The 54,039-nt window shown below is 62.9% G+C and carries 37 protein-coding genes (1 of these 37 running past the window's edge); 17 read left to right on the top strand and 20 right to left on the bottom strand.

Annotated elements, in window-relative coordinates; translation table 11 throughout:
* Positions 1 to 13: 13 nt before the first annotated feature.
* Entirely contained in the window at positions 14 to 334 is a 321-nt protein-coding gene (locus GE027_RS09665) for a hypothetical protein (RefSeq protein WP_237607427.1), read from the bottom strand.
* 18 nt (positions 335 to 352) lie between these two features.
* Here GE027_RS09665 and GE027_RS09660 point away from each other — a divergent pair, with 18 nt between their 5' ends.
* Entirely contained in the window at positions 353 to 1,219 is an 867-nt protein-coding gene (locus tag GE027_RS09660) for a cobalamin-binding protein (protein WP_153556984.1), read from the top strand.
* A gap of 437 nt (positions 1,220 to 1,656) precedes the next feature.
* Here GE027_RS09660 and GE027_RS09655 read toward each other — a convergent pair whose 3' ends face one another.
* Positions 1,657 to 1,911, bottom strand: a complete 255-nt coding sequence (locus GE027_RS09655) for an indolepyruvate ferredoxin oxidoreductase subunit alpha (RefSeq protein ID WP_153556983.1) — start codon at positions 1,909 to 1,911, stop codon at positions 1,657 to 1,659.
* A gap of 93 nt (positions 1,912 to 2,004) precedes the next feature.
* Here GE027_RS09655 and GE027_RS09650 point away from each other — a divergent pair, with 93 nt between their 5' ends.
* The 3 genes from GE027_RS09650 to GE027_RS09640 all read left to right on the top strand — a co-directional run bounded on the left by GE027_RS09650 (position 2,005) and on the right by GE027_RS09640 (position 8,055).
* On the top strand, positions 2,005 to 3,438 hold the full coding sequence (locus GE027_RS09650; protein WP_153556982.1) for a protein kinase domain-containing protein: 1,434 nt from the start codon (positions 2,005 to 2,007) through the stop codon (positions 3,436 to 3,438).
* A gap of 128 nt (positions 3,439 to 3,566) precedes the next feature.
* Entirely contained in the window at positions 3,567 to 4,229 is a 663-nt protein-coding gene (locus GE027_RS09645) for a DUF2726 domain-containing protein (RefSeq protein WP_153556981.1), read from the top strand.
* 124 nt (positions 4,230 to 4,353) lie between these two features.
* Positions 4,354 to 8,055: a DEAD/DEAH box helicase family protein gene (locus GE027_RS09640; RefSeq protein ID WP_153556980.1), complete on the top strand. Its 3,702-nt coding sequence runs from the start codon at positions 4,354 to 4,356 to the stop codon at positions 8,053 to 8,055.
* 2,141 nt (positions 8,056 to 10,196) lie between these two features.
* Here GE027_RS09640 and GE027_RS09635 read toward each other — a convergent pair.
* The 3 genes from GE027_RS09635 to GE027_RS09625 all read right to left on the bottom strand — a co-directional run bounded on the left by GE027_RS09635 (position 10,197) and on the right by GE027_RS09625 (position 12,894).
* Positions 10,197 to 10,454 (bottom strand): hypothetical protein, encoded by a 258-nt coding sequence (locus GE027_RS09635; protein ID WP_153556979.1) that lies wholly within the window; start codon positions 10,452 to 10,454, stop codon positions 10,197 to 10,199.
* A gap of 125 nt (positions 10,455 to 10,579) precedes the next feature.
* The gene (locus GE027_RS09630) at positions 10,580 to 11,839 is read right to left on the bottom strand and encodes an outer membrane protein assembly factor BamB family protein (protein ID WP_162006655.1); all 1,260 of its coding nucleotides are present in this window, start codon (positions 11,837 to 11,839) and stop codon (positions 10,580 to 10,582) included.
* A 125-nt stretch (positions 11,840 to 11,964) separates the two neighbouring features.
* Positions 11,965 to 12,894 (bottom strand): DUF2272 domain-containing protein, encoded by a 930-nt coding sequence (locus GE027_RS09625; protein ID WP_153556977.1) that lies wholly within the window; start codon positions 12,892 to 12,894, stop codon positions 11,965 to 11,967.
* A 1,100-nt stretch (positions 12,895 to 13,994) separates the two neighbouring features.
* Here GE027_RS09625 and GE027_RS09620 point away from each other — a divergent pair.
* The 3 genes from GE027_RS09620 (at position 13,995) to GE027_RS09610 (ending at position 18,219) form a co-directional block, all read left to right on the top strand.
* Entirely contained in the window at positions 13,995 to 15,083 is a 1,089-nt protein-coding gene (locus tag GE027_RS09620; protein ID WP_153556976.1) for a DUF1611 domain-containing protein, read from the top strand.
* The gene (locus GE027_RS09615) at positions 15,080 to 16,141 is read left to right on the top strand and encodes a dipeptide epimerase (protein WP_153556975.1); all 1,062 of its coding nucleotides are present in this window, start codon (positions 15,080 to 15,082) and stop codon (positions 16,139 to 16,141) included. The genes GE027_RS09620 and GE027_RS09615 overlap by 4 nt, the downstream gene beginning before the upstream one ends.
* A gap of 209 nt (positions 16,142 to 16,350) precedes the next feature.
* Positions 16,351 to 18,219: a Na+/H+ antiporter NhaC family protein gene (locus GE027_RS09610; RefSeq protein WP_202617375.1), complete on the top strand. Its 1,869-nt coding sequence runs from the start codon at positions 16,351 to 16,353 to the stop codon at positions 18,217 to 18,219.
* A gap of 9 nt (positions 18,220 to 18,228) precedes the next feature.
* Here the strand turns inward: GE027_RS09610 and GE027_RS09605 are convergent, their stop codons facing one another.
* The 5 genes from GE027_RS09605 to GE027_RS09585 all read right to left on the bottom strand — a co-directional run bounded on the left by GE027_RS09605 (position 18,229) and on the right by GE027_RS09585 (position 24,690).
* Positions 18,229 to 19,236 (bottom strand): hypothetical protein, encoded by a 1,008-nt coding sequence (locus tag GE027_RS09605; protein WP_153556974.1) that lies wholly within the window; start codon positions 19,234 to 19,236, stop codon positions 18,229 to 18,231.
* A 631-nt stretch (positions 19,237 to 19,867) separates the two neighbouring features.
* The gene (locus tag GE027_RS09600; RefSeq protein WP_153556973.1) at positions 19,868 to 20,527 is read right to left on the bottom strand and encodes a carbohydrate-binding domain-containing protein; all 660 of its coding nucleotides are present in this window, start codon (positions 20,525 to 20,527) and stop codon (positions 19,868 to 19,870) included.
* Complete coding sequence (locus GE027_RS09595; protein ID WP_153556972.1) at positions 20,527 to 21,660, bottom strand: acyltransferase family protein; 1,134 nt, start codon at positions 21,658 to 21,660, stop codon at positions 20,527 to 20,529. The genes GE027_RS09600 and GE027_RS09595 overlap by 1 nt, the downstream gene beginning before the upstream one ends.
* The gene (locus GE027_RS09590) at positions 21,657 to 23,114 is read right to left on the bottom strand and encodes a sulfatase family protein (RefSeq protein ID WP_153556971.1); all 1,458 of its coding nucleotides are present in this window, start codon (positions 23,112 to 23,114) and stop codon (positions 21,657 to 21,659) included. The genes GE027_RS09595 and GE027_RS09590 overlap by 4 nt, the downstream gene beginning before the upstream one ends.
* Positions 23,115 to 23,169: 55 nt before the next feature.
* A complete protein-coding gene (locus tag GE027_RS09585; RefSeq protein ID WP_162006654.1) occupies positions 23,170 to 24,690 on the bottom strand; it encodes a sulfatase in 1,521 nt (506 codons plus the stop codon).
* A gap of 390 nt (positions 24,691 to 25,080) precedes the next feature.
* On the opposite strand from GE027_RS09585, the gene GE027_RS09580 reads away from it, so the two are divergent.
* Positions 25,081 to 27,948 (top strand): DUF1553 domain-containing protein, encoded by a 2,868-nt coding sequence (locus GE027_RS09580; protein ID WP_162006653.1) that lies wholly within the window; start codon positions 25,081 to 25,083, stop codon positions 27,946 to 27,948.
* A gap of 21 nt (positions 27,949 to 27,969) precedes the next feature.
* Complete coding sequence (locus tag GE027_RS09575; RefSeq protein ID WP_153556968.1) at positions 27,970 to 29,415, top strand: DUF1501 domain-containing protein; 1,446 nt, start codon at positions 27,970 to 27,972, stop codon at positions 29,413 to 29,415.
* 68 nt (positions 29,416 to 29,483) lie between these two features.
* On the opposite strand, the gene GE027_RS09570 is transcribed toward GE027_RS09575, so the two are convergent.
* The 7 genes from GE027_RS09570 to GE027_RS09540 form a co-directional block, all read right to left on the bottom strand.
* Complete coding sequence (locus GE027_RS09570; protein ID WP_153556967.1) at positions 29,484 to 30,905, bottom strand: DUF1501 domain-containing protein; 1,422 nt, start codon at positions 30,903 to 30,905, stop codon at positions 29,484 to 29,486.
* A 15-nt stretch (positions 30,906 to 30,920) separates the two neighbouring features.
* Positions 30,921 to 33,800, bottom strand: a complete 2,880-nt coding sequence (locus GE027_RS09565) for a PSD1 and planctomycete cytochrome C domain-containing protein (RefSeq protein ID WP_153556966.1) — start codon at positions 33,798 to 33,800, stop codon at positions 30,921 to 30,923.
* Entirely contained in the window at positions 33,793 to 35,490 is a 1,698-nt protein-coding gene (locus GE027_RS09560) for a LamG-like jellyroll fold domain-containing protein (RefSeq protein ID WP_162006652.1), read from the bottom strand. The genes GE027_RS09565 and GE027_RS09560 overlap by 8 nt, the downstream gene beginning before the upstream one ends.
* Positions 35,487 to 36,143, bottom strand: coding sequence for a sigma-70 family RNA polymerase sigma factor (locus GE027_RS09555; RefSeq protein WP_237607426.1), 657 nt, complete (start codon positions 36,141 to 36,143; stop codon positions 35,487 to 35,489). Before GE027_RS09555 ends, GE027_RS09560 begins: the two co-directional genes overlap by 4 nt.
* Positions 36,144 to 36,210: 67 nt before the next feature.
* Positions 36,211 to 36,543 (bottom strand): HesB/IscA family protein, encoded by a 333-nt coding sequence (locus GE027_RS09550; RefSeq protein WP_153556963.1) that lies wholly within the window; start codon positions 36,541 to 36,543, stop codon positions 36,211 to 36,213.
* 567 nt (positions 36,544 to 37,110) lie between these two features.
* Entirely contained in the window at positions 37,111 to 38,436 is a 1,326-nt protein-coding gene (locus GE027_RS09545; RefSeq protein WP_237607425.1) for an HD domain-containing protein, read from the bottom strand.
* Entirely contained in the window at positions 38,433 to 39,287 is an 855-nt protein-coding gene (locus GE027_RS09540; protein ID WP_202617374.1) for a DUF3488 domain-containing protein, read from the bottom strand. Before GE027_RS09540 ends, GE027_RS09545 begins: the two co-directional genes overlap by 4 nt.
* 76 nt (positions 39,288 to 39,363) lie before the next feature.
* Between GE027_RS09540 and GE027_RS09535 the strand changes: the two genes are divergently transcribed.
* Complete coding sequence (locus GE027_RS09535; protein ID WP_237607424.1) at positions 39,364 to 39,957, top strand: tRNA (cytidine(34)-2'-O)-methyltransferase; 594 nt, start codon at positions 39,364 to 39,366, stop codon at positions 39,955 to 39,957.
* Positions 39,954 to 41,072, top strand: a complete 1,119-nt coding sequence (locus tag GE027_RS09530) for an agmatine deiminase family protein (RefSeq protein ID WP_153556961.1) — start codon at positions 39,954 to 39,956, stop codon at positions 41,070 to 41,072. Before GE027_RS09535 ends, GE027_RS09530 begins: the two co-directional genes overlap by 4 nt.
* Here the strand turns inward: GE027_RS09530 and GE027_RS09525 are convergent.
* Positions 41,030 to 41,845, bottom strand: coding sequence for a hypothetical protein (locus GE027_RS09525; protein WP_153556960.1), 816 nt, complete (start codon positions 41,843 to 41,845; stop codon positions 41,030 to 41,032). The genes GE027_RS09530 and GE027_RS09525 overlap by 43 nt on opposite strands.
* Before the next feature lie 162 nt (positions 41,846 to 42,007).
* On the opposite strand from GE027_RS09525, the gene GE027_RS09520 reads away from it, so the two are divergent.
* The 4 genes from GE027_RS09520 to GE027_RS09505 all read left to right on the top strand — a co-directional run bounded on the left by GE027_RS09520 (position 42,008) and on the right by GE027_RS09505 (position 47,291).
* Positions 42,008 to 43,069 (top strand): hypothetical protein, encoded by a 1,062-nt coding sequence (locus GE027_RS09520; protein ID WP_162006651.1) that lies wholly within the window; start codon positions 42,008 to 42,010, stop codon positions 43,067 to 43,069.
* Positions 43,047 to 43,808, top strand: coding sequence for a hypothetical protein (locus GE027_RS09515; RefSeq protein ID WP_237607423.1), 762 nt, complete (start codon positions 43,047 to 43,049; stop codon positions 43,806 to 43,808). Before GE027_RS09520 ends, GE027_RS09515 begins: the two co-directional genes overlap by 23 nt.
* 626 nt (positions 43,809 to 44,434) lie before the next feature.
* Positions 44,435 to 45,568 (top strand): M24 family metallopeptidase, encoded by a 1,134-nt coding sequence (locus GE027_RS09510; RefSeq protein WP_153556958.1) that lies wholly within the window; start codon positions 44,435 to 44,437, stop codon positions 45,566 to 45,568.
* An 88-nt stretch (positions 45,569 to 45,656) separates the two neighbouring features.
* Complete coding sequence (locus tag GE027_RS09505; RefSeq protein ID WP_153556957.1) at positions 45,657 to 47,291, top strand: ABC transporter permease; 1,635 nt, start codon at positions 45,657 to 45,659, stop codon at positions 47,289 to 47,291.
* Here the strand turns inward: GE027_RS09505 and GE027_RS09500 are convergent.
* Both GE027_RS09500 and GE027_RS09495 read right to left on the bottom strand, forming a co-directional pair.
* A complete protein-coding gene (locus GE027_RS09500; RefSeq protein WP_153556956.1) occupies positions 47,262 to 48,743 on the bottom strand; it encodes a hypothetical protein in 1,482 nt (493 codons plus the stop codon). The genes GE027_RS09505 and GE027_RS09500 overlap by 30 nt on opposite strands.
* 690 nt (positions 48,744 to 49,433) lie before the next feature.
* Positions 49,434 to 52,010: a PVC-type heme-binding CxxCH protein gene (locus GE027_RS09495; protein ID WP_153556955.1), complete on the bottom strand. Its 2,577-nt coding sequence runs from the start codon at positions 52,008 to 52,010 to the stop codon at positions 49,434 to 49,436.
* A gap of 208 nt (positions 52,011 to 52,218) precedes the next feature.
* Here GE027_RS09495 and GE027_RS09490 point away from each other — a divergent pair, with 208 nt between their 5' ends.
* Both GE027_RS09490 and GE027_RS09485 read left to right on the top strand, forming a co-directional pair.
* Entirely contained in the window at positions 52,219 to 53,838 is a 1,620-nt protein-coding gene (locus GE027_RS09490) for a ribulokinase (RefSeq protein ID WP_153556954.1), read from the top strand.
* A 191-nt stretch (positions 53,839 to 54,029) separates the two neighbouring features.
* A protein-coding gene (locus tag GE027_RS09485; RefSeq protein WP_153556953.1) for a hypothetical protein crosses the window boundary here: on the top strand, positions 54,030 to 54,039 show its beginning. 665 nt of this gene lie beyond the right edge of the window; the window shows 10 of its 675 coding nt (coding positions 1-10); it begins with the start codon at positions 54,030 to 54,032; its stop codon lies off the right edge, out of view.

The raw sequence follows: 54,039 nt of genomic DNA, 5'->3' as shown, positions 1-54,039 counted from the left end.
TGTATGCCACTGCTTAGGTGGGTTCGTTTAGAATTTTGCCGGTGCGGTCGTCCACGCGGTGCAACCGGGTGGCATCTTGCGAGATCCCGTCGCCGGCTTTCAACGAAACCAGCCAGTAGGGATCCTCGGGCACATTGGCGGCGACCATCGCGCGGAGCACCTCCGGGTCCTGCACGCCGCTGTCGCTGTACAGTTTCATGTAGAATTCCTTCTCCCGGCGAATCCGTTCGCTGTCGAAGAAGACCGCCGAGCACCTGGTGCCCGGCGGGATGTCGCCCAGGTACCGGATGACGGTCATAATGGCCGCCTTTTGATCCAGTTCTCGTTTGGTCACGTTACCTATCCATCCAAAATGCGAATCGTTTCCCTCTTGCCCAGTGCGACCGAGATTGTTTGCGCCTTGGGACTGCGCAGCCAATTGGTCGGGGTGACGCACGAATGCGACTTTCCGGCCGGCATCGAGTCGCTTCCGGCGGTGACTCGGTCGTGGATTCCGCCGGCTGCGACCAGCCGCGAAATCGACGCGTTGGTCCGGGAACGCTTGAAGTCCGAGAGCGCATTGTATTCGCTGGACATGCCGACGTTACAGCGGCTCTCGCCTGATTTGATCGTCACGCAGACGTTGTGCGACGTGTGCGCGGTCGCCGAGCGAGAGGTCCGGGAGGCGGTGAGCCGCTTGCCGGGGTCGCCGCGCGTGGTCAACCTCGAACCGACGCGGCTGGCCGACGTGTTCGAGGGCATCGCCGCGGTAGCAGCCGCCGCGGGCGTCGAGGATCGATCCAGGGAGGTCGTGGCCGAGCTCGAAGCGCGCGTCGAGCGGGTGGTCCAGCGAGCGCGAAGGGTCGAGCCTGCCGAGCGGCCGAGCGTGTTGTTGCTGGAATGGATCGATCCGCCCTTCAGTGCCGGGCACTGGAGTCCGGAGCTGGTCGAGAAAGCCGGCGGCCGCGAGCTGCTCGGCGTGCCCGGAGAACGTTCGCGGGCGATCGAGTGGGAAAGAATCGTCGAGCTCGATCCGGAGATTTTGGTCATCGCCTGCTGCGGTTTCGACGAGCCGCGAATGAGGCAGGACCTGCCGATCCTGGAAGCCAAGCCCGGCTGGGAATCGCTCCGCTGCGTCCGCAACCAGCGAGTGCACATCGTCGACGGCTCCGCCTACTTCAACCGCCCCGGCCCCCGCCTGGTCGACAGCCTCGAGATCCTGTCGAACCTGATCACCTAGTGTCGCCTCCCGTAGCCGAAGTCGCCAGACTTTGGGGCCTCCTCCCACCAGCCGACGGCGCGAGCCGCGGGTCTCCTAGCCAGGACGGTTTTCGTCGCTGTGATGGTGCGCAACCGATATCGGTGCGGAAACGCGAATCGCCGCAGGATCATCCCCGCCGCGCTCACCCGACGCTAACGCGTTCGGCTGGGCTAGTTCCCCTAGCCGACGGCGCTAGCCGCAGGTCTCCCAGCCACGATGCATTTCTCCACCGCCCTTGTGCGCAACCGATAACGGTGCGGAAACGCGAATCGCCGCAGGATCATCCACCGCCGCGCTCGCCCGACGCTAGCGCGTTCGGCTGGCCTCGCTTCCCCTAGCCGACGGCGCTAGCCGCGGGTTTCCCAGCCACGACGGTATTCGTCGCCGTGATGGTGCGCAACCGCCAGCGGTACCGATCAACCATGCGCCGAGGGGCATTCCTGTGCCTTCGCCGCATTGAGCTCAATGAATCCCTGCCACCGCTCGGGAACATCGTCCTCGTGAAAAATCGCTTCGGTCGGACATTCGGTGACGCAGGCATCGCAGTCGATGCACTCGTCCGGATCGATATAGACCATCGTCTCATCCTCGTGAAAACACTCCACCGGGCAAACCGGCAAGCACGCTTTGTCTTTGCAGCCGACGCAGGGCTGCGTTACCACCATCGTCATTTTCGTGTCTCCCTTTGTAAGATAGGCTTCTGGCTGTTGGGCTGGTGATCATAGGCGGGATGCCTATGCCACAGGGGAAGTGAGGAAGCGAGCTTGGAACCGGACACCCATCGCGAAAAAGAATTGCAAAAAGCGGAGTCGCTGGCGGATCAGCCAGACGATTGGCTACTGCGGCGTTGGAAGGACGGAGACGAAGGAGCTGCCGCGATTCTCTACGACCGCTATGCCATACGGCTCGTGGCCCTGGTGGCCAGTCGTCTCAACCGGCGGTTCCGGGCGGAGATCGATCCGGGCGACGTCGTCCAGTCAGCCTTAGGAAGCTTTTTCGATGCTGCCCGGCACAGCCGCATCCGCGCCAGTCAGAGCGTTTCGCTGTGGCGGCTGCTGGCAACCTTTGCTCGTCGGAAGCTGGCTCGTTCGATCGAACGGCACGCGGCAGCCAAACGCGGGGGCGATCGCGACCGAGTCTCACTGGGCCAGCTGACGGCTGATTCCCAGCCTTCTGCGATTGCGGACGGCGACGCCGAAGAGCTCGAAGATCGGTTGAAGCAGGAGCTCGCTCCGGATCAATTCGCCGTCGTACAGGGCTTGCTCGCCGGGCAGGCCCAGCGAGAAATCGCCGCGTCGCTGGGGATCGACGAGCGAACGGTGCGTCGCCGGCTGTCGCGGATTCGCGAGTTGTTGGCTCCGAGCGAGAATACAAATGAAGTCGTCCGCGACGCGGCACCCGCTAGGCCGAGTTTGCCGCGAGTGGATTACAGCCGGTTCGTGCTGGGGAAACTGATTGGCAGCGGCGGTTTTGGGAAAGTTTATCGAGCCCGTCTGCAGGCTGACGCCCGAACGGTGGCGGTCAAGTTCCTGCGGAAGACGTTTTGGCAGCACGCGTCCGCCCACGCGTCCTTCCTCCGCGAGATCGATGCCGCTTCCCGCATTCGACATCCCGGCGTGATTCGCTACCTGGGCTACGGCGAGTCGCCGCACGGCGGCCCATATGTGCTCAGCGAGTGGATCGACGGCGGGCCGATGCACGCGATCGAACGTCCCGGCCGGCAACGGTTCGCTGGATGGGTGCGCCAGATCTGCGAGGCCCTGCAGGCGGTCCACCGAGCCGGGCTGGTGCACGGGGACCTCACGCCCGCGAACCTTCTGGTCGACGAGCACGATCGGATCGTGATTACCGATTTCGGGTTCTCGCAAGCGTTCTCGGGGTCGCGTCCGCCGGTCCTCGGCGGAACCCTCGGCTTTGCGGCCCCCGAGCAGATCGACCCCGCGCTGGGCAGCATCAGTCCCCAGACAGACATCTACGCCATCGGCGGGCTCATCCACTGGTACCTCTTCGGCCATCCCCCCAACGCCGCTCCAAGCATCGCCGCGAGCCTTGCGAAAACGGTCGCAAGCCCAAGCACCCCCGTCCCTCCCAAGTCGGCATCGGACGCCAACCCGCAAACCATCCGGAGCCGATCCCTACACGCCTCACCCGCCAACCGCACCATCTCCCTAGAGGAAATCGCCGAGCTGGTTGGGTAGAGCCAAAGATGCGAAGACTGTGATACAGGTTTGTAGAACATTGGGTACGGTGATGCATGCAGAAGCGGGTGTGTGTTAGATTGTCCGCAGCACGACACAAACTGAACACCGCACAGGGGCAATAGGACATGGCTGAATCGCAGCGAAGTGGCTGTCTGGGTTTCTTTCTTCGGGTCTTCGGCTTCAATTCAGGCGATGGAACGGCAGATGCCAGTGAAGAGCTTCCATATCGGCTGAGGACGAGTTTTCTCTCGCCAGCCGAATTAGCTTTCTACCGCGTACTCGAACAGGCCGCTCCGCAGTATTCGATAAACAACAAGGTGCGTTTATGGGATGTTCTCTACGTCCCAAGAGCAGAAGGCAGCCGCCGCTACGAGAACAAAATCAGCAGCAAACACGTCGACTTCTTGCTCTGTGACCCTGCTACGATGCAGCCCGTCCTAGCCATCGAGCTAGATGACTCTAGCCACAATCGACAGGACCGACAGGACCGCGACGCCTTCGTGGACAAAGCGTTTGCTGCGGCACGTCTACCGATCTTGCATGTTGCTGCATCCCGCAACTACTCAGCTACCGACCTGCGAGACCGAATTGCAGCCTGCATTCACGGTGAGTCTCCAGCTGTGGTGTCAGGCAGCGACACAACGGTGCGGGAACCGGCCTCGCCGCTATGTTCAAAATGTGACACGTCAATGGTTCTACGGACAGCGACAAGAGGCAAACACGCTGGCAGACAATTCTGGGCATGCGTGAACTACCCCAAATGTCGCGAACTCGTCGGGATCGACTAATACTTTCAGGTTTCGTTGTGGTACAAAGCCGCATTTCATCCAATGGACAACTCCTCAATTTTGGTGGAGTCTTTCGAGAGCGTGTACAGGCATTGGAAAAGTTTCGGGAAGTGGATGCTGCAGGATGACGATGGCTTCGCCGTTTCTTGATGTGCCGCCTGATGACTGGATCGCGTCGAATGAGTTGGCGTTTGCCATTCACGATGGATTCCCTGTGACTCCAGGACATGCTCTTGTCGTTACGCGGCGGCTTGTCCCTACGTGGTTTGAAGCCACGGCGGAGGAACAAGCTGCGCTGATGTCGCTAGTCAACGAGGTCAAGCGAAAACTGGACGCAATGCTTTGCCCGAAACCGGATGGCTACAACGTCGGCTTCAACGCTGGGGGTGCAGCTGGCCAAACTGTAGAACATGTCCACATTCACGTGATACCGCGTTATGTAGGGGACATGCCTGATCCTCGTGGTGGCGTTCGTCACGTCATCCCAGGCAAAGGAAACTACTTGACTTCTGCGACAAGTGCGTCTGCAGAAGCGAGGATACGCCGTGGTTCCGTTCTAAGTGTCGGCTATCCGCGTGCTCCGCTATGGGAGCAACTTGCTTGGCGGATTGCTGGTGCGAAAACGGTGGACATACTCGCTTCGTTTGTTCAGTCGTCTGGCTTGGAAGTCATTGAGGAACGACTGTTCGAAGCTTTGGGGAATAAGGCAGAGATTCGCATATTGGTCAGCGACTACCTGTATGTTTCTGACCCAAAAGCACTTCGCAGCCTGCTTGGGTGGTGCGAGTTGGCGAAGGAAGAGTTTCGGTCCTTACGCTTGCGTGCGAGGCTAATCGAGTCCGCGAAATTGCCGTCGAAGCCGATGTCATTTCACCCGAAGGCGTGGCGGATCGTCGAGAGCGGCAGTGAATTGATCTCCGTCGGTAGCAGCAATTTGTCGCGGCCAGCACTCGAAACGGGCGTGGAGTGGAACCTGTTATCGACCACCGAGGAGCACGAGCCGGCACACGCGAAATTTGCGGAAGAGTTTGACATCCTTTGGGAGAACGCGTCAGCTCTGACGTCAAAAGCCGTTGTCGACTACGAACAGCGTGCGAGGAAGTTCCGGAGAGAAAACTTTGTTCCGGAAACGCAAGAATCTCAGGAGGTCCCTGATCCGCGTCCGTGGCAGGTTGAAGCGTTGGCGGCGTTGGCAGACGTTCGCGTTAATGGTTATCGACGAGCACTCGTCGCCGTCGCTACTGGTATGGGAAAGACTTGGCTGGCTGCATTCGATGCGTGCCAGTTTGGCGAAAGTATCAACCGTCGTCCACGCGTACTAATCGTTGCCCACCGCGCCCATATACTTGCTCAGGCAGAATCAGTGCTTTCCCGCTTGCTAGAGTATCGGTTCGGTGCGGGAGCGACGGCCTGGTATGTTGGGAAGCGAAGCGAACTTAGGGGCGACCTGGTGGTCGCGTCGGTACAGAAGCTGTCTCGCTCAAAGGGTTTGCAGCGACTCGCTGCCGAACGTTTCGATTACGTAATCATGGACGAAGTGCACCATGCCCATGCACCAAGCTACCGGCGTGTGCTAGCAAATCTTCATTGCAGTTTCGCGCTCGGACTGACAGCCACGCCGGAACGGACCGACGGTGTCGATGTGGCGACGATTTTCGATGACAATCTGGCCTATCACGCGACGATCGGTGATGGAATTTCTGAAGACGCGTTGGTGCCGTTCCACTATGTAGGACTCAAAGACACTGTTGACTTCAAGCAAGTGCCTTGGCGGAACGGCCGTTTTGACGTCGCGCAACTCGAACAGCGTGTCATCAAGAGTGAACGTATGGTTCGGCTCTGGGAGGCGATGCAGAGCCATCCCGCGGATCGAACACTCGTGTTCTGCTGCTCGCGTCGCCACGCATTGTTTGCTCGTGATTGGCTGCGTTCCAAAGGCGTATCGTCGGCCGCAGTCTTTTCGGGCGAGGGGAGCGACAGCTATAGCGAGTCACTTCAGCGGCTTCGCGATGGCGAGCTTCAGGCGTTATGCGTTGTCGATATGTTCAACGAAGGACTGGACATTCCGGCGGTCGATCGCGTGGTAATGCTCCGCCCGACAGAATCGAAGATTATCTTCTTGCAACAGCTCGGTCGAGGCTTGCGATCCAGTGAAGGTAAGACCCGCCTGTTGGTTCTAGACTTTGTCGGCAATCACCGCATCTTCGCACAACGCATTTTGCATTTGCTGTGCTTGGAATCGGGTAGCGATAAATGGAAGGTTCTAAAGGATTGGCTTGCTGGCCGGCAGGTAGAGCTGCCCGAAGGCTGTCTACTGGATGTGGAACTTGAAGCGAAGGACATGCTGAAAGCGTTCCTTCCGCGGGGACGACTGGCCTCAATCGAAGGCTATCGTGCCCTGCGCGATGAGCTGGGACGCAGACCGACGGCAACAGAAGTGTTCAGTAGAGGCTTTCTACCGCGAACGATTAGTGCCGGTGCGCAAAGTTGGTTTCATTTTATCCGGGACGAGGGCGATCTGTCGGAACTGGAAGAGAAAGCGGTTGCGTCGTTTGGCGACTGGTTCCAGACGTTGGAGACAACGAATCTAAAAAAGTCATACAAGATGATCGTTTTGAGAGCCCTACTGGACACCTCGCAGATGTTTCGAGCGGTTGGCTTATTCGAGTTCTCCAAACAGTGTCGAGGTTTCTTGCAAGGCCACGAAGTGCTGCGACGCGATTTACACGGTGCGAACCATGGGGTCGACCATGCGAACGCAACGGACCAGGAGTGGGCCAAATGGTGGATCCGTTGGCCGATCGATCGTTGGCTTGCGAAACAGAACGGAACCAAGTGGTTTGTGAGAAAGGAGAACATGTTCCAGTGGGCGGTGGCTTGTCCTGAGCACTTAAAATCGACCGTCGAAGCGCTCACCGAAGAACTTGTGGATTGGCGGCTAGCGGCCTATGCCCGAAGCCGTCGGCTAGTGCCGACCGATCATCAAGAAGTCCGTTTTGAAGCAAAGGTATCTCACTCCAACGGTCGTCCGATCCTGTTTCTTCCCGAAGAGTCGAAATCGCCCGAACGACCAGTGGGACCGACACGCATGCGTTTGCCGGACGGCCAGATGTGGGAGTTCAAGATGGTGAAGATCGCATGTAATGTCGCGAGGCCAATAGGCGATAAGAGGAATCAACTGGGACAGTTGCTGCAACAATGGTTTGGCCCAAATGCCGGACTACCTGGTACGGACTTTCGAGTAAACTTCGAATGCCGAGGCGGGGAATGGTACGTGACGCCGCTTCAAGTCGAAGGTGCAGTTTCGGCTGAGAAGACGAGCTCAGTGGAGACGGATCTCTGCGACATTTTGTCCGAGGTGCCAGATGAATCCAAGTTCAAGACGCACGCCCCCGTGTACGACTTGTCGGCCGCTGCTGGGGAGTGGGGGCCCGCCGGTGTTCCAGAAGCGATCGGATGGATTGCTGTCCCGAATTATCCACTTTCCGAGGGGCTGTTCGCGGCTCGTGTTTATGGTCATTCAATGGAGCCAACTATTCCTGATCGTTCGTGGTGCTTGTTTCGGCCGTGTCCGGCTGGCTCCCGAGAAGGGAGGTTACTATTGGTGCAGGTCAATACGCATGCAGATCCTGAGGACGGCGGACGCTATACCGTCAAACGCTACCATTCTGTTAAACAAGCGACTAATGACGGTTGGGTGCATGAGTCGATTCGGCTCGAGCCGCTGAACAAAAGCTACCAACCGATCGAGATTTCAAGTGAAGAGGCGGAGGACGTCCGGGTTGTGGGCGAGTTCATTAGAGTGATCGATTCGGTCGAGACGTAGCTAATCATCGGCGTGAGTCGGTGGATCGGTAAGCATGCCCGGGACGATTGTGGCCATGGACTTGAGACCTGGGGAAAGGGAGGTCACCCCGTATCGTTTCGTCCTTAAGAGACGGCATGAGCTTAACGATTCCGGAGCGTCGATTCCCGCACATCGCTTGATTGGCGTTGTCGAGTTTTTTTGGTTCGCGACCCTCTGTCTACAAACTGTTCGTTCGGTCGCGACCGTCCATAAATTTTGCAGTTGCGTCCCATCGGGGTTCTCGAGCTCGCTGAGTTTTGGCGTTTCGTGCACAAACGGGTTGTCGGTAGGAACCGTGGGCTAGCGCGTTGCGGCTGATGGGCGTGGTGGGTAGGAACCGGGGCTATCGCCGAAACGGCTCAGGGGGCGGAGGTAGGAACCGTGGGCTAGCGGGCGGTTGACTAGATTGACAAGCACGTGGGCGGATGTTCCTGGGCGACGCACGCGCAACCTCGCCCCAAAGGGGCAACCCTATGTCAGCCCAGGGCAACGCCCTGGGGTATTCCCCACCCGCTCCGCGCCAAGCCCCAACGGGGCGGCCCTAGCTCGATCCCTAGCCGGTTCGACCGCGCTGGATCGTGCAAAATGGTAGGGCCGCCCCGTTGGGGCTCGCGGCTTCGTCCGCTCGTGACCCAGGGCGTTGCCCTGGGCTGACATAGCATCGGCCCGTTGGGCCTGCTCGCGCGTTAGGACTGCTATGCCGCCGGTGTGCCAGCGTCTGGTTCGGTGCCGTGGTGGGGTAGCGCGTTGCGGCTGATGGGCGTGGTGGGTAGGAACCGGGGCTATCGCCCAAACGGCTCAGGGGGCGGAGGCAGGAACCGTGGGCTAGCGGGCGGTTGACTAGATTGACAAGCACGTGGGCGGATGTTCCTGGGCGACGCACGCGCAACCTCGCCCCAAAGGGGCAACCCTAAGTCAGCCCAGGGCAACGCCCTGGGGTGTTCCCCACCCGCTCCGCGCCAAGCCCCAACGGGGCGGCCCTAGCTCGATCCCTAGCCGGTTCGACCGCGCTGGATCGTGCAAAATGGTAGGGCCGCCCCGTTGGGGCTCGCGGGCTCGTCCGCTCGTGACCCAGGGCGTTGCCCTGGGCTGATATAGCATCGGCCCGTTGGGCCTGCTCGCGCGTAAGGAATGCTATGCCGCCGGTTCGCTAGCGTCCGGTTCGGTGGTGTGTTGGGGTAGCGCGTTGGGTTGCGGGGTGGGAACCGCGGGCTAGCGCCCGGCGGCTCAGGGGGCGGAAGCAGGAACCGTGGGCTAGCGGGCGGTTGACTAGATTGACAAGCACGTGAGCGGATGTTCCTGGGCGACGCACGCGCAACCTCGCCCCAAAGGGGCAACCCTATGTCAGCCCAGGGCAACGCCCTGGGTTGTTCCCCACCCGCTCCGCGCCAAGCCCCAACGGGGCGGCCCTAATTCGATCCCTAGCCGGTTCGACTGCGCTGGATCGTGCAGAACCGTAGGGCCGCCCCGTTGGGGCTCGCGGCTTCGTCCGCTCGTGACCCAGGGCGTTGCCCTGGGCTGACATAGCTTCGGCCCGTTGGGCCTGCTCGCGCGTAAGGAATGCTATGCCGCCGGTTCGCTAGCGTCCGGTTCGGTCCGTGGTGGGGCAGCGCGTTGGGTTGCGCTGATGGGAACCGTGGGCTAGCGATCTGCGGCTGTTGTGGATGCGGCTGGTGGAGGAGGGAGCGGCTCGGGTGCAATTCCTTGCATCTGCATTCGCTGTTGATTGGTTCCATCCCGCGTTAAGATGCGAAGAAGCACAAAGACGGTGGCGCTGCGCGGCAATCCCCCTCACCCCCAGCCCCTCTCCCCCAAAGCCTGACTCGCTTAGGCTCGCCAGGCTTTGGGGGAGAGGGGAGCAAACACTTAGATAGGGCGACAGGAGAGCAGGGTTGGCGGCCTGGTCTATTGTGCGGCGGGGGGCTGCTGCGTCGTAGCGGCCGGGGCCTCGTCGGCTGGTGCCGCAAGGCACCGGGCGGGAGGGCTGCTAAGGGCGACAAGCGGGCTGCACAACGCAGTGGCAAACAGAACAATCGCGGGGCGCGGGCATGGAAAAGGGCGCATCGTCGTGCTCGCGGGGTAGAAGAATTCTAGCCACTACGCATGGTAGCGTGGCAACCTCACTTCCGCCGCCGGCGTATCGCGTAGCGAGCGAAGTCCATCAGTCCGGCGAAGCGGTATCCGGGGTCGACGTAGTGCTGGATAACGTAGAAGGCGAAGTAGTAAAAACGGCAGAACGACCAGATGGCGATCGCCACCAGCACCGCCACGTCCAGTCGCGGAACCCGCGCGATCAGGATTACCACGGCAAGACCGCCAAGCAGCAAGAACAAAAATCCTTTGGCGAGAATCACGCGAGGGTTTTTTAGGTCGGTCATCAGAGCATCCGTAAATCCCTGTGCGATGCAAAGACGTTGGAAAACGCATCGTGTGGTTGGAGTGTACCGGTCTCCGGTAGGCAGGAGAGGCCCAGTCCTCGGGGGCTGGTCTGGCCGAGCCTCGTTTAGTGTGGCGCCGGGCCGATGCAGTAGAGAGCATCGCCAGAGCGAAGGAAGAAATTGCCTTGAGAGACGGCGATGGAGGCCATCGTTTTGCCGCTCAGATCGTTGGTCGCGAGCTCTTGGTATTGCGGGCCGGGTTCCAGGACCGTGGTCTTTCCTGCTTCCGAGGTGATATAGATCCGGCCGTCGGCAAACAGCGGCGAGGCGGAGTAGTTGCCGTCGAGTCGCTGTTGCCAAACGACGTCACCGGTCGAGGCTTCGAAGCAGTACAGGATGTTGTCACGAGTAATCGTGTACAGATACGGATCGACGTACAGCGGCGATGGCAGGGCTGGGACGCCGCGTTTCTGTTCCCAAACGATGTGCGAATCGGTCACGTCGCCGCGTCCGCCCGGACGGATGGCGCGGATGGTCGGATCTTCGAAACCGGATGAGGTAAAAATCAGTCCCTCGCCCAGAACCGGCGACGGCGTCACGCCTTCGCCCTGGCTGTAGACCGACCAGATTCGCTCGCCCGTGGCGACGTCGTGGGCTTGGACACGGTCACCACCGGCGCTGACCACCGTCTGTCCGTTGTCGATCGTGATCGGTGTAACGTGTCCCACGCGAGACAGTCCTCGTTGGCCACGCCAGCTGGTTTTGCCGGTCTCCTTGTCGATTGCCAGGACCACGGCTTGGTCCCACGGTTCCTTCCAACCGACACGCTGTTCCTCGGGACTGCTGCCATCGAAGGGCATGACGATCCGTCCCCCGGCAATCATCGGCGAGGCGCCAAGCCCGTGCAGACTGTGGAAGTCGACGTCTTCGTTACGCCATACCAAGTTGCCGTCGAAGTCCACCGCCACCACCGTCCCGTCGTAGAAGGCGGCATAGACGCGGGTGCCGTCGGTTACCGGTGTCGGTGTGGCGTAGGAGTTCTGCGCCCGCTTGGGGCCTGGTACCTGACGGTGGACTTCGGTGTTCCAACGCACGTCGCCACTCTTGCGATCGATCGCGATCACTCGGCAAGACACGCCTTCTTCGGTGGCGGTCGTCACGAAGACGTGGTCGCCCGAGACGATGGGAGACGACCAGCCCTGGCCCGCAATCGGCGTTTTCCAGGCGATATTGCTGTCCTCGGACCACTTCAGCGGTAGGTCGCTTTCGGATGCGATGCCCTGTCCGTTCGGACCTCGGAAGCGAGTCCAGTCCTGACCGGATAATCGATTGGCAACTGCCGACAAGCCGATGACGACAACCAACGTACAACACAGTGAACGCATGACAAAATCTCTTGGGATGCTCGGAAGGATCCCGGTCATGATACCGTAAGCCGCGGGGGGCGTTGTCCAACTTGCCAGCGAGATCGACGCCGGGAAAGCCGGGAAGATCCGCAGCGGGATGGGCGTCAATGGCGTTTGATGACGGCGAAGTAGCGGTCGGCTTTGAGTGTACCGTCGGCGTTGAGTTCGGCTATGGTTGCTCGCACGCTGTTGCTGACGTTGCCGCCGATCGCAATAACCTGATCGTCCTCCACGGCGACGACGATGTCGCCGTGCGTCTTGTACACGTTGCCGTCGTCGACGTTGGCGTAGGTGACATTGTCGCCGGCTCGCTCGTTGACGATGATGTCGCCCACGGCGGGGACGGCGGTCGCGGCATCGTAGGCTTTGAAGGGATTCGACGAGCCGCGGACTCGGTTCCGCTTGGCCGCCGCGGTGTAAACGTAATGCGAGTCGGAGTACGCGAAGTCGTTGCCGCCGCCAGCTCGCTTGACGATCCAGGAAACGCAAGCCGCACTCCACGGCCACTTGCGCTGGAATTCACGGTCCCGAAACCGCTCGATCGGAAAATGCTGGTCGGTCGCGTCCCAGTAGGCTTGCAGCCGTGTGGCCACGCGCGGCGAGGTCTCCGTCCGCTGGCCATTCTTCCAAAATTTCTGCTCGCCCAATGCGACTCGCGTGACTCGGTGGGCGAAGGGCTGGGCCTCGACGACCTCGTTCAGCTTGGCCAGCGTCCGCCCCCGTGGGTCGACTCGCGAGTCGGCGGTGCCGAAGTGCTTTTGCTGGAACGCGGCGATGGCGGCCATCGTCGCGGGACCGTTTTCGCCATCGGGCACGAGCAGTTCCCGCGGTCCGCCCTGCTCGGCCGGGACCTGATTGAGCAGAACCTGGACGGTCAAGACGTCCGCTTCGGCGTTCGTGCCCTCTCGGCCGACCGAGTCGTCGAGCGATTGTGCGGCCGGCAGGGGAGCGTTACAGCAGCCGGCGAAGATGCCGAGAGCGACGGCGAGCGACCGGACAAGATCACGAGCGTTGAAAAGTTTGGTTCTGGTCATAGGGGATTTTTGGGCTGCGGTGAGAGGCGGGCCACGGGGGGCGAGGACGGTTTTTGAGTTTACTTCGGGGGTGGGCCGTACGGAAGCTCGCGACCTGTGTGGGGGAGGTAGCTGGAAAACGCCAGAGTTGGGACGCGCCCCTGTCTCGGCTGAGGACAGCCGAGCTACTGTGGGACGATCGCAGACGATCGCTAGTTGCGAAGCAACGACCGTCGAAAGCCTGGGATGCGAATCCCAGGTCGGCGACTCCCGACGTGTTTTTGGGGCCTCCTACCTCGGATTGGCATCCGAGGCTATCAACTGCCATCGCTTCGCGATTGAGCGGCGGTGCGCCTCGGCATCCGCGCCGTCGAGAACGGGAGGGCCGTTCCCGGCCGTGGCTCGCTCTCGTCTCGGCTGAGGACAGCCGAGCTACTGTGGGACGATCGCTAGTTGCGAAGCAACGACCGTCGAAAGCCTGGGATGCGAATCCCAGGTCGGCGACACCCCACCCCAGTGAAAGTCGCGGAGCGACGGCATGTGGCTTGAGCGACCTGTCGTCGCTCCGCGACTCCCGATGTGTTTTGGGGCCTCCTACCTCGGATTGGCATCCGAGGCTATCAACTGCCATCGCTTCGCGATTGAGCGGCGGTGCGCCTCGGCATCCGCGCCGTCGAGAACGGGATGGCCGTTCCCGGCCGTGGCTCGCTCTCGTCTCGGCTGAGGACAGCCGAGCTACTGATGGACGATCGCAGACGATCGCTAGTTGCGAAGCAACGACCGTCGATAGCCTGGGATGCGAATCCCAGGTCGGCGACACCCCACCCCAGTGAAAGTCGCGGAGCGACGGCATGTGGCTTGAGCGACCTGTCGTCGCTCCGCGACTCCCGATGTGTTTTTGGAGCCTCCTACCTCGGATTGGCATCCGAGGCTATCAACTGCCATCGCTTCGCGATTGAGCGGCGGGGTAAGGTCTGACGACCAGAGCTACTTTCGCGGAGCGAAAGGCGACACTGGGCAAAGTCTGGCGACTTTGGCTACCGGCGTTAGAATGGCGACGTTCTTTCGGGGCGACGCGGGTTGCGTTCGCTGGTACAACGACTGATAAGGCGACGACCTCTATGAACCCTGCTGCAGCAGCCGGTTTCCAAACCCAAAGCATCGAGAGTTTGAGCTCGTATCGGCGGATCGCTCTGCTGACCGAGGGCTACTCGACGCCGTTCTACGCGAAGACGGCGATCAGTATGCTGCGGTACCGACGCGAGGACGTCGTGGCGGTGGTCGACGCCGGCGAACAGGGCAAGCGTGCGGCAGAATTGTTTGGCGTGGGCGACGATGTTCCCGTCGTCGGCTCGCTGAAGAACGTCAACGCCGATGCGTTGTTCCTGGGCACTTCGGTGGCCGGCGGTAAACTGCCCGGCGAGTGGCGAGCGATCATCATCAAAGCGATCGAGCGCGGCCTGGATGTGGTTTCGGGAAACCACCAGTTTTTGATCGATGATGCCGAGTTCCGCGAGGCCGCGCAGGCGTCGGGCAGTCGCCTGATCGATGTGCGCCGCAACACCGAGAATGCGACGTCGACCGGCAAACCGTTTCGCGACGGTTGTTGCCGAATCCACACCGTGGGACAGGACTGCAGCCTCGGAAAGATGGTTGTCAGCCTGGAGCTGCAAAGGGAGTTGGCTCGCCGCGATTTGGATGCGGCTTTCGTGGCCACGGGGCAAACCGGAATCATGATTTCCGGCGATGGCGTTCCGGTCGACTGCGTCGTTTCGGATTTCGTCAACGGCTCGGTCGAAGCCCTCATCCGCCGCCACGATCACCACGACTTTCTTCTGATCGAAGGCCAGGGCAGTCTCGCCCATCCGAGTTTTTCGGCCGTCACCCTAGGACTGCTCCACGGTTGCTCGCCCGACGCCCTGATCTACTGCTACGAAGTAGGACGGAAGAATGTAAAGGGGCTGGACCACGTGCCGTTGGTCGATCACCGCACGATGATCAACGCCTACGAATCCCTCTCGGCGTTGCGGCACCCGGCTCGCGTGATTGGAATCGCCATGAACAGCCGCAATGTGTCGGCGGACGAAGCAGCGGCCGAACGGGAGCGAATGCGGGCGGAGTTCGGGTTGCCCGTGTGCGATGTTTATGTGGACGGTCCGGCCGTGCTGGCCGATGCGGTGCAGCGGTTCCAGCAGGAGCGACACCGATGAAACTGCTTACCCACTGCGTCGAGCTGCCGCTGGAGCATCCTTTTACGATCGCGCGCGGCACCCGGCACGTTCAGCGTTCCCTGATCGTCGAACTCCAGCACGACGGCCTTTGCGGCTACGGCGAAGCGACCGAGCACGCCTACTACGGCGTCCGTGTCGAAGAGATGGTGAAACGCATCGACCGCTGTCGAGCGACGGTGGAAGCTTTCGACGGGCGGAACGTGGAAACGCTTTGGGACTGCCTGCGGCCGCAGCTCGAGGGCGAAATGTTCCTGCTCGCCGCGATCGACTGCGCCGCGCACGATCTGGCGGGAAAATTGGCCGGACGCCCGAGCTTTGAAACGCTCGGCCTCGCCTGGGAGAACATCCCCGCCTCCAGCTTCACGATCGGCATCGACGAGATCGAGCGGATGGTCGAAAAGATGGAGCAGCGCAGCGAGTGGCCGATCTACAAAATCAAACTGGGGACGGATCGAGACATCGAGATCGTGCGGCGACTGCGCGAACACACCGCGGCGACGCTGCGCGTGGATGCGAATTGCGGCTGGTCGGCCGAGGAAACGATCGAGAACTCGGCGGCGCTGCGGGAGATGGGCGTGGAGTTGATCGAACAACCGCTGCCCGCCGACGCGCCCGACGAAGATCACCGCCGCGTCTTCACCGCATCCGCGTTGCCGATCATCGCGGATGAAAGCTGTCTGGTTTCCGCGGACGTCGGCGCCTGCGAGGGGCTATTCCATGGCATCAACGTCAAACTGAGCAAGTGCGGCGGGATCACGCCGGGATATCGAATGCTGAAAGCGGCTCGCCAATTGGGCCTTAAGACGATGGTCGGCTGTATGGTCGAGAGCACGGTCGGTATCTCTGCGGCGGCCCAGCTGAGCCCGCTGTTGGACTACGTCGATCTCGACGGTGCCGAACTGCTCTCCGGTGACGTGGCTCGCGGCGTGAAAGTGGAGAATGGACGGATTCGATTGGCGGAGCGGGCAGGCAACGGGGTGGAGTTGATTGCGGAGAAGGTTGCCCAGTATGGTCTACCGCGTCCGTCCGATCAGTAACCGGGGGCTAGCGCCCAAACGGCTCAGTAAGTAACCGAGGGCTAGCGCCCAAACGGCTCAATAGGTAACCGAGGGCTAGCGCCCAAACGGCTCAGTAAGTAACCGAGGGCTAGCGCCCAAACGGCTCAGTAAGTAACCGAGGGCTAGCGCCCAAACGGCTCAGTAAGTAACCGAGGGCTAGCGCCCAAACGGCTCAATAGGTAACGCAGGTGACTATCGAATCCGACGATCCCAATTCCGCCGGCAAGCCCGAACGAGCGCCGATTTCTGCGATTGAAGAATCCGGAACCGGCACGGCCGACCAGCCGGATGTCGGCCCCGAGACCACTTCACGACTTCGGCCCACGCGGCGGATTGCGGGGATCGTTGTCGTGCTCGGGTTGCTCGGCGGTCTGTTCGTGTTTGCCAAGGTCGAACCCACGTGGCAGGAACAAAAGACGACGTACGACGTGTACGAAAACGACAGCGGCACGTTGGTTTACAAATTCAAAGGCGACGAGACGCCGCTTGGCGAAGTCGTCCCCTATGGTCAATCGCCGCTGCGGCAGGAAGCTCTCGACGAACTGGTCGGACGCCCGCCCACCGAACCGCAGTGGGTGGTGGAAACGTTCCAGGATGAAGGCGGAACCTCCCAGCGCTATGCCCAGTTGGAAGCGAAATTCCATTTCGGATATTGGTCGCTGTTGCCGGCCGTGATCGCCATCGGGCTGTGTCTGCTGACCAAAGAACCGCTTACGGCTTTGCTGAGTGCCGTCGTCGTCGGCGCGTTCATGCTGGGGCAGTTCGACATCACCGACGCGGTGCTGCTGCCGAGTCTGGCCAGCAAGAGTGCCGCCACGATCCTGCTGCTGTATCTGTGGTTGCTGGGCGGATTGATGGGAATCTGGTCGCGTACGGGAGCGGCGCAGGCCTTTGCCGAATTCATGACAACTCACTTTGTCCGCGGGCCACGATCGGCGAAGTTGGTCGCTTGGCTGATGGGAGTCATCTTCTTTCAGGGCGGTACGGTCAGTGTCGTCCTGGTTGGGACGATCGTGAAACCGGTGGCCGATAAAGAAAGGATCAGCCACGAAGAGCTTTCCTACATCGTCGATTCCACGGCTTCGCCGATCGCCTCGGTGCTCGCGTTCAATGCGTGGCCGGTGTACGTCCAGGCGTTGATCTTTGTGCCCGGAGTCAGTTTTCTGGCGACCGAAGCGGACCGGATCGCGTTCTTCTTCCGCAGTGTACCGCTGAGCTTCTACGGGATTCTCGCCGTTCTCAGTACGTTGCTGCTGAGTCTTGGTTTCAACCGGTTTGCGGGGCGGGGACTTCGCAGGGCCCGCAACCGCGCCCGCTCGACCGGCCAATTGGACGCTCCCGGCGCGGCTCCCATCAGTGCCGAGGAGTTGCAGGTCGCTCGGGTGCCGAAACACTACACGCCGCATGTGCTGGAATTCTTCGTACCGCTGGGGCTGCTGATCGGAACTGCGATTGGAACGTTCGTCCTGTTGGGCACCCCGAAAGTCAACTGGGCCTTCGGCGGCGCTCTGCTGGTCTCGGTTCTCGTCGCGCTGCTCCGCGGCATGCGGCTGGGGGACGTGATCGAAGGCATCGGCGATGGACTGAAAGGAGTCGTGGTGGCGTCGGTGATTCTGATGTTGGCCGTGACGATAGGCAGCCTCAGCCGCGAGGTCGGGGCGGGGATCTATCTGGTGGATCTATTGGGCGAACGCATCCCCTACGTCGCGCTTCCCGTAGCCCTGCAGCTGATCACGATGGTGATCGCATTTTCGGCCGGGACGAGCTGGGGCACCTACGCGATTGCCTTTCCGTTGGCGATGCCGCTGGCCTGGGAAGTGGCCCAGACCAATGGTGTCGCCAATCCGGAACTGTTTCTGTCGATCTGTTTTGCAACCGTCCTGAACGGCAGCGTCTACGGCGATCAGTGCTCACCGATTTCCGACACCACGATCCTGAGTGCGATGACGACGGGTTGCGATCTGATGGACCACGTTAAGACTCAAATCGTTCCTGCCAGTGGAGCGGCGATTCTGGCCGGCATCCTGTGGACCGCAGCCGTGGTGTTCTTCGTGTAGGCGACAAGCTCAATCCTGCTCTGCCGCTTGGCAGCGGCGGAGCAGCGCCGCGACGGCGGGATGCGAGCGGCCGTAGGAAACGATACGAACGTCCAAGCCGCTGTGGCGGAAGCGGCCGTAGGCTCGCTCGATGGCCCCGGTGATCCAAGCATCATCGTTGCCGAAGACGCCGCCGCCGAGCAGGGTGAGGAAGACGGTGTTGTTGCCCGTTTGCGAAGCGTTGAGCGCGGCGGCGGCGAGGGTCGCTTCGTAAGCCGCGTCGAGCACCAGGCGGGCGAAGTCCGTCCACTGCGCCCGGGGTTGCCGGCCGTAAGCGACCGGCAGCGCCGAGCAGTAAGCCTGGCTGACCCGGTGCGCGGCGCCATCGAGCGTCACGGCGGCCTGCCACTGCAGACCGATCCGCAGCGTGCCCCGCAGCCGATCGAGCTGGTCCGCGGACATCTGCTGCAGCTTTGCCGAGATCTCGCTCAGCCCCTCGTCGGTGGGAAACAGGTAGCCGTTTTGCATTCGCCACAGCCGCATGTCGACGTTGCCGAGCTGCCTGCCGAGGTCCGCGGCGCAGTCGATCTGCCGCTGGTTAGTTTGTCCGATCTGACCATCGACGTCGGCAAAATAATTGCGATAGATCGTTCCGGCGCCGCAAGCGATCGCGCAGGCCGGGCCCTGGGTGTGATCGTGCTCGTAGACGCCGACGCCTCGCTCGGGCGTGACGCTGGGGCCGGCCATTTCCAGCAGGTTGAACTGCGAAGCGACTTGAAACAGGGCATCCGCATTGGCCGGATCGGCGTGCAGCTCGCGCACATCGCCGACCAGCTCAGCGAGGCTGGACGCACGCGATTCCCGCGAAAGGTTCGCGACGGCTTGCCGCAGCTCTGCAAGTTGTGGTGTTTCCAGTCGCCCGTAGGCCACCCGGTTGCCGTTGGCGCAGACCAGCGAGTCGCCATCGATCGTCAGCTCGCGGCGCACCTGTTCGGGGGACTGTTCGTCGATGCCAGTAAGCGTTTGGAACCAGGTCATGCGAGAGGCCGAGGGGTTTGCGCTTGTGTGGGAGATGGACGTGGGTGGCAGTCAACCATGGTAGCGGTTGGTTGAGTTGCGAGTTGTGAGATTTGAGATTTGCTGGCTCCGGCGGAATCTATTTAGGGCTCGGAGCGGTAGACGACCATGTTTTCTCCCCTCTCCCCCGCTGCGCCGCGAGCGTCAGCGAGTGAAGCAGTGGCGGGAGAGGGGCCGGGGGTGAGGGGGCTCGGGTGCAACGGAATGACTCGTGGCGTACGATCCCCAGGGCCGTGCACCGCATTCAAATACGGCAATCGTGCTGCTGCTCTGCTGGTCCCCCTCACCCCCGACCCCTCTCCCCCGAAGCCTGACTCGCTTAGGCTCGCCAGGCTTCGGGGGAGAGGGGAGTAAACGATTTTTTTCATCCATCGATTCGCCGGAGTCAGAAGATTTGAGATCTCGTGACTCCGGCGGATTCTATGGTTGGCGTGCGAAGCTCACCATACACAGAATCCTATCCTCGCGTCGATTTGTCATGGTTCGGCGGAACGACTCGTTTCCGGGTGTTGAGCGGAAAGAGCAGCATGCGAGACGTGTGTGGGAGCGCTGTTGGTTGCGGAGGCCTCTGCCGAGGCTCGGACGAGTTTGGCTATCGGGAGGCGGGGGCCTCGAGCGGCATTAGTTTGATGTAGTCCAGGTCGATCCAATGGTTGGACGGCGTCGCGGCCGGTTGGACGCGCAGGTGATAGGTGCGGCCGGCGTCCAGGTCGACGCGGCCCACCGGCAGGCTCGCCCATTGGTCTCGACCGCCTGTGGACTCGAGCGACTTCTGCAAGCTCACCTCTCCGATGTCGACGCGGATCGTGCTGCCGGCCACGTCGTCTCCGCCGGCATAACGCACGCGAACCTTGTACTCACCCGACCGATCCGGGGTGAATTGCCACTGGACACTCGCCTCGGCAGCGGTCCAGCCACCGACTTTGCGTTCCTGTCGTTCGGCCAAGACTTTGCGGCCGTGGGTGTACGAGAAATCAGCGGTTTGAGCTTCGAGCTCGGTCGGGAACCGTTTCAGGTCGCCGGTAATCGTGGCTCGATAGGGTCGCAGCGTCAGCACGCCCGCGGCATCGGGCACGATCGGCGCTGCCGCACGCGACTCCGCTCGCCAGCGGGCGATCAGACTCAAACCGCCTGCGATCGCCAGAACCACCAACGCGGCGACAACGACTTCGCTGACGCCGCGGACTATTCTCGAACCGCTTGAGAGCGACTGCGGTGGATCGGTTGTCTTCGGCGCCGGTTGCAAACCCATCAGACTCTCAGGAAAACGTTCTTGCGATACAGAAAATACAGCAGCGTCCACTCGACGATCAGCACACCGGCAGCCAGGACCAGCGGAGCCAGGTCCGCTCCCGCCCAGCGAGCGAAGCCTCCGAAAAAGAAGTCCGCCGTGTACGCGAAGTCGAAATAATGCACGCCGGCATAGATCGTGATCGCGTTCATCCCAATCGGCAGGAACAACCACCCCAGCCACCGCTGTTGCCACACGTCGATCACCAAATAGAACAACGCCAGCAGCAACAGGCTGTAACCGGCCGACAGCACGATGTACGAACTGCTCCACAACGGTTTGACGATCGGCAGTACCTGATCCCAGGCGTATCCCAGCGGCACGAGCACGGCGCCGGCAACAAACAAGATCCCGACGTTGCGATAGGTGGCGACCGGCGAATTTCGCAGCAGGTGTCCGGTGCCTGCACCGATCAATGCCATCGCCGCGGCGGGAAACACGCGGATCGTGCCCTCGGGATCGAAGATGCTCATGTGCAGTTTGCCGGGGATCAGATTCCGATCCAAGAAGCCCGTGAAATTGCCGGTCGGCGTGAGCACGCCCGCGCCGTACCCCGGGACGGGAAGCCAAACCAACGCCGCCCAGTACCCCAGCAACATCCCCACCGCCCACAGGCACTGGCTGCGCACGGGCCGATGAATGACCACCACGCCAGCGATGAAGTAGCCGACGCCGATCAGTCCCAGCACGTTGTAGGGTTTGATCTCCTCGGGCTCGAACCGCAAGGCCGTGAAGGACAATCCGATCAGGACCAGCAACACCATCCGGCGGATCAGCCGCCGGTACGCCGGCCACCGCCCTTCGCCTCGCTGCAGTTTGCTGGTGATCGCGTAGGGCATCGTGACCCCCGCCATAAACATGAACAGCGGAAAGATCAAATCCCAAGCCGTAAAACCCTGCCAGGGCGTGTGACGAGTCTGTTCACGCACCAGCGCAAGAAAGGACGTGGACCCGGTCCAAGCGGCAAACGCAATCAACAACGGCTTTCCGCCGATGATCCAGAACATATCGAAACCGCGGAGCGCATCGAGCGATATTAATCGCTGGCGGGCGACTGTCTGTTCGGACGTCGACCGGGGCTGCGGCAAACTCACTTCTTCGTCGCCCCGCGCCCATAGTAGGGATACCGGTCGAAGCTCGGATCTGCCACGTTTTCGCTGCGCGGGTCGTCGGTCTCACGCATCCAGCGATCCAGTCTCTTCGACAGTTCGTCGATCACCGGAGCGTACTGGGGATCTCCGGCCACGTTGTGAACTTGATCCGGATCCGACTCCTGCACGTACAGCTCCTCGGCCGGTCGTTTGGCGAACCCCAGTTCGAAGAAGCGACGCATCTCGGGTTCCTCGCGATGCGACAGAATCAGTTCCTTGAACGGCGTGTTGTCCACGTCGCCGAACGGTCCCACGGCGTGGTGCAGCTGTGGATCACCGGCGGGCCACAGATCGGGAGCGAGGTTGCGGACGTACAAATAATCTTTGGTGCGCACGGCCCGGACCGGATAGGAGCGGTCGCCGGCCCGTACGTTGGCATGCCGTTCTCGCTCCAGAAAAACCGCGTCCCGCCAGTCGACATCCTGGATGTTCGAGGAGGTGATCAGGGGCAGGATGCTGCGGCCGGTCATCGATTCCGGAACCGGCAGCCCCGCCGCCGAAAGAAACGTCGGAGCGAAATCTTCAAAGCTGATGAACTGGTCGCGGGTTTGTCCGCCCGGAACCCGGCTCGGCCAATGGACGACCATCGGTACGTGGGTGCCGGCATCGTAAACATTCGCCAACCCGCGTGGTGTCTGCCAGCCATTGTCGCCGACCATCACGACGAGCGTATTTTCCAGCCGACCGGTTTCGCGCAGCCGCTCGAGAACCTGATTCGATTCGTGATCAAATCGTTGGACTTCGGCGTAGTAGTCCACGATCGTCTCGCGGACGACCGGATGGTCGGGCAGGTACGCCGGCACATGCACCTCGTCCGCATTCAGGTTGTCGCGATAGTCGTCGCCACGGGTCCAGGGTTGGTGTGGGTCGTGCGAGCCGAACCAGAAGCAGAAAGGTTGGTCGTCGGGCACCTGATCGATAAATTCATCGAAGGACTTGTACGGCGGGCCCGCCGGATTGCGACGTTTGTGGTGTTCGCCATGATATTTCCCCGGTCCCCAGCCCTTGCCGGTGTGTCCAGTGACGTAGCCGGCCGTTTGCAGGATCGCCGGATAGGTCGCGAGGTCTTCGGGAAAGCGGCCCCAGAGGTTGGCGGCGTCCTCGAGCCGGTGCGAGGCTTGTCCGGTCAGCAGTACCGCTCGGGCGGGCGAACACGTTGGCACCTGACAAAAGGCGTGGGTGAACAGAACGCCTTCGCGAGCCAGCCGATCAAAGGTGGGCGTCTCGACCGACTGGTCACCATAGATACTGGCGTGCGGCCACGCCCAGTTGTCGGCCAACAGCAACAGGATGTTCGGCCGCGAGGCGGTTTCATCGGCCGCCGTCAAGGGACGCGGAAGCAGGCAAGTGGCGGCCAGCAACAGCAGGGGGATTGCGATACGTGTTCTCAGTGGCATGAAGCTTCTCTTCTGTCGAGCGGTTCAGGTTTCCGTTTTGTTGACAGCGACCGCTTTATCGGTCGGTTTGTTGAATTGCTTGTGGCGGTACGGCACGGCGGAAAGACTGCAGGATATCTCGCCGGCGTGGCTCGCCCGCTAGATTGTTCCATTCGTGCGGATCTTGCGAAAGGTCGTACAATTCTTCGCTGCCGTCGGCGTAGCGGATGTAACGCCAGGAATCGCTGCGGAGCGTCACGTTGCCCGGATCAAAGACCGTGACCACGTTGCGGTCGGTCGTCCGGGAAGGCTCGCGCAGCAGCGGCACCAGCGAATGGCCATCGAGTCCTTGCGGCGGGTCGACGCCGCACAGCTGGGCCAACGTCGGATACAGATCCACCAGGCTGACCGGGCGATCACAGCGGGCACCGCCGGCGAATTCGCTGGCCTGCCGCCGCGGCGGCACCACGATCAACGGCACGCGCGTCGAACGTTCCCAACCGGTCCACTTGCCCCAGTGCTGTTTTTCGCCCAGGTGCCAACCGTGATCGGACCAGAGCACGATCACCGTGTTGTCGCCAAACCGGCCCGCGTCCAGGGCGTCGAGCAGACGCCCGACCTGATGGTCCACGAACGTCGTGCAGGCCAGATACGCTTTGACGGCTTCTTGCCATTGGCCGTGTTGGACGACCGTCGAGTGCCGGCCCGCGGTGATCGGTTCGAGCGCCCAACGCCGCGCGGTGTCGCTCAGATCCGCCAGGTCGTTTTTCGCAATCGGCGGCAGCTGGACCTCGACGCCGTCGAAGCGTTCGAAGTAGGGCGCAGGAGCATACAACGGAATGTGCGGCCGGTAGTAACCGACGCCCAGGAAGAACGGCTTGCCATCGAAGCCGGCTTCGAGCTGTTCGATCGCCCAGTCGGTGATTTTTGTGTCGCCCATTTCCGCATCGGAGACATCCAGTGGCCCCCAGTCGAACGATTCGCCGGTGGGGGTTTGCGGGTTACGGTCCGACGGCATCCCGTTCAGGGGCAAAACGACCGGTTCGCGACCGTCGATGCGCACGACGTGGCGGGGGCTGTCGGTGCCTTTGGAAGGAAGTTCGGCCGGTGTGTAACGAACCTGCTGGCGCGTGAAAGGGCTCCAGCGCTGTTCGGTGTTGAAATGCCGGTCGAACATCCTTCGATTCGCGTTGCCGCTGGAGTGCATCAGTTTGCCGGTTCCCAGCGTGGCGTACCCGGCGTCGCCAAAGGCGCGGGGAAGGACCTGTATGTCGGGATGTTGTTGAAACAGTTTCCGGCTGTCGTTGGACCAGACGCCGGTTTTCCAGGGCATCTGGCCACTGAACACGATCGCTCGCGACGGATTGCACGCCGGCGACGCGCAGTGCGCATTGGTGAACAGGATGCCACGCCGGGCCAGCCGGTCCATGTTCGGAGTGTGCGCCTGCGGATGCCCATCAAGACAACCGATCCAATCGTTCAGATCGTCGACGGCCACGAACAGGACGTTGGGCCGATCGGCCGCCGCAGCCGGCGCACGGACCAACAACACGGCTAGAGCAACATAGAGCAGGACGCGCATCGTTCTGGGTCTCATCGATTGTGCTCGCAACGGGTAATAAGCACGTCGCAACATTTCATTCGGCTTTACTCTCCCTCTGGGAGAGTCGGGCTCTTAGGCCCGGAGAGGGTTTTCGTAGGGCCCTCCCCGGGCCTAAGAGCCCGACCTCCCGCTGCGCGGGAGGGTGTTGTCGCGGGGTTTCACCGAAAGATTCATGCCGACGTGCTTAGTTTCTGCGAATCATTGACAGCTACCGGCTTAGGATACACGGTTTTGCTTAAAGTACACGGCCTTGCGGGTTGCCGTTTGGGGTGCCCCACTTGTGATCGGGGGCCGTGCCCGGAGGCTGCTCGGGTTTTCTTCTGAAAAAAGGATGAAGGGCGATACGGGCACCGCTATAGTAGGGGCATGTGCTCGATCCCGCCGTTGTCCCACCTTCGATCGTCGGCCTTGTTAACGCTGCTGCCGGCGATGCTATTGTCCCTGGTTGCTGCTTCGTCGTCTGCGGCGGAGGTGCCCGGGCTGGAGTTGTTTGAAAAGCGGATTCGGCCCGCCCTGCTGGAGCACTGTCAGCGCTGTCATGGCGCGGACAAACAACAGGGCGGCCTCCGGTTGGACTCCCGCGAGGGCTGGATGCGCGGCGGCGATTCCGGGCCGGTCATCGTGCCCGGCAAGCCGCAGGAAAGCCTCTTGATGCACGCCCTGCACTACGAGGACCTGGCCCTGGAGATGCCGCCCAAGGGCAAGCTGCCCGCGGCGATCCTCGAAGCGTTCGAAAGCTGGATCCTGGCCGGCGCGCCGGACCCGCGTGAACACCACGGCGAGGCCGAATCGGATGCGCCGCCGACGGTCGAACAGGGACGCGAATTCTGGGCGTTTCAACCGGTGGACGAACCCACGCAGCCGCCGGTGCAGAACACGACCTGGCCCGCCACCGAGATCGACCGGTATGTGTTGGCGAAGTGGGAATCCGCCCAGATCCCGCCACCGGCCGAGGCCACCGACGAGCAATTGGTGCGGCGGTTGTACTTTGATCTCACCGGCCTGCCGCCCACGCCCGAACAAATTAGGCAGTACCGCCGCGATCCTTCGCCGGCGGCCTATGCCCGCTTGGTCGATCGGCTGCTGAACTCGCCGCGGTTCGGCCAGCGCTGGGGCCGACATTGGTTGAGTGTGGTGCGGTATGCGGAATCCAGCGGCGGCGGCCGTACGTTGCTGTTCCCCGATGCCTGGCGCTACCGCGACTATGTCATCGATAGCTTCAACAACGATGTACCCTACGATCAATTCCTGCGAGAGCAGATTGCCGGGGATCTACTGCCCCACGAGGATTGGCAACAGCGACGCCGGCAATTGACCGCGACCGCCTTTTTGTTGCTGGGGCCGACCAATTACGAATTGCAAGACAAGGATGTCCTGGAGATGGACATCGTCGACGAGCAACTGGACACGCTGGGCAAGAGCGTGCTGGGCATGACGATCGGCTGCGCCCGCTGCCACGATCACAAGTTCGACCCGATCCCCACGGCGGACTATTACGCCCTGGCCGGAATTTTTAAAAGCACTCGAGCGGTCATCCACAGCAACGTCTCCACCTGGAACACCGCCCCGTTGCCCGTGGATCCCGCCCAGCAGGCCGCCGACGATGCCGCCCGCGAAAAATTAGATCGGCTCCGCAAGGAACTCGCTTCGGCCGAGCAGCAATTGGTCGAGGTCGGCGGGCAAGTGAAGAAGCCCGGCGGGGCTTCGATCGATCCGAAAACCCTGGCCGGCATCGTGGTGGATGACGACCAAGCGGAGAAAGTAGGAGAGTGGAAGGAGTCAACTCATACGCGCGGTTACGTCGGCCGTCACTACGTGCACGATCAGGGCGAACAGCGGGGCCGCCGCCGGGTGATCTATCGTCCCGAGTTGCCCGCCGGCGGAACCTACGAAGTGCGGATCAGCTACACCGCGGGCAGCAACCGATCGACGCGCGCGGCCGTGCAGGTGCATCATCGCAGCGGTCAAGCGACGGTGGCGGTCAACCAACGCAAAGTTCCCGATACCGAGCACGGCCTGCTGAGCCTCGGAACCTTTGTGTTCGCGGCCGACCCCGCGGCCGATAATCGCGTCGTGATCTCCAACGACGGCCCGCAGGACGGTGTGGTGATCGCCGATGCGGTTGTGTTTGTGCCGGTCGAAGACGTGGCGAAAACGCCTGCCAGCGATGCAGCACAGGCTCGCCAACAACGCCGCAAAACGCTGGCGGCACAGATCAAACGATTAAACGACCAGATCAAGAAACTGGAAAAGCGTTTGGCCGCGCGTCCGAAGGTGATGGCGACCACCGACGAAGCGGAACCGGCCGATATCCCGATCGCCATCCGGGGCGTGGTGCATCAGCCGGGACCGATGGTGCCGCGAGGGGGCCTGCAGGTCGTTTCGCAGGATCCGTTCCCGGCGATACCTGCGCGGCAGAGCGGCCGGTTGCAGTTGGCCCAGTGGTTGACTGACGCCGACAACCCGTTGACGTCCCGCGTGATGGCGAACCGGATTTGGCAGTGGACGATGGGGCGAGGGCTGGTCCGCACGGTGGACAATTTCGGCAGCATGGGCCAGCGGCCCACGCATCCCGAGCTGCTGGATTATCTGGCCGATCGATTTGTCGACGGTGGCTGGGCGATCAAACCCCTGGTCCGCGAGATCGTGCTCTCGCGCGTCTATCGCTTGAGCACTGAAGCAACCCCGGCGGCCCGACAGGCGGATCCGAACAACGATCTGTTTTCCCGTCTGCCGCGTAAGCGACTGCACGCCGAACAGATCCGCGATGCCTTGCTGGCCATCGGTGGCAACCTGGACGACACGCTGGAGGGATCGACCATCCGCAAAGGGACGCGGTCGGAGTACGGGTACCAGTTCACCAGCACTCGCCGCAGTGTTTACGTGCCGGTGTTCCGCAACCGCTTGCCGGAGATCTTCGAGGTCTTTGATTTCCCGGACCCCAATCTGCAAAGCGGTTCGCGCAGCACCAGCACGATCGCCTCGCAGGCGCTGTTGTTGATGAACCATCCGTTGGTGATGGATCAAGCGGCCGCAGCGGCCCGGCGGTTGCTCGAGCGCCCGCCGGAGGAGCTGTCGACGCGCATCGATTACGTCTACCGCCAGGTGATCGGCCGCACGCCCAATCCGAGCGAGCGTCAGGTGTTGCAGCGGTTTGTGAGCGAGCATCCCGACGGTCCGGCGGCGCCGTCCACGTGGGCCGACGTTTACCAGACACTGTTTCAAAGCATCGACTTTCGCCACCTGTTTTAGTTTCACGACGAGGTACCTGCTGTGTTGCCATCGCTCTCCGGTCGACGCGACGCCCTGAAAACGCTGGGATGTGGTTTTGGGTACTTGGCGGCTGCGGCTTTGGCCAGCCGAACGAATCCGGCGCAAGCGGCGGCGGGCGGCGTGCAGAGCGTCAATCCCTTGGCGGCCCAGCCACCGCACTTCACACCGCGGGCCAAGCGGGTGATCTTTCTGTTCATGCAAGGCGGGCCCAGCCAGGTCGACACGTTCGATTACAAACCCGCTCTGGCTCAGTACGATGGCGACATGCGCCGCTTTGACGACGCCCGCGTGTTGGCCAAGACCAAAGAAATTAAATCGCACCGCGTGTTTCGCTCGCCTTGGAAATTCAAACGCTACGGCGACTGTGGGCAACCGGTGTCGGAATTGTTTCCCCACATCGCCCAGCACGTCGACGACCTGTGTTTTTTGAAAGGCATGCATACCGACGGCGTGGCGCACGGTCCGTCGACGTTGTTCCTGCACACCGGATCGATCAACTTGATCCGGCCTTCGGTGGGATCTTGGGTGTTGTACGGACTGGGCAGCGAGAACGAGAACCTGCCCGGCTTTGTGACGCTGCAGCCATCGATGGGCAACGGTGGCCCGCGCAACTACGGCAATGCGTTCCTGCCGACCCGTTACCAGGGCACCGCCGTTGGCCGTGCCGGGGTGCCCGCCGAACAGGCTCGGATCCGTAACTTGAGCAATCCGAGGTTTTCCGCGGACCAACAGCGGCGCCAGTTCGAACTGCTGCGCAGCGTGAACGCGGCCCAGTTGGCCCAGCATGGGCAAGACCAAGCGATGGAAGCCGTGATTCAGTCCTACGAGCTGGCTTGGCGAATGCAGGAGCATGCCCCCGGCCGGTTTGACATCTCCGACGAACCCGAGCACGTTCGCCGGATGTACGGGATCGACGAAAAGGGCACGGATGATTTCGGCCGCCAGTGCTTGATCGCGCGCCGCTTGGCCGAGGCCGGGGTGCGCTACATTCAGGTCAATTACGGCGACAACACGAACAACCCCCGGTGGGACCAACACTCCAATTTGCCGCAGCATGCGACACACGCCTTCAACACCGACAAACCGGTGGCGGGATTGCTGCAGGACTTGAAGCAGCGTGGATTACTGGACGACACGCTGGTGTGGTGGGGCGGCGAATTCGGACGCACGCCCTACGCCCAGGCCAACGGCACCGGACGCGATCACAACCCCTACGGATTCACATCCTTTCTGGCCGGCGGCGGTGTGAAGGCCGGCTTCAGTTACGGCGAGACGGACGAGTTCGGGCATCATGCGATTTCGGGCAAGGTGCACATGCACGATTGGCACGCGACGCTGCTGCATCTGTTGGGGCTGGATCACGAACGGTTGACCTACATGCACAACGGTCGCCCGTTCCGCTTGACCGACGTGCATGGGGAGGTGGTCCGCGAGATTTTGGCGTAGGTAAGGCCACAGAGTAGCTCGGCTGTCCCAGCCGAGTTTCTATCACAGGCTGGAAGCCTATGCCACTGTTAGGCGATCAGCTCTTGGATCACTTGGCCGCCGAATTGGCTGAGTTGTTTGTAGCGGCCGGCGTGGAAGTAGGTCAGTTTGTTGTCGTCCAGCCCCAGCAGGTGCAGCAGCGTCACGTGCAGGTCGCGAATCGGATGCACGCACTCCACTGCCGACGAGCCCAGTTCGTCGGTTCCGCCGACGATCGCACCGGGTTTGACGCCGCCACCGGCCATCAACATCGTCATCGCTTGATTGTTGTGACCGCGGCCCAGTGAGTAGACGCCGCCGCGTTTGTTGTTGTCGGGCGTCCGTCCGAACTCGCCGGTCCAGATCACCAGCGTGTCTTCCAGCATGCCGCGTTGCTTTAAGTCGCGAATCAGCGCCGCCATCGGCTTGTCGACGCTCTTGATCCGCGAGGTATGTCCTCGCTCGAGATAATCGTGACTGTCCCAGCCACCGCTGAAGATCTGCACGAAACGCACCCCGGATTCGACCATTCGCCGGGCCATCAAACATTGCCGGCCGAAGGTGGCCGTTTCGCTCTGGTCCAGGCCATACATTTCCTGGGTCTGTTGGCTCTCCTTGCTCAGATCGATCAGGTCGGGCACTTCGGTTTGCATGCGATACGCCAGTTCGTAACTTTCCATCCGAGCCATCAACCGTTGGTCTTCGGCGCCCAATGATTCCAGGTGGGACCGGTTCAGGCGAGCCAATTCGTCCAGGGCTCGCCGCTGATGCTGGCGCGTCTTGAAAGACGGCGACGCCAGGTCCAGCAGCGGCGATCCTTCGGGACGCAGGCGAGTGCCTTGATAGTGCGGCGGCAAGAAGCCATTGGACCAATTGCCGGCGCCGCCTTGCGGCAGAGCCAGTTCGGTCATCACGACGTAGCCGGGCAGGTTCTGGTTTTCGCTGCCCAGGCCATACGTCGTCCAAGCCCCGAGTGCCGGATCGCCTCCCAATCGGCTGCCCGTGTTCATATGAAACAACGCCTCGGGATGGTTCAGCGATTCCGCTTGGCAGCCGCGGTAGTTGCACAGTTCGTCGGCGACGTAGGGATCGGCCAGATGCACCCACTGGTCGCACATTTCGATACCGGACTGTCCGACCTTGCGAAAGCCGAACGGGCTGCCGACAAAGAACTTAAAACCGGTTTCCTGGCCGGCGGTCAGCTTGGATTCCTGTTTGTGCAGCCGCGTTAGTTCGGGCTTGGGGTCGAACGTGTCCATGTGGCCGGGGCCGCCTTCCATGAACAACATGATCACGTTCTTGGCCCGAGCCGGAAACATCGGCGGTTTCGAGGCCAGCGGGCCCTGAGACGTTGCTTCTCCTGACGGCCCGGCACCGCTTGATGCTTCGGCCGCAAGCAAATCCGTCAGCGCGACCGAGCCCAGGGTTGCCCCGAGTCCGTACAGAAAACCGCGGCGTGTTGCGTCCATCATTTGATTCGACTCCGACTAGGGCACGTACAAGAATTCGTTGGTGTTCAGCAGCAGCAGACACATGTCCGCCAGAGCACGCGTCTCGGCCGATACCTCGGCCGGTTTGGTATCCGCAACGTAGTCCTCGAACACCGGCAGGATCTCCGTGTACTCGAACGTGTCGCCGGAAAACTCCTCGACCAAAGAACGCGTGATCACGGCCGGGTACTCGACCGGTTCGGGGACGTGTTGCCGGTGGTAGGAGACCATGTCGCGGACATACGTCTTCATGTCACGAAGCTGTGTGGGCGATGCGTCTCGCGAGAACACCAGCTGGAACGCCCGCTGAATCTGCTGCTCCAGCGGTTCGGCTTCGCGCTGCAGCCGCAGGGCGAAGGCGATCGAACGGTCGGTGATCATGTCACTGTTCATCAGGGTAAATGCTTGCGGCGTCACCGCGGCCGATTCCCGCCGCTCGCAGGACTCGTTGGGATTGGGCTGGTTGAACAGTTGGGTGAACGGGTCCGCTTGTCCACGCACGTGGTAGGCGTAGATGGTGCGGCGGTTCCGCTGCTGGGGCGACCGCGAAGGTTGGTAGGCGGGAGCCAGCGAGAACTGGATCATGCGCGGCTGCAGCGCCACCTCCATGTTGATCTCTGGCATGATCGGCAGCCCGCCACGACTGGGTGTCAATTCGCCGGTGATTGCCAAGATGCCATCACGCAGCTCTTCGGCGGTCAGCCGGCGCGGCGGAAAGTAGGACAACAGCTCGTTGTTGGGGTCTTCCAATTGCAAGCGTTCTTGATCGGCTGGAACGGACGCTCGCTGGTAGGCGTCGCTGAGCATGATGTAGCGATGCAGCCGTTTCATCTTCCAGCCATGACGGACGAAGTCGTCGGCCAGGTAATCCAACAGTTCGGGATGCGTGGGCTTGGCACCTTTGGCGCCAAAGTTATTAGCGTTGGCCGCGAGGCCTTTGCCGAAGTGATACTGCCAGATGCGATTGACGATCGCCCGCGTGGTCAAAGGATTGTCGCGGTGGGCGATCCACTTGGCCAATTCCAGGCGGCGGCCGTCGACGTCTGGGGTCACCAGATACGGGTCTTCGGCACCGGGCGAAGCCGGCAGCGAGAGCGCGCTCAACACGCCCGGCTGGACGACGTCTCCGAGGGCCGTCAACGCTCCGCCGGTCAGGATGTGGTTAACCAGGGGCTGGGCTTTCTTGGGCGGCTTTTGGATGCGCAGTTTTCGCGCCCCGTTCCAAGCGATTCGGGCGGCTTTGGCGTTGTAAACGCTCTGCACCATCGGTTCGTAGCGTTCCAGGCGTCGTTGCCAGATCCACTCGTCCTGCTCGCGGACTTTTAATTGTCCCTGCTCGGGAATGGTCAGGCCGACGTGACGCGGCGGTTTCTGTTCGTCGGGAAGGCTCTTGCGCTGTTGTTCGTTCTTGTAGGGCAGGTCGTGTTTTTCGAACCACTCCCGAGCGGCGGCTTCGCGTTTTTCGACCAAGCGGTTCTTTTCGGCCTGGGCAAAGTCCAGCAAACGCCGCACGTGGGCCCGGCCCTGATCGAACCCTTCGCGGCTTTCGACTTCCAAAAATGGGGCCGGGCGTTCGGCCATGTGCGTCGTCGCAAAGGCGGCGTACATGCGGTAGTAGTCGCGGGTCGGGATCGGATCGAATTTGTGATCGTGGCATTTGCAGCACCGCATCGTGGTCGCCAAGAAGGTCTGACCGGTGATGTTCACGACGTCGTCCAAATAGATCTGGCGAGCTTCGTCGGCATCGATCATCGCGTTGTCCCAGGGGCCCAGTCGCAGGAAGCCGGTGGCGATCAACCATTCGGTTTCCTCGGGCGTGTAGTCCCCTTCCAGGCGGGCCCGTCGGACGGCCGCTTCGTCGCCCTGATGACGCTCTCGCACCGATGCGTCGGCCAGTTCGTCGCCGGCCAATTGCTCCACGACGAATTCGTTGTAGGGTTTGTCGTTATTGAACGCGCGGATCAGATAATCGCGGTAACGCCACAGATTGGAACGTTCGAAGTCGTTGGCCATTCCGCCGGTGTCGGCATACCGGGTCACGTCCATCCAGTGCCGCGCCCAGCGCTCGCCGTACCGAGGGCTTTCCAGCAGGCGGTCGATCAAATCCTGCCAGGCGCGGTCGGGGGTCTGTTGCCAAGCTTGCTCGAACGCGGCGACTTCCTCGGGCGTGGGCGGCAGGCCGTGCAGGTCGTAGGTGGCGCGGCGAATCAGCGCCGCAGCGTCGGCGCGCGGCGCAGCTTCGATACCGGCTTTGTCCAGCCGCCGCTGGAGCAGCGTATCGATGTGCTGCGACGGTGCGGCTTGCGGATCGAGGTCGCTGGGCGGCTGCACCGCTTGGAAGGCCCAGAGGTCTTCCGGCTGGTAGCGGCGGCTGGTCCATTCGGCCGATGTGCCGCCGCTGGTCGATGCGATCATTCCGTCTTCATTGACCAGCTCTTTCTCCGCTTCCTCGCGATACCGCTGCTGGGCTTTCGGGTCGGGCCAAGCCGCACCGCCGTCGATCCAGCGGCTGATCACGGCGATCTGCTGGTCGCTCAGGCGATCGTTTTCCTTGGGCGGCATCTCCCAGCTTTCCCAGCGAATCGCCTCGAGCAGCGTTCCTTCGTCGGCATGTCCAGGCACGACGGCCGCCTCGCCGGACTCGCCGCCGCGAAGCAGCTCCGCCCGGCTGAGCACGCTGAATTCTCCTTTGATGTCTTCGGCCGCGCCGCCGTGACAGCCTGCGCACTTGTCTTTCAACAACGGCAAGACCTTCAGGGTGAACAGTCGCTCGTTGGCCTCGTTGGCCTCTTTGGCCTCGTCAGCATGGCCGGTTGTGGCCCGGGCCAGCAGCAAGACGGCCAGCAACAGGACCGTTGACAAACGAAAACTACTCATGCGGATTACCTGCTTGATACCAGTTCAGAATCTGTTCGTCAGAGAGGGCGGCTGAGAACATGGCGAACTCGTCCATGCTGCCGTTCAAGTTCCGCACCACGAATTCCGGGTCGGTGCGGTACATCGGTTCGCTCCAGTTGCCGATCGATGCGGCGCCGATCCGAATGGTGTCGACCAGATGATCCGCCGGAATCGCTTCGCGGCTGACCGCTTTGCCGTCGACATAGTGCGTAACCCGCTGGGCATCGGTGTCGTAGACGACCGCCAGCATGATCCACTGCCCGCCGAGCGACGCATCCCAGATCGGGGGTGAGTAGAAGATGTGCTGGGCGGCCGCGCCGTCCTGGTTTCGCTGGCGAGCTTTGACCGAGAAGAACAAGCGTCCGTCGTTCATCATTTGCCAATGCGGCTCGAAACGTTCGTGGCCGTCGGTCAGGAACAAGGAGTTGTACCAGCGGTCGAGGCTGTTGATTTTGACCCAGGTGATCAAGGTTAGATTTTGGTACTGGCCGGGAACATCGACACGAACTCGGCTGCCGGTGCGGCTGAAATCCAAGGCCGCGTCGGGGCGTCCCCAGCGATCCGGCGTTCGCCGAGCCGCCACGATCGCTCCATCGCTGGCCAGCGTTTCGGTCCCGCCGCCGTCTTCGGCTTCGAGCCGCGCGATGTTGTCCCACCGCCGCGACCAACGATCCGCCGGATCGGTCCGGTAGTAAGCAATCGGATCCGATTGCGTGCGAAGCGACGCCATACGCTGCTGCCACCGCTGAACCCGCTCGACCAAGCGGCGGTCCAGACTCCTGTGAAACTCCTGAGGGCTGACGATCGATACCTCGCCGGAATCGGTCGACGCCTTGATGCCGGCGGCAGTCAAGCGCTGCGACTGGCCTCCGAGGACGCGTTGGGCCTCGCTGCCGCCGTGTCGCAGTTCCACCTCGCCGTCCAACACGTCTACGCGAGTGCCGGCGGCACCGACATCGATGGCGAACTCGGTACCTAGATCGATGACTTCGCCTTGGTCGGTCAGGACGCGAAACCCCTTGGCGGCATCCGGCACGTAAGCGCGAACGCGGCCTCGTGCCACGCGCACCTCCATCGGCGATTCGATGGAAAACTCCGCGCGACCTTCCACCACCATCTGCACGCCGCTGAACAATTCAATATGCGCCAGGCCCGAAATTAACTTCAGCGTACCGGCCGGCAGCAGCGAACCGCTCTCGACCGCCGGGCCGTCCCAGACGGCGTCCGATTGCCCGCCCAGCAGGGCAAACCCCTTGGCTTTGGATTCGGCCGGCAGCGCGGTGGCGGCCAGCGGCCCGGCAGGAAGCGACGCGCGATCGGCGTCCGAGGGAACGATCCGGGGCAGGATGACCAACAAGCTGGCGGCCAAAGTCAGCAGCGCCGCAGCCGTCAGCAGGTAGGCGGCGCGACGTGTCGGCAGGTCGGCTCGCCCCACCGCGGCTTCGGTCGTGGTCGCATCGCGTGACGCAGTGGCTTCGGCGTGGTTGGCGGCTTCGGCGTCGTCGGCGGCTTCGCGTTCCAACAACAACTGCAGCTTCAACCGGTCGTAGTACTCGGCGCGGACGTCCGAATCGACCAACAGCTCGGCTTCGATCCGCAAGAAATCGGCTTCGCTGATCTCGCCGTCAAGCAGCGAATCGATCAGCCGCGAACGTTCGGCAGGCGTCATTGCGGACCTCCTTCCACGCGCAGGCGTCGCTCGACACATTCGGCCAAGGAAGCCCGCAGGCGAAACAGCGTGACCTTTAACGAGGACACCGAGCGGCCAACGCGGCCGGCGTACTGTGAGAGGGGCTCGGCCGACGCATAGCGATGCATCAGCAGTTGGCGGCTCTCCGCCTTGAGGCTTTGCAAACATTGTTGCAGGGCTTGATGCCGCTGCATCAGATCGTCATCGGCGTGCTCGAGCTCTTCGGCGATCGTCTTTTCCAGCTCCTGGGAAAAGACCAAGCGCGCGTCGCGAGCCTGTTGCTTGCGATAGTTCAGCACTTCGAAGCGGGCGACGGCCAGGGCCCAGGCTTTGAAGTTGGTGCCCAGCTGGAACTCGGCCCGTTTCTCCCAGATCTTGGCGTTGGCCTGCTGGAGGACGTCGTGCGCGGCCGCATCGCCCGGCATCAGACTGCGGACATACAAGCCCAGCGGCAGTTGACACTCGGTCAGCAGGGCGATCAAAGCCGCTTCGCTGGGCGGCGAGGCCGGCGGAGCATTGCACGCCGCCGGCGGCGGGGCATCCCCGGCCGCTTTTGCCAGGGAGCCCGGTGGGCCGTCGAGATCGTTTCGCTTGGGGGCCGGTTCCATACCTATAAATGCCGCTGGAGGCATTTAGGTTAACAGACCCAGCGAACTTTTTTTCTAAAAGCTTTTCGAAGCTTTTAGAAGCTTGGGACCGTTAGGCCTGGAACGAGCTTCCGCAGCCGCAGGTTTTGACGGCGTTGGGGTTTTCGAAGGTGAAACCCTTCTTTTCCAGCGAATCGTACCAGTCGACGGTGGTGCCGTCCAAATACAGGGCACTTTTCTTGTCGACCACCACGTTCACGCCGTGGCATTCGAACTTGCTGTCGGTTTTTTCGTCGAAATTTTCGTCGAAGTTCAGCGTGTAGTTAAAACCGCTGCAACCGCCGCCAGCGACGCCGATTCGCAGGACCATTTCGTCACCGAAATTGTGCTCGCTGCGGAAACGCGTCACTTCTTCGGCGGCTCGTTCGGTAAGCTTGATCGCCATCAGTTGGAAACCTCTTAGAGATGGTAAGGACTGAACGTCCGATTGTTTCGTGGCCCAATTGTATTCTGAATGATTGGGAAAAGGCAAGCCAAACCGTCAGGACAAGCCGGATCGAGAGGTTGGGGGTGAGGGGGACCAGCAGAGCAGCACCACCTCCGTGTTTCGCTGCGCTGCGGGAATCGGAAAGGCGTGCGCAAACAGCCATTCCGTTGCATCCGAGCCCCCTCACCCCCGGCCCCTCTCCCACCACTGCTTCACTCGCTGACGCTCGCGGCGCAGCGGGGGAGAGGGGAGAAAATGTTGTCTTCTATCGCTCCGATCCCTACATAGATTCCGCCGGAGCCGACAAATCTCAATTTGCAATTTGCATTGTTCAATTTGCAATTTGCAATCTCGCCGCCAAAGTCTGGCGACTTCAGCTACGGGGCGGCGGCCCAAAGTCTGGCATCGGAATTCGTGTCGTCCCTCCGGGACTGGCGCGGGGGGGGGTGGGGACGGCACCCCAGGCTCGCGTCTGAGGCTACCGCATGTCGCCACTGCCGTGGCTGCTGCGCCGCGGGGGGCGAGCTAGGTTTCGAACGCCGCTTCGGTTCGTTCGACGGCGTCGTGCAGCCAGTCCTGGTCCAAGTGCCCCTCTCTCAGACGGTCGCGGACATCGCCGCGGACGAAAACGCGGACCCGTTTGACGAATTCATCGAATTGTCGCCGCGCCAGGGCGTCGACCACCGGCGAGACGGCTCCCAGGGGCCGCACCTGACCGCTGCGATGGACGACGTCCACGTCGATATCCACCTCCAACTTGATCGGCGGGGCATCGATGATCACGTCGGCCGCACTCAGCGGCATCCCGCACTCCGCACTCAGCCGCTCGGCCAGATGTTCGCTGCAGGCGACCAGCCAGCTGTAGGGCCGGCGGGACAGCTGGGCGTGCAGGGTTTCGTGCTGCAGCCGATCGAACTCGGCGACCCGTTTCCAGAGCACCCGCTGCGGGCCAAACAGCCCTTCGACCAGGGGCTCGGCCAGTGATCCTTCGGCGATCCGGCACAGCCGCCCGGTCCAGCGGTGGTCGTCCAAGGTGACCATGGCCGTCAGGTCCAGCCGCTCGCGCAGCAGGTACACGGCCCGCTGCAGCATCGCGCTGGCGCCGCGAACGGCGTGGTGCCAGTACACTTCGCTGAACATCACATAGCGGGCGAAGACCATCATCTCGGCTGCCGTGCGACCTTTCTCGCCCACGGCCAAGGCGGGTTTTTCAGGATGCACGCACAGCGATCCGATCAAACGGCCCAGATCGAAATTCCGTCCGTAGGGCACGCCCGCATGCAGGCTGTCGCGAAGCAGGTAATCCATTTTGTCGACGTCGATCGGGCCGCTGAGGATCGACGCCAGCAGACGGCTGGCCTCATCTTCCAGCGGTCCCTCCAGCAGGCGACACACCTCGTCCACCGAACTCCAGTCGGCCTCGATCCGCTCGGCGATCTCGGTCTGCATCAACATCTGCCGGGCCAGCACTTCGTGTCGCGGCAGTTCCGCCAGCTGCATGTCTTCGATCGGGTGGCAATACGGCCAGTGGCCCACGTCGTGCAGCAGCGACGCGGCGACGAACGTGTCGACCGCTCGGTCGTCGACGTGCTCGACAAACGCCGGATCGGCCGCCAACCGCTGCAGCACCTGCAGCCCACAGCGATAAACGCCCAGGGAATGCTCGAAACGGGAATGGGTCGCCCCCGGATAAACATGGGCGACCAGTCCCAACTGGCTGATCCGCGACAGGCGGCGCATCGGCGCCGTGTCGATCAACCGGCGCACCCGCGGCGTGATCGGAACGTCCATTTCCGGAGCGATCCGCATCAGATGGCGCGCCCCGCCGAGCGCCTGCACTTCCTGGTTCACCGGCCGGCTCCCCGATTCGCTGAAGACGGGTTCGCAGCCGACGGGTTCGCAGCCGACGGGGTGCCGGCGGCGGGCGGCGTGGCGGCGGGCGGTTGCGGGGCCCCGCTGGCAGGGCCGCCGGGCGGGGTTTCGAACAACAGCTCGCGTTCGGCCGGAGCGGAGCCGCCATTGAGGCTGGCGACCGGCACGCCGGCGATCAACGCCAGGATCAGGGCCCCGACCAGATACAAACCGGCCACGGCCAGCCCGCCGCTGAATTCCAGTTCCAACGCGTTGGCGGCGGCAAATGCGCCGATTCCGGCCACGATCACCAGCATGATTCCGGCCACGAACAGGGACATGTCCGATGGCTGGCGCAGGTCCAGCACGTACATCGGCACGAAGGCATAGATCAGCCAGAGGGCGGGAAAGATCGCGGACAGGATCAACAGGCGATTTCGCAGTTCGCTGCCGACCAGCGGTGCCAGTTCGGCGTCGCGGGCGAAGCCGTAGGCGGCGTAGATCGCCGGCGGTGCGAGGGCGATCGCGCCCAGGGCCACCCACCACCAGGGCACCGGGTCCCACAGACGCGTCGCGGCCGCCGCGGCCAACATTACGACGATCGTTCCCACCGTGATCGCTACGGCGCGCCCGGTCACGCGGGTTTCCGTTCGCTGGATCGGTTTTAAGACCGACTGGCCCTTGCTATCCTTCGGAGCATCGTCGCGCGGCGCATGGATGACGATTTCGTCCGTCTTTTCCGGGACGGCGATCTGTTTTTTGCACTTGGGACAAGGGCCTTTTTTGCCCGCGAATTTATCGCTTACCGTAAACCGGCTTAGGCAACTCGGACACGTGACTTGGATCGGCATGGGAAATCAGAAAAGAGAAACCGAGGAGCGAAGCGACGACGGGCAGCCGCCTAGTTTCCCAGACGAACACCCCTCGTTGCAAGCCGCGAAGGATCGCCCGGGGTTGGATGCGGCGAAGGCTCGCCGGGGCCGACCCTCGGCCCACGTCGTGCTGTACCGGCCCGAGATCCCGCAGAACACCGGCAATATCGGACGCAGCTGTGTGGCCACCGGCGCGAAACTTTGGCTGGTCGGCCCCAAGGGATTCGAGATCACCAATACCCGGCTGAAACGCGCCGGCATGGATTATTGGCAACACCTGGCCTGCGAAGAAGTCGACTCGTGGAGCCAGCTGCAGCAGCAATTGCCGACGCCGCGGCAATGGGTGTTCAGCCGGTTCGCCAAACGGCCCCTGTGGGACGCACCGCTGCAAGCCGGCGACGCGTTCGTGTTCGGGTGCGAGTCGGCCGGTCTGCCGCCGGACATCCTGGATCCCGACAGCCCCTATGCCGTAAATCTGCCGACCCTGCCGGAGGTCCGCAGCCTGAATCTGGCCACGACCGTGGGCATCGTCCTGTATCAATTACTGGCTCGCTGTCCCGAAGCTCGCCCCTTTGGCACGGCAAGCGACCTCGCGAACCTCGCGGCTGCGGACGATCCCGCGAGCACGCCTTTCCAGGACCCCTCATGAGCGAATCGACGCTCCAGCCGCCGGCCGTATCGGCGTTCCGCTGGCCGGCCGAATGGGAACCGATGCAGTGCATCTGGTTGGCTTGGCCGCATAATCCGCAAACCTGGCCGGGACGTGTCGAGCGCATGCCGCCGGCCTACACACGGTTTGTCCGCAGCGTGTCCGAAGTCCTGCCGGTGCGATTGTTGGTGCCGAACGCACTACGCCAACAGGCCCAGCGGTGGCTGAGGAACGTGCCGCGGGTCGAGTCTATCGAGTACCCGACCAACGATTGCTGGATCCGCGATTACGGCCCGACCTTCGTGCACTGTGTGGATCCGCATGCGGCGGCGCTGCCCGAACTGGCCGCCGGTTCGGTCGTCGGTATCGACTGGCAGTACAACGCCTGGGGCGGAAAATACCCGCCCTGGGACCAGGATGCGGCGGCCGCCGAAACCATTTGCCACCTGTCCGGCAGCCCCCGCGTCACCAGTGCGTTGACGCTCGAGGGCGGAGCTCTGGAGACCGACGGCGCGGGCCGACTGTTGACGACGGCGTCCTGCCTGGTCACCGACACGCGAAATCCCGGCTGGTCACGCGACCAAATCGCTCAAGAACTGTATCGCTGTCTGGGCGTGACCGAGATCCTGTGGTTGGAAGGCGGCGGGCCGGCCGGCGACGACACCGACGGACATATCGATCAGATCGCCCGCTTCATCGACCCCGAGAACGTCGTGGTCGCGGTATGTCAGGATCGCTCGGACCCCAGTTACGAGACGCTGGAAAACCACTATCGTCAGATCCGCGTTTGGGCTCGCCAGACCAGCCCCACGGTCCACGTCCACCGGTTGCCCCTGCCGCCGGCTCGGTTTGTCGATGGGCAACGGGTGCCGGAGAGCTACTGCAATTTTCTTCGGCTGGGCGAGCCACGGATGCTGGTGCCGCAGTTCCGCTCTCCGGCCAGCGACCGCGTGGCCCTGTCGATCCTGCGAAACCTGGCGCCCGGCGTGGAAGTGTTGGGAGTCGACGCGGCGGACCTGGTCTGGGGCCTGGGGGCGCTGCACTGTGCAAGCCAACAACAACCGCGGGCGGCTCACTCGACCGACAGCCCGGAAAGGCGGTCCCGTACTCGGTGACGCGCCGCGTCGAACTCGAGGCACCACTGCAGCGTCATCACGACAACGGTGAAGGTCGCCAGCACGATCGCCGTCTGTTCTGCGTACAGCATGCTGTCCGATTGGCCGCGGAGCTGGTCGTTCAGCCGCATCAGGCGATGCAGTCCCAGCCAGCCGCCCGCCGCCGTGGCGAACAACAATCCCGCCCAAAGCAGCGGCGCTGGCGTCGCGGCCACCAAGCGCTGGGACACGGTCGCGATCGCCACCAGACTGGTCACCGCCGTCAGGGTGCCCAAGTGATACAGCGCGTCATCGGTCACGTAGCTCCGCCAACCGCTGAAGACAACCGCCGAGACGAGCGTCAGCACCAATAGCGAAGCGATGCCGTAACGGCCCGAAGCGTGGGAAACGCAGGGCTTCCTGCCGGCGGATCGCAGCCGAGCACTGCCGACCATCGCCAGCGACTGGAGCACGACCAACAGGCCGATCGAGAACAGGTACCGCGACAGCGGCTCGGAGGACCAGGCGTGCATCCACAGGGCGTGCCAAGCCGCCGAGGCCAGGATTGCCAGCAGCGCCGGCCAGTGGGTCACGGCGCGTCCCAGCACCCATACACTGGCCGACAGCCCGCCCCACATGCACCCCAGCCAGATCCCGTGGGCCGGCGGCGAGCCAGCCGACAGATACGCCCCCCCGATCTGCAGGGCCAGGATCCCCAGCAAACCCATCCAGGTCACCGCGGCCGGGATCGCAATCGACGAACCGGGCACACGCGAGCGAGGAGAATTTAGCACGGTGTCGACCATCAAAACCGGGATTGGTGAGCGGGCAGGAAACAGTCTTTCGGCGTATCGACCCATTGTAATTCATCCTCAGGCCGTTCCCCCGATTGCATCGAGCGGCACCGCTGACGATAACTATGCGCGTTGCCCTCATCTCGTGAAGCGCGTGTTCCCGTGACCGATTCTGCCGTTCAACCGATCGCCTGCGTTCTCGGTCACCCGATCGCCGGCAACCCCACCCAGTTCGCCGTCGAACGCGCGCTGGCGGCGGCGGACATCGATTGGCGGTTTCTCTCGCTGGACGTCACCGCCGAGGACCTGCCAGCGGCCGTTGCGGGGATGCGAGCGATGGGGTTTCGCGGCGGGATCGTCGCCGATCCGCACCGTGGAGCCGTCGCTCCGCTGTGTGACGAAACCGACGAAGCCGCCACGATCGCCGCCTACGTCGATGTGCTCAGCCGCCAAGACGACGGCCCGCTGCGTGGACACTTTGTCAGTACCGAAGTGCTGCGGGCCGCGATCTCGAAAACGTTTGCGGACGAAGCTGCCGGCGAGTCCGCCGGCGACAAGTCCCCGGTCGAACGCACGATCGCCGTGCTGGGCGACGCGGACCCGTGGCTGGCCGCGCTGTTGCCGCTGATGCGCCAGCCACACTACCGCTGGCGTCTGTTCGACACGCCGCCCGAACTGTGGCAGCGCAGCGGCGCCGACACGGCTAACTCCACGCCCGACGGCCACCAGGATGATCCGGCAGGCAGGGATTTGGCAGGCAGGGATCCGGCAGGCAGGGATCCGGCAGGCAGGGATCCGGCAGGCAGGGATCCGGCAGGCAGGGATTTGGCAGAGGTGGAACGAAAGGAAATGAACGCCCAGGACGTCGCGTCGCCCACCGGCGGGAACGCCGCGCACCCGCGTCGGGTGCGGCGGACGGCGCGCATCGAGGAAACCATCGACGAGGCGGTGGACGTGGTCCTGCGGGGCATGTGCGACGGCGAGCCTTGTTTGATTTCCGAAACCGTCATCCAGCGGTTGCGGGCGCCCGCCCTGGTAATCGATTTGGCCGAGTGGACCGGTTCGTCGCCCCTGACCCGCGCCGCTGGCAAACAAAACCTCGCAACGCTGACGCGTCTGGACTTGATGGTCGACCAGACCGCCCGGGCCGTGCAGTGCTGGACCGATCAGGCAATCGACGAAGCGATCCTGCGAGAGGCGTATGAAGAGTTTCTGGAAATATAAGACCCGCCCCGAGTCGCCGGCCGGGGCGTCCGAACCGGTGCTGGTGTTGCGTGACGATGAAATCATCAGCACGGTGGCTCGGCTGCAGCGTCGTATCGGCGAACGCTTTCCCGACTCCGGTCTCTTCAATCTGTGTGGCCAGTTGCTGGATCTGTCCCGTCAGGCCAGCGAGCGATCGCGCTGGATCAATCGGCCGATCCTGTTGTTTCGCATCTCGGGTTACGGTCTGGGATTGCTGCTCAGCGGGTTGTTGATCGGGATGGTGTTCTACTACAGCCAACGCCTGCAGCTGAACGACGAGGATTTGCAGGTCAGCAATTTCCTGTCGATGATCGAAGCGGCCAGCAACGAAGCGGTCCTGCTGGGCGCGGGCATCTTTTTCTTGTTCACGCTGGAGACGCGCGTCAAACGCCGCCGAGCCTTAGCGGCGATCCACGAACTGCGTTCGATCGCCCACGTCATCGACATGCACCAGTTGACCAAGGACCCCGAACGGACGCAGAAGCAGTGGCAGAGCACGGCGACGTCGCCGGTGATCCAGCTGACACCGCTGCTGCTGAACCGATACCTGGATTACTGCAGCGAGATGCTGTCGTTGACCGGCAAAGTGGCCGCGCTGTACGTCCAGCGATTCGACGACCCCGTCTCGCTGGCCGCGGTCAGCGAGATCGAACAGCTGACCACTGGAATGAGCAGCAAAATCTGGCAGAAGATCATCAATCTGCAAGACGCCAAGTAGCCGAAAACCGCCAGACATTAAAACCGGTCGTGAATGACAACGCTTGCCCCAACGTCTGGCGGGTTTGGCGACGCGTGCTCTTTTACGCCAGCGGCGGACCGGTCGGCGAAGCGCCACCGGCCGGTCGGCTTCGGCCGCTGTGACTCGGTTGGCCGGTTACTCGGTTGGCCGGTCCGGCCTACAGCAGCGCCGCCGCCGCCACGGCGATCCTCGCTGGCATCGGGCTGGAGGAGAAAACGGCGCACGAAAAAACCGGCTGCTACGGTTTTACCCGTAACAGCCGGTCATATAACATCCTTCGACCGTCGGCGGCAAACACGGAGCCGCTGGGAGAATGGCGGATGTTCGGCGTACTTCTGCACAAGCCTTAAGTGAACATCGGCCAGCCCGAAAATTGGTCCCTCTGCCGGTGATTGGTCGAAGGAAAGTGGGTCAGAGTTTTCTTCCCACGTGTCACATTCTAGACCCGCCTAGGCGGACAGCAAGGTAGTTCGTCAGAATCATCCCTGCCGGGCCACTCTTTCCGCTAAAAAAAATTTGCTTCGCCCGAGTGGGACACTCGTTCGTCGCCGTCCGGGACACTCGTTGAACCCCGCTTTCGCCCTCCTTTCCCCAAGCTGATCCGCATGACGAAAAACGTATTGCTAGCTGGAATCCCCGCCGAAAATCCGACTCTCTATCGCGCGGTCGGTCTGGCCGCGGGCGACCCGGCGGCTTGGCTTTCGCTCGATGGCCGCAATCGCTTGATCATCCGAGACATCGAAGCCGGGCGAGCTCGCGACGTGGGCCGGGACCACGAAGTTTTTTCACCGGCGGACTTCACGCCCGAACAGGGGCTGGACGCCGACCGGGCGACGGCCACCGCTCAGGCCGTCGCCGAACTGCTCCGCCGCGAAGGCGTCCGGCAGATCACGGCCGACCGCAGTTTGCCGTTCATCTTTGCCTGGCACGTGATGCAGGCCGGCGTCGAGCTTCGGTACGATGCCGACCTGGGCGTGCTGGACCGCCGCGTCAAAACCGCCGAAGAAATTCGATGGCTCGAGAAGGCGCAGAACGTCACCGAGCAAGGCATCCGATTTTTGTGCGAACGCATCGCTCGCTGCGACACCGATGACGAAGGACAGTTGGTCTTCGAGGGCGAAATCCTGACCAGCGAGGCGGCTCGCGCAATGGCCGCGGCGTTCTTTCTGGAGCACGGTTACGCGCTGAACCACGGGGCGATCGTGGCCACCGCGCCACACGCCGCCGATTGCCACCATGCCGGCACCGGGGCGCTCCGCAGCGGCGTCCCCATCATCGTCGACCTGTACCCACAGGATCAGAGCACGCGGTACTGCGGCGACTGCACGCGCTGTGTGGTTCACGGCCGCCCCAGCGAGCAGGTGGTGGCGATGCACCGGGCCGTGGTCGAAGCCAAGGCGGCGGGGATCGACAAACTGCGTCCGGGCAACACCGGCGACCAGGTTCATCAAGCCGTGATCGCCGTCCAACAGCGACACGGCTTCGAGCTCTCGCGTGGCACCCTCAGCGATGGCCCCACCATCCAGCACGGAACGGGCCACGGAATTGGACTGGAAGTCCACGAGCCGATCCTGCTGGACGACGGCGGTGGCGAGATCCTCGAGGGCGAAGTCTTCACGGTCGAACCGGGACTGTACGGCCGACAAACCGGCGGCGTCCGCGTGGAGGACATGATCGTGGTCACCGCCGATGGTCCTCGCAACTTGAACCGCTTGCCCGAAGGACTGGACTGGTCCTAAAGCCCCATCCTGAGCCGCCGCCGACGATGCTCTATAATCATTCGGCTTGTCTACCCTTACGCGGTCTGAGTGGGGCGTCGTTGGCCTTATGTATTTGATGGAAAACCCGGTCCTGCAGCGCGAGCTGTTGGTAAACCTGCGCACCGGCCGGGCCTTTGTGCTGTTGGCCCTGTACCAGTTGTTGCTGGCGGTCGTCGTGTTGATCGCCTGGCCCAGCGAGGAGCGTTTGGACCTGACCGGTAACCCGCAGTCCGCGCGCAAGCTGGTTGATTTGTTTTTCCTGGGCCAGTACGTGATCGCGTCGCTGATGGCGCCCAGTTTTGCGGCCGGAGCGATCACCGGCGAGAAGGAACGCAAGACCTACGAAATGCTGTTGGCCAGTCCGCTGCGTCCCGGGGCGATCGTGATGGGCAAGATGATCGCGGCCCTGACGCACATCGGAATGCTGATCCTGGCATCGCTGCCGATCATCGTGCTGTGTCTGCCGCTGGGCGGCGTCAGCGTGTACGAAGTTGTTGCCGCCTACGTGGGCTTGATCGTTTCGGTGGTGTTGTTCGGCGCGATCGGGATCGCGGCCAGCAGTTACTTTAAACGGACCAGCGCCTCGCTGGCGGTCAGCTATCTGACGGTCTTGGCACTGGTGCTGGTCGGGGTGCTGTTCTGGAAAACCTTCGAAAGCGACGCCGAGCTGCGTTTGAAGCTGGCGATGTTGGTGATTCCGGCCTACGGCCTGACGGCGGTGCTGTTGCTGTGCGGCAACGCCGCGGCCCGGATGCTGTACCCGCCGGACGTGGGCAGCGAAGGCAAGGAGGTCGTGGACCTGGAAGAAGAAGCCGAGCGGGCGGTGGGCCTGGTGATCAACCGCGATCAGTTCCCCGATCGTCTGTTCGCCCCGCCCAAGAAGCAGCAGTTGATGCCCGACGGCGTCAATCCGGTGTATGACAAGGAGATCCACAGCGAGATCTTCAGCCAGGGCACGTTGATGCTGCGGTTGGTGATTCAGATCAGCATGCTGCTGGCGATTCCGTTGATGGCCTGGTTGTTGTTCGCCCAGTCCTATCGCTGCGCCTGGTACGCGGTGTTCGTGTTGGTCTTCAACATCCTGATCGGTCCGGTCTTCCTGGCCGGCAGCATGACCGGCGAGCGCGAGCGGCAAACGCTGGACCTGTTGTTAACCACGGCGATCACGCCCTGGCAGATTTTTTGGGGCAAGCTGGTTGTGGGCTTCCGCGTCTCGGCGGTGTTGACCAGTTTTCTGCTGTGGCCACTGCTGTTGGGCGGCGTCCTGGTCAGCGATTTCTGGAGCAACTGGTTGGCGCTGGTGGCGATGTTTGTGATCGTCGTGACGACCTGTGTTACCAACAGTGTGGTGGCGATGTTTTGCAGCGTGTTTTCGCGCAAAACCAGCATCAGCCTGATGACCACGTACTCGGTCCTGCTGGTGGCTTATGCCGCGCCGGTGGCACTGACGTTGCTGCTGCAGATTCTGGATTTCCCAGCGGCGACGGTCGAGCGGTTTCAGTGGTTGGGAGCGGCCAGCCCGTTCAATGCCGTGTTCGCGATTCCCCTGGACGCGACGTTGATCGCCGACCATTCGATGCCGGCCAACGAGGGCAACTGGTGGCTGGTGCTGGCCTACTTTCTGACCACCGTCGTGCTGAATGCCGCCTTGATGGGCGGCATCATCTGGCGTCTAGCTGCCCGCGTGCGGTTTGGCGACTGAACCGTTGATCTCGAAATCGATGCTGGCCTGGCCGTATTTTTCACCCTTGAGATCCTCCATCGTCAATTCCATGCGGTACTGGCCCTCGGCCAACTGGCTGGGCAGGTGCAGGCGATAGGCGATGAAGTAATCTCGACGGTAGTTGTTGCAGACCTGACGGTCGGCCGGCAGCACTTTGTGGTACAGGCGTTTGCCGCTGTGATCGAAGATCTCGTAGGAGCCCTGGAACTGGGTCTCGTAACCGTTGCTGAGCCGTTCGGCAGCAAAACCGTCGACTTCGCTGTACAGGATGACCTGCTGGCCGGCTTTGAACCGCGTGGATTCGAAGGGTTTGATGCGACCGTACGATTCGACTTCGGTGCAGAAGGCCAACGAGCCGACTTCCAGCGTTCCGGTGGCGGCCGCCATGTGTTTGGTGGCGTCGCGCAGGTGTGGTAGTGCCGTCGACCAACGCCGCTGCAGCACGGGATGTCCCTGCGGGTCCATCGCCGTCCAGAGGGCGAGCAGTTGGTTTCGCAGGTACTCCTGCTCGCTGCTGCCGAGCGAGTCGATCGGCTCGACCGCTTCGTCGATCCGGCCGTCGAGCAACAGTAGCATGCGGCGCCGCACGTGGTGCCGCAGCTGGCCCGGTTCGTCGAGGTCTTCGGGCATGGTCTGCCAGCGCCGAGCCAGTTCGGCCAGCAGCTTTTGGTCGCTGTATCGTTCGAGGCTGGCGGCCGAGCTGGGATTTTCGTCCGCGGCGGGCTGGGAAGGCTTCGTTTCCTCGGCTGAGGACAGCCGAGCTGCTTTGGCGTCGTCGGCGGCGGGCTGGGAAGGTTTCGCTTCCTCGGCTGACGACGGCCGAGCTGCTTTGGCTTCGTCGGCGGCCAGTTGTTCGGTAGTGGAATCGGGGCCGAGCAGCGGTTCGGCGGCGGCCGGCGCAGTGGGCCGTTCAGCCGGAGCCTGCTCGGCCTGAGCGCTGTGCGAAGCGGGCACGACCGGCGAGCTCTTTTCGGCAGCGGCTTGCCGCGGAGCGTCGGCGGTGGCGACCGCATCGGGTTCGGCGGCAAAGGGATCGGCATCCAGTTCGGCGCGGGTGGGCAGATCCGGCAGCGGTTTGCTCTGGATCTGGGTTTGCTTGGTGGCCGCCAGACGTCGGCGAGCGGCATCGCGAATGACCGGGTCCGCATCGCGGAACGCTTCGAGCAGTTCTTTGTCCTGGACCACACCGTCGGCGTCGGCCGCCGACGTGCCGGCGGCCGCCAGCGAGCTGGTCAGTTGCTGGCCGCTGTCATCGATCGACGCGGTGGCCGCCGCCGCGCCGGCGGGAGCAACACCCGCGGCGGGTTTCTTGCTGTAAGCCAAACGCGTGGGCGGCTTGTCGCGGCGATGATCTTGTTCGCTGGGTTGCTGACTCACCTGGATCGAGCGATCGAACGGGGGAGTGCGGCAGCCGACGGTGGCGACCATCATCGTAAGGGCAACCAGGACTGGCAGTCGTGTACCGCTGACGTGCATCCGTGCCTCGCGCAGTGTTGAAGAAACAAACGATTCGCCCGCGACAGTAAAAGAAGCCCGCCGAAGGAGCAATAGCAACCTCCGGGGGCGTGATTGGAGGCGAGTGGCGAGGGGCGAGTGGCGAGTGGCGAGGGGCGGGGTTGAATCGTGCTCGTGCTCGATTTGAGATTTGCTGACTCCGGCGGATTCTATGTAGGGCGTGCGAAGCTCGGGGCGCAGCAGCCACGGAAGTGGCGACATGTGGTAGCCCCAGGCGCGAGCCTGGGGAAACGTAAACACCACGAACAAAAGCCCTGGAAGGGCGACAGGAAGTCTGGCACCGCAATTCGTGTCGTCCCTCTGGGCCCAGCAGAGCGGCACCACCAGTGCGGTGTCTCGATACCGTACGGGAATCGGAAAGGCGTGCGCAAACAGGCATTCCGTTGCACCCGAGCCCCCTCACCCCCGGCCCCTCTCCCACCACTGCTTCACTCACTGACGCTCGCGGCGCAGCGGGGGAGAGGGGAGAAAACATTGTCTTCTACCGTTCCGAGCACTACATAGATTCCGCCGGAGTCAGGAGATTTGCAATTTGCAATCGACTCTTCAGCGAACGCTCGCACGCCCATCCAACCCTGAACTCTCGTCCGTCCTCCCCCCAACCGCTCAGCCGTCTCCGCCAAGCAGGGCGATCAAGTCTCGTAGCTCGGCGACGCTGAGTCGCTCGTGCCAGCCGTCGGGCATGATCGACTTGGTGATCGCTCGCTGGGATTCGATCTCCGCTAGTGGGACTTCGAAGGTTTTGCCGTCGGCTTGCTGGAATTTCAGATTCGTTCCCACGCCGCCCCCGTTGACCTTTAATCCCACCAAGACCCGGCCGTCGCGGGTGAGCACCTGCCAGGGCATGTACAGCGGCCCCACCTCTTTGCTGGGCAGGAGGATCGATTCCAGCAGGCGGCTCGTGTTGTCGTCCAGGGTCGAGAGGTCCGGGCCGGTGTCCGCGCCGCGGCCTTTGTAGGCGTGACAGTTCACGCAACCGGCTCGCCGGAAGACTCGGCGACCGGCCGCGGGATCGCCGCCGTGGGCAACCAACCCCTCCCAGCGGCTGAGCGGTTCGATTTCCGGCGTGTCGATGTCCGCCGACTCGGGAGCTCGCAAGACCCGCCGGATCTCGCCGGCCAAGGCCTCCTGATCGGGACCGCCGACACGCGCTGCCAACGTTTCCAACCACGGTTTCATAGCTTCCGATTCCAAGGCTCTGGCGGCCACCGCGGCCACGGCATCGGCGCGCGTCTGAGCATCCAGCTGCGCGTCTTCGGCGATGCTTCGCAGGGCACTCGTCGCGGCTTCGTCGGACCGTGTGGCCAACCACTGCACGGCCTCGGCGCGGAACGGCCGGTGGTCGCTGGCCCGCATCCACTGGCGCAGCCGGTCCGGGGTGATGCGCCGGAAGGTCGGTGACAAGCGGCCCAGGGCCAACGTCCGCAGCTCGATCGAACGCTCCGGATCGGTGAGGACGCGAGCCAGCCGGTCCTGGATGTGCTTGCCGTGCTTGCCGCCGTCGGCGCGTCCCGCTTCCAAGTAGGCCATCGCAGCCAGCAGGGTTGAAAACAATTCTGGGGAGAGCCCGGGGCGGTTCAGAAGGGATTCGATCTGCGGTAGCGCCGTGGTATCGCCCCGCTCGGTGACCCATCGCAGAGCGGCCATCACGACGCGCTGGTCGGCGTCGGCAAACGCGGCATGGATCCACCGCCGGCGCTGATCCGCCGTCAACCGATCCGGGGAAACCAGATCGATCCACCGCCACGCCGTCAACAGTCCCAGCCGCTGCGAGGCGGTCAGCTCATCCTCCGGTGCAACGTCCTGCAGGTCGTCGCCGGCGACCAGTCCGGCAATGGCGGCTTGGCGAAGGAACGGATCGGCAGAATCCAACGTCGCCAGGCGATCCTTCGTGTTCACGCCGCGCGGCTCACGAAGCTCAGCCGCCCGCTGTTCCGCGTTGCTCAGCGGCGGCAGGTTGCCGGCCAGGGGTGGCGCATCGGCACGTCGGCTCAATCGCCACAGCCGCCCTTTGCCATGAACCGGATAACTGCGGTCCGCCCAATCGGTCACGTACAAGGAGCCATCGGGTGCGGTCGCGATATCGACCGGCCGAAACGCCGCGCCGCCTTGGACCACGGTTTCCAGCTGGCTGACGCAGGTTGCACCGGAGGATTGGAGGCGATAGCGTTCGAGACGGTTGTCGCCCCAGCCCGTCACCCACAGATGCGGCCCGTGGGCGACCAGGCAGCCGGGAGCTTCGCCGGTTCCCGCGGCCATCGGCAACGTGCCCGGGTACTCGCCGTCCCAGCTGAGCAGCGGGTTCGTGCCGGCGCGGCCAAAGCGAAACTGAAACCCGTAATCGCCCGTGGGAGTCACGTGCAGCAGACGGCAGGGCGGCCGGGAATCGGGATCGTTGTCCACGGTCCACAACCGACCGGCGGGATCAAAAGCCAATCCAAAAGGGTTCCAGAACCCGGTCGCGATTCGTTCCAGCCGTCCGCCGGATTGCGTCATGCGATAGACATTGCCGCCTTCGCCGCTGCCCACCTGCTGGCTTCCATCGGCGGCGGTCAAGCGATAGTCGCCGCCGAAGTTCTCGCCCTGGCTGACGTACAGCAAACCGTCGGGACCGACCACCATTCCGGCCAGGCCGTTGTGCGGGTAGTCGGTTTTGGTATCCAGCGTCAGCAGGACTTCGCGCTGGTCGGCTCGGTCGTCGCCGTCGCTGTCGCGGATGCGAATGACTTGGCTGCGCGTGGAGACGGCGATCCAGCCATCGGCCAGCGGCGTGATCCCCATCGTCGCCCGGCCGCCCGCGTAGAACAGTCGTTGCCGGTCCAGGCGTCCGTCGCCGTCGGGATCGTCGAACAAGTAAATCCGGTCCTGGTCGGGACCCGGGTAGTCATCGGGCGGAAAGTGCGTGTGGCATTCGATCACCAGCAGACGCCCCTGTTCGTCAAAACAACAGGCCACCGGCGTGACCAACTCCGGCTCGGAGGCGACCAGTTCGATCTGCCAGTGCGGGTCCAGCACCTCCGGCACATCGATCGCCGGCGACGCCGATTCGGCGGCGGGTTGCGAAGCCCGTTCGGCCGCCGACAGGCCTGCACCACCGCTGGTCCACACGGTGATGCACGAGAGCATGCACAGACCGGGGAGCCAGTTCGAACGGATGAAGTTGGTGCGGGAGAGACGATGCATGGCGTATCACTTCTGTTCGTAAACGGAGACACAAACGGCGGGACAAGACGAGCGCGAGACGATTCGCATTTGCGCGGCGATGCGCGGCGGAGGGAGTGTGTCCATTGTAGCCATCGCGAGACCGCAGCGGTGTTAGAATGACGCCCGCTGACGCCAGCGATGGGCACGCACACCACGACATGACAACGACTTCACGGAGCAGAAACGGATGGACAAGGTCGCATTGGGGTTGGATTTTGGAACCGAATCGGTACGCGCTTTATTGATCGACCGCGACGGCGCTCACCGAGGCCTGGGCGAGGCCGCTTTTGCGCACGGCCAGATCGTTTCGACGTTGCCCTCGAGCGACCAACCGCTGCCGGCGCGATACGCCCTGCAGGCCCCCGAAGATTGGCTGGACGCCGCCGCCGAAGCCACCGCGGCGGCGCTACAGCACAGCGGGCTTGAACCCGGGGCGGTCGTCGGCATCGGGGTGGATTTTACCAGCTGCACCATGTTGCCCACGCTCCGCGACGGCACGCCGCTGTGCCAGGTCGACCGCCTCCGCAGCGTGCCGTTGGCTTGGCCCAAACTGTGGAAGCATCACGGGGCGCTCGAGCAGACCGCGCGGATGAACGAGGTGGCCCGGCAGCGAGACGAGCCCTTTTTAAAACGCTACGGCGGTACGATCGGACTGGAATGGTTCTTTCCCAAGATGCTGGAAACGATCGAAGGGGCGCCCGAGGTGGCCGAGGCGGCCGAAGTCTGGATCGAGGGCGGGGATTGGTTCGTGTGGCAGTTGGTCGGCGGCCCGGCCGACGGCTTGGCCCGTTCGACCTGCCAGGCCGGGTACAAGGCCATGTGGTCGGCCGCCGAGGGTTATCCTGCGCAGGATTATCTGGCCGCGGTGCATCCGCAATTGGCTGCCGCGGCCGCCGAAAAACTGCCCGGCGTGATGCGTGCTCCCGGCGAAGTCGCCGGCAGGCTGTGCCCGGCGATGGCCCAGCGACTGGGGCTGGCTGCCGGAACCCCGGTGGCGACCGCAATCATCGACGCCCATGCGGCGGTGCCGGGCGTGGGAGCGGCCGATCCCGGGACGTTGGTCATGGTCATGGGCACGAGCAGCTGTCACATGCTGAACAGCCGCCGGTGGCACGACGTGCCCGGGGTGGCGGGCGTTGTCGAAGGCGGTATTTTGCCGGGCCTGTTCGGCTACGAGACCGGACAAGCCGCCGTGGGCGACGCCTTTGCCTGGCTCCGCAATCTGCTGGGGCTGGACTCGTTCGACACGCTGGCGGCCGAGGCGATGGCCCTGCCGCCCGGTGCCGAAGGGGTTCGCTGTCTGGACTGGATGAACGGTTGCCGCACGCCGCTGATGGACGGTTCGCTGCGCGGGCTGTTCGCCGGCCTGGGACTGGAACACGGCCCGGCGCATCTGTATCTGGCCCTGATGGAAGCCTCCGCGTTCGGGCTGCGCTGGATCGTCGAGCGGTTGCGGGAGCACGGGGTGCCGATCGATCGCTTCGTCGCCACCGGCGGATTGCCGCATCACAACCGAGCGTTCGTCGAAGTCTATGCGGATGTCCTGAATGCCGAAATCGAAGTTCATCCCTCGACCCAGGGGCCGGCGACCGGTGCGGCCGTGCTGGGCATGTTGGCCGCCGGACCAGAGGTTTCTGGGTTCGACTCGGTCGCCGCCGCCGCGACCGCGATGGCGGGCGTCGCCGAAGCGGAGCGCGACATCCTGGCTCCGCGGCCGGAGCGAACGGCCGCCTACGACCAGCCCTATCAGGAGTATCGCCAGTGGGCCCGCATCGTCGCAGAGAGCAGTCACCCCGTCCGTAGCTGAAGTCGCCAGACGAAATCGTTCTTAGGAATCGATTCCATTTGCGTCGGGGCGACGGGCTTGGGGGGTGCGGTTAGCATGATGGTGCGGATCGTACGGGTTGATTTGCCCGGCGGAGGGCGTTCGCGGAAATTAATTTCTCCCGATTCCGCCCGGACGCAAATCGTGAACTATGTTGGGAATCCATGTTCTCCATGGCTCGTC

This window comes from Roseimaritima sediminicola, from assembly GCF_009618275.1.
GTDB classification, from domain to species: domain Bacteria; phylum Planctomycetota; class Planctomycetia; order Pirellulales; family Pirellulaceae; genus Roseimaritima; species Roseimaritima sediminicola.
This window is presented reverse-complemented; position numbering and strand designations above follow the sequence as displayed.

Bases quoted from the DNA above. Each gene is read 5' to 3' on its own strand.
- GE027_RS09660 (WP_153556984.1), top strand. From the start codon at position 353: ATGCGAATCGTTTCCCTCTTGCCCAGTGCGACCGAGATTGTTTGCGCC.
- GE027_RS09655 (WP_153556983.1), bottom strand. From the start codon at position 1,911: ATGACGATGGTGGTAACGCAGCCCTGCGTCGGCTGCAAAGACAAAGCG.
- GE027_RS09645 (WP_153556981.1), top strand. From the start codon at position 3,567: ATGGCTGAATCGCAGCGAAGTGGCTGTCTGGGTTTCTTTCTTCGGGTC.
- GE027_RS09640 (WP_153556980.1), top strand. From the start codon at position 4,354: ATGACGATGGCTTCGCCGTTTCTTGATGTGCCGCCTGATGACTGGATC.
- GE027_RS09635 (WP_153556979.1), bottom strand. From the start codon at position 10,454: ATGACCGACCTAAAAAACCCTCGCGTGATTCTCGCCAAAGGATTTTTG.
- GE027_RS09630 (WP_162006655.1), bottom strand. From the start codon at position 11,839: ATGCGTTCACTGTGTTGTACGTTGGTTGTCGTCATCGGCTTGTCGGCA.
- GE027_RS09625 (WP_153556977.1), bottom strand. From the start codon at position 12,894: ATGACCAGAACCAAACTTTTCAACGCTCGTGATCTTGTCCGGTCGCTC.
- GE027_RS09620 (WP_153556976.1), top strand. From the start codon at position 13,995: ATGAACCCTGCTGCAGCAGCCGGTTTCCAAACCCAAAGCATCGAGAGT.
- GE027_RS09615 (WP_153556975.1), top strand. From the start codon at position 15,080: ATGAAACTGCTTACCCACTGCGTCGAGCTGCCGCTGGAGCATCCTTTT.
- GE027_RS09605 (WP_153556974.1), bottom strand. From the start codon at position 19,236: ATGACCTGGTTCCAAACGCTTACTGGCATCGACGAACAGTCCCCCGAA.
- GE027_RS09600 (WP_153556973.1), bottom strand. From the start codon at position 20,527: ATGGGTTTGCAACCGGCGCCGAAGACAACCGATCCACCGCAGTCGCTC.
- GE027_RS09590 (WP_153556971.1), bottom strand. From the start codon at position 23,114: ATGCCACTGAGAACACGTATCGCAATCCCCCTGCTGTTGCTGGCCGCC.
- GE027_RS09585 (WP_162006654.1), bottom strand. From the start codon at position 24,690: ATGAGACCCAGAACGATGCGCGTCCTGCTCTATGTTGCTCTAGCCGTG.
- GE027_RS09570 (WP_153556967.1), bottom strand. From the start codon at position 30,905: ATGATGGACGCAACACGCCGCGGTTTTCTGTACGGACTCGGGGCAACC.
- GE027_RS09565 (WP_153556966.1), bottom strand. From the start codon at position 33,800: ATGAGTAGTTTTCGTTTGTCAACGGTCCTGTTGCTGGCCGTCTTGCTG.
- GE027_RS09560 (WP_162006652.1), bottom strand. From the start codon at position 35,490: ATGACGCCTGCCGAACGTTCGCGGCTGATCGATTCGCTGCTTGACGGC.
- GE027_RS09555 (WP_237607426.1), bottom strand. From the start codon at position 36,143: ATGCCTCCAGCGGCATTTATAGGTATGGAACCGGCCCCCAAGCGAAAC.
- GE027_RS09550 (WP_153556963.1), bottom strand. From the start codon at position 36,543: ATGGCGATCAAGCTTACCGAACGAGCCGCCGAAGAAGTGACGCGTTTC.
- GE027_RS09540 (WP_202617374.1), bottom strand. From the start codon at position 39,287: ATGCCGATCCAAGTCACGTGTCCGAGTTGCCTAAGCCGGTTTACGGTA.
- GE027_RS09530 (WP_153556961.1), top strand. From the start codon at position 39,954: ATGAGCGAATCGACGCTCCAGCCGCCGGCCGTATCGGCGTTCCGCTGG.
- GE027_RS09515 (WP_237607423.1), top strand. From the start codon at position 43,047: ATGAAGAGTTTCTGGAAATATAAGACCCGCCCCGAGTCGCCGGCCGGG.
- GE027_RS09510 (WP_153556958.1), top strand. From the start codon at position 44,435: ATGACGAAAAACGTATTGCTAGCTGGAATCCCCGCCGAAAATCCGACT.
- GE027_RS09505 (WP_153556957.1), top strand. From the start codon at position 45,657: ATGTATTTGATGGAAAACCCGGTCCTGCAGCGCGAGCTGTTGGTAAAC.
- GE027_RS09500 (WP_153556956.1), bottom strand. From the start codon at position 48,743: ATGATGGTCGCCACCGTCGGCTGCCGCACTCCCCCGTTCGATCGCTCG.
- GE027_RS09495 (WP_153556955.1), bottom strand. From the start codon at position 52,010: ATGCATCGTCTCTCCCGCACCAACTTCATCCGTTCGAACTGGCTCCCC.
- GE027_RS09490 (WP_153556954.1), top strand. From the start codon at position 52,219: ATGGACAAGGTCGCATTGGGGTTGGATTTTGGAACCGAATCGGTACGC.